This window comes from Kitasatospora sp. NPDC087315, from assembly GCF_044744345.1.
Lineage (GTDB): Bacteria > Actinomycetota > Actinomycetes > Streptomycetales > Streptomycetaceae > Kitasatospora.
On record NZ_JBIUYD010000004.1, the window covers coordinates 235,326 to 291,503 of the forward strand.

50 protein-coding genes (2 of these 50 running past the window's edge) are annotated in these 56,178 nt (G+C 73.5%); 21 read left to right on the forward strand and 29 right to left on the reverse strand.

The genetic code is table 11. From position 1 onward, the window contains the following. The 3 genes from ACIO5D_RS08065 to ACIO5D_RS08075 all read right to left on the reverse strand — a co-directional run. A protein-coding gene (locus ACIO5D_RS08065; protein WP_400653714.1) for a hypothetical protein crosses the window boundary here: on the reverse strand, window positions 1-109 show its beginning. It extends 281 nt beyond the left edge of the window; the window shows 109 of its 390 coding nt (coding positions 1-109); the start codon lies at window positions 107-109; its stop codon lies off the left edge, out of view. A 238-nt stretch (window positions 110-347) separates the two neighbouring features. Beyond that, window positions 348-779 (reverse strand): GNAT family N-acetyltransferase, encoded by a 432-nt coding sequence (locus tag ACIO5D_RS08070; protein WP_400794393.1) that lies wholly within the window; start codon window positions 777-779, stop codon window positions 348-350. Next, entirely contained in the window at window positions 776-1,138 is a 363-nt protein-coding gene (locus ACIO5D_RS08075; RefSeq protein ID WP_400653713.1) for a VOC family protein, read from the reverse strand. Before ACIO5D_RS08075 ends, ACIO5D_RS08070 begins: the two co-directional genes overlap by 4 nt. Before the next feature lie 225 nt (window positions 1,139-1,363). Here ACIO5D_RS08075 and ACIO5D_RS08080 point away from each other — a divergent pair, with 225 nt between their 5' ends. Then, a complete protein-coding gene (locus ACIO5D_RS08080; RefSeq protein ID WP_400653768.1) occupies window positions 1,364-1,660 on the forward strand; it encodes an NUDIX hydrolase in 297 nt (98 codons plus the stop codon). A 178-nt stretch (window positions 1,661-1,838) separates the two neighbouring features. On the opposite strand, the gene ACIO5D_RS08085 is transcribed toward ACIO5D_RS08080, so the two are convergent. The 12 genes from ACIO5D_RS08085 to pdxH form a co-directional block, all read right to left on the reverse strand. Continuing rightward, window positions 1,839-2,375 carry a hypothetical protein gene (locus tag ACIO5D_RS08085; RefSeq protein ID WP_400794325.1) on the reverse strand — a complete coding sequence of 179 codons (537 nt, stop codon included), beginning with the start codon at window positions 2,373-2,375 and terminating at the stop codon, window positions 1,839-1,841. A 29-nt stretch (window positions 2,376-2,404) separates the two neighbouring features. After that, on the reverse strand, window positions 2,405-4,045 hold the full coding sequence (locus tag ACIO5D_RS08090; protein WP_400794327.1) for an alpha/beta hydrolase: 1,641 nt from the start codon (window positions 4,043-4,045) through the stop codon (window positions 2,405-2,407). Next, on the reverse strand, window positions 4,042-4,341 hold the full coding sequence (locus tag ACIO5D_RS08095; RefSeq protein ID WP_400653711.1) for a hypothetical protein: 300 nt from the start codon (window positions 4,339-4,341) through the stop codon (window positions 4,042-4,044). The genes ACIO5D_RS08090 and ACIO5D_RS08095 overlap by 4 nt, the downstream gene beginning before the upstream one ends. A 180-nt stretch (window positions 4,342-4,521) precedes the next feature. Further along, the gene (locus ACIO5D_RS08100) at window positions 4,522-5,250 is read right to left on the reverse strand and encodes an aminoglycoside N(3)-acetyltransferase (RefSeq protein WP_400653710.1); all 729 of its coding nucleotides are present in this window, start codon (window positions 5,248-5,250) and stop codon (window positions 4,522-4,524) included. Between the two features lie 172 nt (window positions 5,251-5,422). Next, window positions 5,423-7,837, reverse strand: coding sequence for an FxsB family cyclophane-forming radical SAM/SPASM peptide maturase (locus ACIO5D_RS08105; protein WP_400653709.1), 2,415 nt, complete (start codon window positions 7,835-7,837; stop codon window positions 5,423-5,425). Between the two features lie 62 nt (window positions 7,838-7,899). After that, a complete protein-coding gene (locus tag ACIO5D_RS08110; protein WP_363607880.1) occupies window positions 7,900-8,085 on the reverse strand; it encodes a hypothetical protein in 186 nt (61 codons plus the stop codon). A gap of 303 nt (window positions 8,086-8,388) precedes the next feature. Then, window positions 8,389-9,513, reverse strand: a complete 1,125-nt coding sequence (locus tag ACIO5D_RS08115; RefSeq protein ID WP_400794329.1) for an aKG-HExxH-type peptide beta-hydroxylase — start codon at window positions 9,511-9,513, stop codon at window positions 8,389-8,391. Between the two features lie 12 nt (window positions 9,514-9,525). After that, window positions 9,526-10,716: an FxsB family cyclophane-forming radical SAM/SPASM peptide maturase gene (locus ACIO5D_RS08120; RefSeq protein WP_363607882.1), complete on the reverse strand. Its 1,191-nt coding sequence runs from the start codon at window positions 10,714-10,716 to the stop codon at window positions 9,526-9,528. A gap of 144 nt (window positions 10,717-10,860) precedes the next feature. Next, window positions 10,861-14,874 (reverse strand): FxSxx-COOH system tetratricopeptide repeat protein, encoded by a 4,014-nt coding sequence (gene fxsT / locus ACIO5D_RS08125; RefSeq protein ID WP_400794331.1) that lies wholly within the window; start codon window positions 14,872-14,874, stop codon window positions 10,861-10,863. Beyond that, on the reverse strand, window positions 14,864-16,207 hold the full coding sequence (locus ACIO5D_RS08130) for a TIR-like protein FxsC (RefSeq protein ID WP_363607884.1): 1,344 nt from the start codon (window positions 16,205-16,207) through the stop codon (window positions 14,864-14,866). Before ACIO5D_RS08130 ends, fxsT begins: the two co-directional genes overlap by 11 nt. A gap of 168 nt (window positions 16,208-16,375) precedes the next feature. Then, window positions 16,376-16,573 (reverse strand): FxSxx-COOH cyclophane-containing RiPP peptide, encoded by a 198-nt coding sequence (fxsA, locus tag ACIO5D_RS08135; protein WP_363607885.1) that lies wholly within the window; start codon window positions 16,571-16,573, stop codon window positions 16,376-16,378. Between the two features lie 199 nt (window positions 16,574-16,772). Then, on the reverse strand, window positions 16,773-17,405 hold the full coding sequence (pdxH, locus tag ACIO5D_RS08140) for a pyridoxamine 5'-phosphate oxidase (RefSeq protein ID WP_363607912.1): 633 nt from the start codon (window positions 17,403-17,405) through the stop codon (window positions 16,773-16,775). A gap of 417 nt (window positions 17,406-17,822) precedes the next feature. Here pdxH and ACIO5D_RS08145 point away from each other — a divergent pair, with 417 nt between their 5' ends. Beyond that, window positions 17,823-18,923 (forward strand): citrate synthase 2, encoded by a 1,101-nt coding sequence (locus ACIO5D_RS08145; protein WP_363607886.1) that lies wholly within the window; start codon window positions 17,823-17,825, stop codon window positions 18,921-18,923. A 133-nt stretch (window positions 18,924-19,056) separates the two neighbouring features. Then, window positions 19,057-20,175: a phosphoserine transaminase gene (serC, locus tag ACIO5D_RS08150; RefSeq protein ID WP_363607887.1), complete on the forward strand. Its 1,119-nt coding sequence runs from the start codon at window positions 19,057-19,059 to the stop codon at window positions 20,173-20,175. A 258-nt stretch (window positions 20,176-20,433) separates the two neighbouring features. Here the strand turns inward: serC and thpR are convergent, their stop codons facing one another. Next, a complete protein-coding gene (thpR, locus tag ACIO5D_RS08155; protein WP_363607888.1) occupies window positions 20,434-21,021 on the reverse strand; it encodes an RNA 2',3'-cyclic phosphodiesterase in 588 nt (195 codons plus the stop codon). 45 nt (window positions 21,022-21,066) lie between these two features. Between thpR and ACIO5D_RS08160 the strand changes: the two genes are divergently transcribed. Continuing rightward, the gene (locus ACIO5D_RS08160) at window positions 21,067-21,603 is read left to right on the forward strand and encodes a GNAT family N-acetyltransferase (protein ID WP_400757303.1); all 537 of its coding nucleotides are present in this window, start codon (window positions 21,067-21,069) and stop codon (window positions 21,601-21,603) included. Between the two features lie 51 nt (window positions 21,604-21,654). Here ACIO5D_RS08160 and ACIO5D_RS08165 read toward each other — a convergent pair whose 3' ends face one another. Continuing rightward, on the reverse strand, window positions 21,655-23,157 hold the full coding sequence (locus ACIO5D_RS08165) for an MFS transporter (protein WP_400653705.1): 1,503 nt from the start codon (window positions 23,155-23,157) through the stop codon (window positions 21,655-21,657). 122 nt (window positions 23,158-23,279) lie between these two features. Then, window positions 23,280-23,714, reverse strand: coding sequence for a MarR family transcriptional regulator (locus ACIO5D_RS08170; protein ID WP_363607891.1), 435 nt, complete (start codon window positions 23,712-23,714; stop codon window positions 23,280-23,282). Between the two features lie 152 nt (window positions 23,715-23,866). Between ACIO5D_RS08170 and ACIO5D_RS08175 the strand changes: the two genes are divergently transcribed. Beyond that, the gene (locus ACIO5D_RS08175; RefSeq protein WP_363607892.1) at window positions 23,867-24,262 is read left to right on the forward strand and encodes a VOC family protein; all 396 of its coding nucleotides are present in this window, start codon (window positions 23,867-23,869) and stop codon (window positions 24,260-24,262) included. 115 nt (window positions 24,263-24,377) lie between these two features. Here the strand turns inward: ACIO5D_RS08175 and ACIO5D_RS08180 are convergent, their stop codons facing one another. The 3 genes from ACIO5D_RS08180 to ACIO5D_RS08190 form a co-directional block, all read right to left on the reverse strand. After that, window positions 24,378-26,090, reverse strand: a complete 1,713-nt coding sequence (locus ACIO5D_RS08180; protein WP_400653704.1) for a hydrogenase maturation protein — start codon at window positions 26,088-26,090, stop codon at window positions 24,378-24,380. Window positions 26,091-26,285: 195 nt separating this feature from the next. Then, window positions 26,286-27,209 (reverse strand): DUF4231 domain-containing protein, encoded by a 924-nt coding sequence (locus ACIO5D_RS08185; protein WP_400794333.1) that lies wholly within the window; start codon window positions 27,207-27,209, stop codon window positions 26,286-26,288. A 117-nt stretch (window positions 27,210-27,326) separates the two neighbouring features. Next, window positions 27,327-28,679, reverse strand: a complete 1,353-nt coding sequence (locus ACIO5D_RS08190) for a hypothetical protein (RefSeq protein WP_400794335.1) — start codon at window positions 28,677-28,679, stop codon at window positions 27,327-27,329. A 417-nt stretch (window positions 28,680-29,096) separates the two neighbouring features. Between ACIO5D_RS08190 and ACIO5D_RS08195 the strand changes: the two genes are divergently transcribed. Beyond that, window positions 29,097-30,272 (forward strand): PLP-dependent cysteine synthase family protein, encoded by a 1,176-nt coding sequence (locus ACIO5D_RS08195; protein ID WP_400794337.1) that lies wholly within the window; start codon window positions 29,097-29,099, stop codon window positions 30,270-30,272. Between the two features lie 95 nt (window positions 30,273-30,367). Here the strand turns inward: ACIO5D_RS08195 and ACIO5D_RS08200 are convergent, their stop codons facing one another. Then, the gene (locus ACIO5D_RS08200; RefSeq protein WP_363607897.1) at window positions 30,368-31,828 is read right to left on the reverse strand and encodes an NCS2 family permease; all 1,461 of its coding nucleotides are present in this window, start codon (window positions 31,826-31,828) and stop codon (window positions 30,368-30,370) included. Between the two features lie 226 nt (window positions 31,829-32,054). Here ACIO5D_RS08200 and ACIO5D_RS08205 point away from each other — a divergent pair, with 226 nt between their 5' ends. Genes ACIO5D_RS08205 through ACIO5D_RS08215 form a run of 3 tightly spaced genes read left to right on the forward strand, consistent with a single transcriptional unit; the run spans window position 32,055 to window position 35,215 of the window. Beyond that, window positions 32,055-32,366, forward strand: a complete 312-nt coding sequence (locus tag ACIO5D_RS08205) for a DUF2530 domain-containing protein (RefSeq protein WP_363607898.1) — start codon at window positions 32,055-32,057, stop codon at window positions 32,364-32,366. A 52-nt stretch (window positions 32,367-32,418) separates the two neighbouring features. Beyond that, the gene (locus ACIO5D_RS08210; protein ID WP_400794339.1) at window positions 32,419-34,944 is read left to right on the forward strand and encodes an HAD-IC family P-type ATPase; all 2,526 of its coding nucleotides are present in this window, start codon (window positions 32,419-32,421) and stop codon (window positions 34,942-34,944) included. A gap of 28 nt (window positions 34,945-34,972) precedes the next feature. Continuing rightward, entirely contained in the window at window positions 34,973-35,215 is a 243-nt protein-coding gene (locus ACIO5D_RS08215) for a hypothetical protein (protein WP_363607900.1), read from the forward strand. Between the two features lie 72 nt (window positions 35,216-35,287). On the opposite strand, the gene ACIO5D_RS08220 is transcribed toward ACIO5D_RS08215, so the two are convergent. Beyond that, entirely contained in the window at window positions 35,288-38,602 is a 3,315-nt protein-coding gene (locus ACIO5D_RS08220; RefSeq protein ID WP_400653699.1) for a sacsin N-terminal ATP-binding-like domain-containing protein, read from the reverse strand. 183 nt (window positions 38,603-38,785) lie between these two features. Beyond that, complete coding sequence (locus ACIO5D_RS08225; RefSeq protein ID WP_363607913.1) at window positions 38,786-39,667, reverse strand: DUF3027 domain-containing protein; 882 nt, start codon at window positions 39,665-39,667, stop codon at window positions 38,786-38,788. Window positions 39,668-40,218: 551 nt separating this feature from the next. Between ACIO5D_RS08225 and ACIO5D_RS08230 the strand changes: the two genes are divergently transcribed. The 4 genes from ACIO5D_RS08230 (at window position 40,219) to ACIO5D_RS08245 (ending at window position 43,812) form a co-directional block, all read left to right on the forward strand. After that, the gene (locus ACIO5D_RS08230; protein WP_400653767.1) at window positions 40,219-41,580 is read left to right on the forward strand and encodes an MFS transporter; all 1,362 of its coding nucleotides are present in this window, start codon (window positions 40,219-40,221) and stop codon (window positions 41,578-41,580) included. Between the two features lie 82 nt (window positions 41,581-41,662). Further along, on the forward strand, window positions 41,663-42,196 hold the full coding sequence (locus tag ACIO5D_RS08235) for a hypothetical protein (RefSeq protein ID WP_400653698.1): 534 nt from the start codon (window positions 41,663-41,665) through the stop codon (window positions 42,194-42,196). A 10-nt stretch (window positions 42,197-42,206) separates the two neighbouring features. After that, window positions 42,207-42,956 (forward strand): futalosine hydrolase, encoded by a 750-nt coding sequence (locus tag ACIO5D_RS08240; RefSeq protein WP_363607903.1) that lies wholly within the window; start codon window positions 42,207-42,209, stop codon window positions 42,954-42,956. After that, window positions 42,949-43,812 (forward strand): 1,4-dihydroxy-6-naphthoate synthase, encoded by an 864-nt coding sequence (locus ACIO5D_RS08245; RefSeq protein ID WP_363607904.1) that lies wholly within the window; start codon window positions 42,949-42,951, stop codon window positions 43,810-43,812. The genes ACIO5D_RS08240 and ACIO5D_RS08245 overlap by 8 nt, the downstream gene beginning before the upstream one ends. Before the next feature lie 70 nt (window positions 43,813-43,882). Here the strand turns inward: ACIO5D_RS08245 and ACIO5D_RS08250 are convergent, their stop codons facing one another. Continuing rightward, the gene (locus tag ACIO5D_RS08250; protein ID WP_363607905.1) at window positions 43,883-44,266 is read right to left on the reverse strand and encodes a cold-shock protein; all 384 of its coding nucleotides are present in this window, start codon (window positions 44,264-44,266) and stop codon (window positions 43,883-43,885) included. A 498-nt stretch (window positions 44,267-44,764) separates the two neighbouring features. On the opposite strand from ACIO5D_RS08250, the gene ACIO5D_RS08255 reads away from it, so the two are divergent. Further along, entirely contained in the window at window positions 44,765-44,995 is a 231-nt protein-coding gene (locus ACIO5D_RS08255; protein WP_363607906.1) for a hypothetical protein, read from the forward strand. Window positions 44,996-45,026: 31 nt separating this feature from the next. Here ACIO5D_RS08255 and ACIO5D_RS08260 read toward each other — a convergent pair whose 3' ends face one another. Continuing rightward, window positions 45,027-45,662: an HAD family hydrolase gene (locus ACIO5D_RS08260; protein ID WP_363612566.1), complete on the reverse strand. Its 636-nt coding sequence runs from the start codon at window positions 45,660-45,662 to the stop codon at window positions 45,027-45,029. A gap of 101 nt (window positions 45,663-45,763) precedes the next feature. On the opposite strand from ACIO5D_RS08260, the gene ACIO5D_RS08265 reads away from it, so the two are divergent. The 4 genes from ACIO5D_RS08265 to ACIO5D_RS08280 all read left to right on the forward strand — a co-directional run bounded on the left by ACIO5D_RS08265 (window position 45,764) and on the right by ACIO5D_RS08280 (window position 49,781). Further along, window positions 45,764-46,792: an iron ABC transporter permease gene (locus ACIO5D_RS08265; RefSeq protein ID WP_363612568.1), complete on the forward strand. Its 1,029-nt coding sequence runs from the start codon at window positions 45,764-45,766 to the stop codon at window positions 46,790-46,792. Further along, window positions 46,789-47,835, forward strand: a complete 1,047-nt coding sequence (locus ACIO5D_RS08270; protein ID WP_400757293.1) for a FecCD family ABC transporter permease — start codon at window positions 46,789-46,791, stop codon at window positions 47,833-47,835. The genes ACIO5D_RS08265 and ACIO5D_RS08270 overlap by 4 nt, the downstream gene beginning before the upstream one ends. Further along, window positions 47,835-48,686 carry an ABC transporter ATP-binding protein gene (locus ACIO5D_RS08275; RefSeq protein ID WP_400794341.1) on the forward strand — a complete coding sequence of 284 codons (852 nt, stop codon included), beginning with the start codon at window positions 47,835-47,837 and terminating at the stop codon, window positions 48,684-48,686. Before ACIO5D_RS08270 ends, ACIO5D_RS08275 begins: the two co-directional genes overlap by 1 nt. 126 nt (window positions 48,687-48,812) lie before the next feature. Then, window positions 48,813-49,781 carry an iron-siderophore ABC transporter substrate-binding protein gene (locus tag ACIO5D_RS08280; RefSeq protein WP_363612574.1) on the forward strand — a complete coding sequence of 323 codons (969 nt, stop codon included), beginning with the start codon at window positions 48,813-48,815 and terminating at the stop codon, window positions 49,779-49,781. Between the two features lie 100 nt (window positions 49,782-49,881). On the opposite strand, the gene ACIO5D_RS08285 is transcribed toward ACIO5D_RS08280, so the two are convergent. Then, window positions 49,882-50,727, reverse strand: coding sequence for a hypothetical protein (locus tag ACIO5D_RS08285; protein WP_400757289.1), 846 nt, complete (start codon window positions 50,725-50,727; stop codon window positions 49,882-49,884). Between the two features lie 151 nt (window positions 50,728-50,878). Here ACIO5D_RS08285 and ACIO5D_RS08290 point away from each other — a divergent pair, with 151 nt between their 5' ends. Beyond that, window positions 50,879-53,386, forward strand: a complete 2,508-nt coding sequence (locus ACIO5D_RS08290) for a helicase C-terminal domain-containing protein (protein WP_363612578.1) — start codon at window positions 50,879-50,881, stop codon at window positions 53,384-53,386. Between the two features lie 70 nt (window positions 53,387-53,456). Here the strand turns inward: ACIO5D_RS08290 and ACIO5D_RS08295 are convergent, their stop codons facing one another. Next, the gene (locus ACIO5D_RS08295) at window positions 53,457-53,705 is read right to left on the reverse strand and encodes a hypothetical protein (protein WP_400794343.1); all 249 of its coding nucleotides are present in this window, start codon (window positions 53,703-53,705) and stop codon (window positions 53,457-53,459) included. Window positions 53,706-53,947: 242 nt separating this feature from the next. On the opposite strand from ACIO5D_RS08295, the gene ACIO5D_RS08300 reads away from it, so the two are divergent. Further along, window positions 53,948-55,585 (forward strand): DNA repair helicase XPB, encoded by a 1,638-nt coding sequence (locus ACIO5D_RS08300; RefSeq protein ID WP_363612582.1) that lies wholly within the window; start codon window positions 53,948-53,950, stop codon window positions 55,583-55,585. Between the two features lie 35 nt (window positions 55,586-55,620). On the opposite strand, the gene ACIO5D_RS08305 is transcribed toward ACIO5D_RS08300, so the two are convergent. After that, the gene (locus tag ACIO5D_RS08305) at window positions 55,621-55,833 is read right to left on the reverse strand and encodes a hypothetical protein (RefSeq protein WP_363612584.1); all 213 of its coding nucleotides are present in this window, start codon (window positions 55,831-55,833) and stop codon (window positions 55,621-55,623) included. A 301-nt stretch (window positions 55,834-56,134) separates the two neighbouring features. Here ACIO5D_RS08305 and ACIO5D_RS08310 point away from each other — a divergent pair, with 301 nt between their 5' ends. Further along, a protein-coding gene (locus tag ACIO5D_RS08310; protein WP_400653693.1) for a HelD family protein crosses the window boundary here: on the forward strand, window positions 56,135-56,178 show its 5' portion. 2,008 nt of this gene lie beyond the right edge of the window; 44 of the gene's 2,052 nt are visible here — the first part of the coding sequence; its start codon is at window positions 56,135-56,137; its stop codon lies off the right edge, out of view.

Sequence of the window (56,178 nt, forward strand, 5' to 3'; positions counted from 1 at the left end):
ACTGCTCGGCACCCAGTCCGCCCAGCTCGGCAGGCCGGTAGGTGAGCGTCAACCCGTACCAGGACGGAATCACCCCGTCGGGCATCGGGATGACATCCAGCCCGGGCATGTCCGCGAACTGCTCGCATCAGCTCCACCCGGAATGTCTCAGGAGGATAGCTGCCGATCAGACAGGTCCTGTCTCAAGGATCACGGCCGGGTGATCGAGCTGGGACACCGAATGCGACCCGGTCGACAACACCTACCAGCGCACTGTCAACCGGAAGCTGACGGTGCAGGAGCCGCAGCACACCCTGGCCCAAACCTCTGCCACTGCCGCTGCCACTGCCAGCGGGCGGCGTCGGCGGCTATCGCGTTGCCGGGTTCTTCCCGGTCAAGACCAGGATCAGCACGTCATGTAGCGCGGCACCTGTCCAGGGACGGTTCTCGCCGACCTTCTCGTAGCCCCAGGACCGGTACGCTCGGCCGGCCGCTTCGGCTTCGGGTCGAGTGTTGAGCAGGACGCGCTCTTGTGTGAGGCCGTCCACGAGAGCGTGGTGCACCGCCGTGGCGACACGCTGCCCGCGCCAGGCGGGGCGAACTGCGAGCTCGAACAGACCGAAGGTCCGGTGGCCGTCCTCGCGACTCACCCGATCCGGTACAGGCATGATCAGGGTGTCCCACCACCCGGCGGAAGCGGGCAGCGGGTAACCATAGGCCATACCGACGGGCTCGCCGCCGTCGGTGCGCGCCAGGACGGCACGATCTGCACGGCCTGGCCTGACCGCCGCACCGCTCAGCGGCCGTCGTCAACCCCCAGCACCACCCCGAAGGGGTCAATGACCTGCGCAATCTGGCGCTGGGGGGACAGTCGCAGCGGGCCGCGGTGATGCGTGCAGCCCGCCTCCAACAACCACGCCAGGGCCTTATCCACGTCGGCGACCCGCCAGTAGACCACGGGGCTGCCACCGCGCGGGTTGCGCTCATCATCCGCCGGGTGGAACCCGATCTCGACGCCGGCGTGCTCCACCCACGCGAAGACCGCCCCGCTCTCGCTCACCTCGCGATGGACCGGCACCCCCAGCAGGCTGCTGTACCAGGCAGCAGCCTCATCGGGCGAGTCGGCGAACGCCATCACGGCTACTACGCTCTCGAACACGGCTTGCCTCCGGATCTCGTCCAAACTGAGCGACACATTTGCGGAACATAGGGCTCAGAAGGGAAACTACCGTTCAACAAGGGCAGCTCAAGCGCGTGTTGACGAAACACCGCCTCGCCGCAGTGAGCCCTCCTTGACCAACTCGGTTTCTCTGTAGACACGGTGGCCACGTGGTGCGCCGATCCCGCCGTGGTTCCGAGGGCCGAGATACAGCAGTTCCTGGATGTGCTGTACGAGAGGACGTCGAACGCAGCCCGGCAGCGCTTCGCGCTCCTGGTCGCGGGGGAGCAGACCGGACTCGGCATGGCCGCGGTCAAGTTCCTCGGCGAGCGCGTTCACCCGAAGGCCGGGCGGCTCATGTCGTACACGGCCTGCGAGACCGTGAGCGGAACCGCCCGGGTGGTGGACGCCGAAGAGCTGGACGCGCCGGCCTGGGTCGCACACGCGGAGATCCCCGGGTGCGTGCCGTACGGACTCTTCGAGCCGGTGCGGGCCTACCTCGATTCCGCGCCGCCCGGCTGACCGACCGGTCAAGGGCCACCGGCCTGGAGCCGTCGCCTCTTCGGCAGGCCGAAGAGGCGACGGTGGTGATGGCCGGCCTCGGCTCGGGGCACGGGTGCCGAGCACGAGAACGCATCCCGTTCCACGCGGTGTGCCGCAAAGCAGCACTGCACGAAGCACGGGCCGCTGCCCTCCCCCGTCACTGCGGCGGGGGCTTGAGACAGGGAGTGTCAACGCCGAGAACCATGCGATCGTTGCCCGCAGTGCTGGATACGTCAACGAGGTAGTTGCTGCTGGGGTGGCGGGCGACGACGGTGGCCGAGGGCTGGCCCCCGGCGGTCTCCCGGTAGTCGATGATCTTTAGACCCTCGTTCTTGAGCAGGTCCCGAATCTTGCGAATCGCCTCGTTGTGTTGGGCGTTCGGGACGTTACTGTGCACCGCGTAGCCAAGGTTGAACCGGTCGTCGGGCGCGAGTTCGCCGTTCTTTCCGACACAGGAGGTGAAGACCGGCCTAACGGGTTCGTCGTTGATCTGAATTCCGGCGGCCTGGGCCAGGTGCTCGGTGAGCTGACGGGCCCAGCTCTGGGCATCCTCACGGGACTTCACCGGCAGAGGGGCGTCCTTACCGGTGTCAGGGTTGGACATACAGGCTCCGAGAGTCACGGCCATCAACGCGGCGGCCACGAGACGGCGCGCGCAGATGACGGGGTGCGGGCGAATGAGCAGGGTGGCCATGGTGAAGCTCTTTCGGCTGTGTCGGGGCCTCAATGGGGGATCTGGCCCCAGAGCGGGTCTTCCTTCGGGAGAGTCGTCGGCTTCGCCCCGACCATGATCTTCGCTTGGTTGTTCAGGCTGTCGCTCGGGTCGTCCCAGTACCCGCCGTGTCCCGAGGTGTCGATGTGGATATTGGTGCCACCGAATCCCACGATATGAGGGCTGGGCCCCAGCGTGAGGCCACCGGCAAGGCGGGTTGGGTCGTCGCTGGCCTCACCGATCCACAAGTGGTCCGGGTCGACGTTCAGTTGGCCGGCATAGAGGACGCCCATACCCGGACTGCCGAGAGTAACGATGTCGTCGGCGTGCAGGCCGCCCCCGTCCCGGTCCGCGACGCCTACGGCATAGCTGCCATAGCTGTGAGCAACGTACGTGACATGGCTCTTCGGCTCGCCGTGTGCCACCCGCAGACCGCTGGAGAACTGCCGCATGTCGGCGGCGCCGTCTTCCCCTCGCATCGGATTCGCGGCCTCCGGAATGCTCTCAGGCGCGTCATAACCGAGATAGGACACCACCGAGACGCTCTCCCCCGCCCCGGCATACCTCTCGGCCTTGCCCTGCAACTGCTGAATCCGCTCGATCTGGCCCGGGACTCCGGTGAAGTCCGTGTTCGTACCGGGCACGAACACGGCCGTGTGCTGAGCCTTGTCGGGACTACCGGTGGCGACGATCGCGCGCCCGTCGGAGTCATAGGCCTCAGGATCGACGGCGAGAAGGAACAGCTGGTGCGCCTCGTCGTTGCCGTCCTTCTCGTCGAGCTTCCTCTTGATCGTCTCCAGCGCGTCCCGCCGCTTCTGGTACGTCTCCTGATCGAGGCCGGCATCGGCGGCGCTCCCCGCCTGGAGGGCGTCGAGCTTCTGGTCGAGGACGAGCCGGTTGGCCTTGTCCCGGACCGTCGACGGCAGGCCGTCCATGCGGCCCAGCTCGGCCGGACGGAGCGCGAGGAAGGACTCCTGCTGCTCCGGGGTCAGCCCCTTCCACCAGTCTGCGGACTTCTTCGGGTCCTTGCCGTCCGGCAGATGGTCGCCGGCCAGGCCGAGGTCGCTCATCACGGCCGCGGCGTCGACTCCGGTCTCCGCCATACCGCCGTTTCCCCGTTTCTCTCCCAGGATGTCCCCCGCCAGGCGCCCGAGGGCGGTCCTGCCCTGGTCGCTGGCATCCTGGGCAGCCTTCACGGCGGTGTTGATCCGGTCCTGGTAGGTACTCCTGGCCGAGGCGAGAGCACGGCGCGCGTCCTGGGTGTCCTGGTCGTGGCGGTCGTCCCAGGTCTGGGCCGGCAGATCGACGACGCCCTCCACCGACACCGTCAGCCCGGCCTCCTGCGCGCGGTGGACGGCGTTGGTCAGGTTCGTCTGCGCCTGGTACATCCGGTCCGCGACGGTGTTCAGCGTCAGTGCCACCGTCTCGGCCTCGACCCGAACGATGTCCAACTGCTGTTCGGTGCGCTCCATGTACGCGAACGCGGCAGTCGCATCGCCACCCTGCCAGTGCAGCCGCAACGGCCCGTTGACCTGCGTGCGGTGACGGGAGTCCACGCCGTCCGCAGCGTGGGCGAGCGCCTTCCAGCTCTTCGCCGCGTCGCGCAGCCCGTGCGGGTCGAAGGTCAGCAGCAGCTCGTAGAGGCCGCTCACTCCACGCCCTCTTTCCAGCCGCCGGCTATCGCCCGCTCGTTCTGCTGGTGCGATTCGGCGTTGGTCTCCAGCTTGCCGGCCGTTGCGGCGAGTCTCTGCCGCACCTGGCCGAGCGGCGTGGCCCAGCCCTTCCCCAGTTGTTCCAGCGCGCCGGCCACCGACCAGCCGGCCAACTGGCCCGAGGCCGTCGCCGCCGAGGTGAGCGCCGCCCTCACCGGCTCGGCCAGTTCCTCCCCGAGGGCCCGCGCGACCCCTGCCGACTGCCGCAGTTCCGGACCGACCTTGATGTCAGCCAATGCGATCTCCCCCCGGAGACACCATGCAAGCGTGTGCGAACCGCACTCATCGGGGCACGAGACGTACGCCCACCACAATGCGCTACGCATCCATACGGATACTCAGATCGTATGACCTGCATGGTCACCCGTGTTCGATTTCGCTCATCTCGGCACGCGCCGGAGTCGCGGGAAGGGCCCTCAAGCCGGCTGCCGGGAGCGCCGCAGCACCTGTACGGCCAGGTCCACCGCCTCCCGCATCGGGACCAGGCGGCAGTCCGCGCCGCCCACGTGCCGTTCGGTGACGCCCCGGGCCTCGCGCAGGACCTCCCTGCCGAGGGCGTCGAAGTGGAGGTCGTCCAAGTCCGGTGCCCTGAAGGAGATCCAGCCGGACGGGCCCAGGCAGCGGTACTCGCGCAGGGGGACGTCGGGCAGGCGCAGGTCCGCCAGGTGGAAGGCGGTGAAGCGGGACATCGGGACGCCGATCATCAGCACCCGGGCGTCGAGGTCGTAGAGGCGGCCGAGAGGGGAGTCCGGTCCCAAGTGGCTTTCGCGGGGGTGCCGTTCGGTGATCTCGCGGGCGAGCGGACCGAGGGCGGCGAAGGAGGTCTGGGGGTGCGGGCTGCGCAGGGCGCCGGGGTGGGTGCGGATCTGTTCGGAGAGGGCGCCCATCGTCGGGGAGCAGGGGGTGGTGGCCGGGTCGAAGGGGGGCATCCGGGCACGGTAGGCGGCGACCTGCTCCGGGGAGAGGCCGGCCGTGGCGGTGGTGTGGAGACGGGAGGTGGCCGAGTTCTCGGGTGTGGCGGTGTACGCGACCAGGGTGCCGCGCCGCGGGCCGCCGAGGGCGTCGAGCAGCGCCTCGACCACGGTGGCGGCGCCGCCGGCCACCGGGCCGAGGGCGCGCAGGGAGGCCTGGACATGCAGGACCATGCCCGGGCGGACGCCGAGTTCGGTGAAGTGCCCGGCCAGAAGGGTCCGGTCGAGCGCCGGCAGGAGGCTGGGAGCGCGGGGTTCGGTGAGGATGACGGTTCCTCAGGGTGAGGGCCCCGGGTGAGGGCGCCCGGGGCGGGACGGGGGGGGAGGGCGGGGAGCGGGGCGGGGTTCAGCCGCCGACCGGTGATCTCTCCTGTCGGGCCCGCCCGGCCGCCCGTTCGGCGGCGACCGGGAGCGGTACGGCGAGCCACGGAGCCACCGTCGCACGCATGCCGTCGGTGAACCGCAGGCCGAGCGGGGTCAGGGAGCCCGACCCGGCGAGCCGGTCGACGGCCTCCGCCGTGTACTGCCGCCAGAGCGCGAACCGGGTGCGCGCCCGGTCGGCGGCCTCCCCCGGCAGCCCGTCGTACGCCAGGCTCCTGGTGCCCCAGAACTCGGTGACCGCCAGATGCGCGTAGGTGCCCTGGAGCAGCCCTTCGAGGGGGCGTGGATCCGGCCGCCAGGGGGCGAAGTACAGCGCGGTGTCGGCGGGGTCGTAGAGGTCCAGCAGGTCGAGTACGGCGCCCAGTTTGACGTGCTGGAACTCGTGCGCGAGCAGCAGCCCGAGGATCGGCGCGGTGGCCGGCCGGGCGATCCCGACCGCGCCGAAGGCCTGCCGGGCCGCCGCGCTGACATCCCGCCCCGGCGGTCCGGGCCGCAGCGGGGTGACGGTGGTCAGACCGGCCCGGACGCCCTCGGCGTACCCGGGCAGGTCGTGCCCGAGCAGCTCCCAGGCCTCGCGCAACGCGCCGGTCCAGTCGAGCAGTTCGGTGTCGGACAGCCGGCCCTCGACCGGGTGGTCATGGCTGTCGCGCTGCGGATCGAGGTCCTCCAGCGCCACCGTCCAGCCGCCGGCCAGCCGGACCCGGCGCACCGGCTGCCAGCGCGGGTCGGTACCGGTGATCAGTTCACCGTCGGCGGTCCGCACACGGAATCCACCGGCCGACCCGGTGACCACCGTCTCCCCGTCCGGCACCGCCAGGCTCCCCAGCGTCGGCAGATGCAGCACACCGCCCCGGACGGTGACGGCCAGCGCGTCCCCCCGCCCGGCCCGCACCGCCGCCGCGGCGGCCAGCGCGGCCAGCGGGCCCAGCCCGGCGCCGAGGTCCCCGGCGAGCCGGCGGGCCGCCCAGGCCCGCGCGTACGGGTGGCCGAGGACGGCGTCCAGCGCGGCGGGCGCGGTGCGGTCGAGGGCGGAGAGCAGGTCCCAGGCCGCCGACCGCCGCTGCCCGGAGGCCCCCCAGGCGGCGGCCAGCATGGCCCGGGTCAGCGCGAGCTGGGAGCGGGCCAGCGCCCGGACGGTGTCCGCGCCGCCGTGGCCCCGGGCGAGTTCGTCGAGCTGCCGGTCGGTGAGGGCCGTCGGCACCACCGGTTCGGCCGCCTGGGCGGGCACCGGGCGAACCACCGGGCGGCCCACCGGGTTGCCGCGGTCCGCGATGCCGTTGATGAGCGTCATGAGGTCCCCGCAGTAGACGGAGGGATTGTCGAAGCCGCCACCCTCATCGTCGCCCCGGTAGCGGTGGGCGTACAGACCGCCTCCGCAGGAGCGGACGACGGGACAGGCGCGGCAGACGGCGCTCAGACCGGCCAGGCCGGCCTGCCGGACGCCGATGCCCGGGTGGCGGGCCACCTCGTCGAGGGAGTGGCGGAAGACGTCGAGACCGGTGGCGGGAGCCCCGTCGAAGGCGGTCTTGAGGCTGTCGGCCTGCTCGAAGGTGCCGTCGGTCTCCAGCACCACCAGGTCGGACGGTTCCAGGCCGAGCGACTCGGTGAGGCTGGACAGCCCGCGCAGGGTGCGGTGCACCGACTCGAAGGTGCGCACGGCGAACGGCCGCCCGTCCGCCTCCCAGCGCTCGTAGACGGTCAGCAGCCAGTCGGCGTAGGGGTTCTCGCCCTGGCCGGCGGGACGTTTCGGCGGATCGTCCCAGGTGGCGTGCGGCAGCAGGAAGTCGACGGCGGGGGGCTGGAGTTCGGCCAGCGCTTGGTAGACCGCCGCCGGGTCGTTCTCCACGTCGATGGTGCAGAGCAGGCCGGCGAAGAGGTGCCGGTGCGCGGGCTCGCGCAGCAGCGCCACCGCCCGCAGGACCTGCGGGTGGCTGCTGCGCCCGTCGGCGTAGCGGCGGTGGCGGTCGTTGGCGGCGCGGTCGCCGTCGAGCGAGACGCCGACCTTGATCCCCAACTCGTCGAAGAGCGCGCAGAATTCGCGGCTCAGCAGCACTCCGTTGGTGTGGATCCGCAGGTCGAGGGCGCAGCCGGGCGGGAGCGCGGACCGGAGGAACTCGGCCGCGCGGCGCAGCCGTTCCGGGCCGGCCAGCAGGGGTTCTCCCCCGTGCAGGACGACCCGGACGGCGGACAGCCGGTGCGCGGCCGCATGGTCGCCGATGCGTTCGGCGGCCTTGGCCAGGATCTCTTCGCCGATGACCTTCGGGCGTCCGCGCCAACTGGTGTCCGCGTGCTCGTAGACATAGCAGTGGTCGCAGGCGAGATCGCAACGGCTGTGCATCTTGACCACGAATTGCGTCAGGGGAAGCGGAATTCGCGTCATCACAGATCTGCTTCAGGTGGATTCGGTCGGACCGGACCTCGGCCGGGGAAAGGGCGGGTCGGTCAGATCGAGGAGTTGAACGCCGCGACCGGCACCAGGCCGGATTCCGAGCCGGGGAGGGCGCGGTGCAGTCGGGCGGCCAGTTCCTCCGCGCCGAGCGCGGCCAGGTCGGAGAGGGAGGGGCGGTCCAGCGTGTCCTGAGTGTCCGTCAGTTCGCTGGCTGGCCTGGTGCTGGTTACCGGTGTCATGTTCGTTCCTTTTGGCGCGGTTAGGACCTGCCGGGGGTGGGTATCCCACTCGGCTACCAATGTAGTGGCAGCGGCGCACCGGCGCGGCACCCTGCGGTCCCGATCCGGCCTCCGCGGCCGCCTGGGCCCTGAATGGAGGCCCGGGGCCGCGATATTTCACCCGTTCAGCGGTCGCGCACTCGCCGTCGTACGCGCCGCATCGGCCATCTCCAGTCATGCGTTCGACCGACGGGCCGGTGTTCCCGCCCGGCGGGCGACGACCCGCCCCCACAGCCCGGACCGCGATCGCCGCGCGGCCGCCGATCAGCCGAGGCGGCGCACCGCACGCCCCAGCTCGGAGACGAAGTCCCGGCCATGGGTCGTGAGTTCACCGCTGTCCAGCAAGGTACCGACCGCCGCGGCCGTATGGGCCCGCCACCGACTGGACTCACGCTCGGCGCGGTCCTGGTCCGAGGCTCCGGCGACCAGCTCGGCGTGCCAGAAGCCGGCGACGCCGAGGTGGGCGTAGGCGCCCTGGAGCAGCGCGCCGACCGGGCGGGGGTCGGGGCGCCAGGGGGCGTGGTAGACGGCGGCGCCGTTGGGCCGGTGGAGGGGCACGAGGTCCAGCAGGGCGCCGAGTTGGATGTGCAGGAACTCGTGCACCAGGGCCAGCGCCAGCAGCACCGGATCGTCCGGCCGGGAGGCCGCCACCGAGCCGTACGCCCGCCGGGCGGCGGCGCTGACCGCCTCCCCTCCGGGCGCCGGACGCAGCGGCACCAGGGTGGTCACGCAGGCCGCGACGGCCTGTGCGTGCCGGTGGTGGCGAGTGGCCAGGATCCGCCAGGCTTGCGCCAACGCGTCACGCCAGGCCGCGAGTTCGGCCGCTTCGAGGGGGCCTGAGGTCGGCCGCCCGTAGCTCGCCCGGTACGGGCCCAGATGGTCGATCACCGGCGTCCAGCGCAGCCCGTCGCACTCCAGCGGCACCGGCTCCCCCCGCCGCCCGGCCCGCACGAACTCCCCGAGGACGCCCGGTGCCACCGCCTCACCGGCCGTGAGCCCACGCAGGCAGTCGGCCGTCCAGGCGTCCAACTCGGGCCGCAGCAGGATCTCTTCCCAGCGCGGCGGGTCCGTCGCCCGCAGTGCGCGGAGTTCGGCGTACGCCTGCTCGAAGTCCGCCCGCCCGGGCCCGTCCGGCAGCGCCCGCTCCAGTGCGAGCAGCAGCAGGGCCCGCTTGCTCACCTGCCCGGCCCGGAGCGCCCGTACGGCCTCCGGCCCACCGCGAGCGGCCGCGATCGCCATGAAGACGGCCCGGTCCAGCCCGTGCCGGGGCAGCTCCGCCGCGACCCTGGCACCGGGCACCCCGGCCGCCACCCCCGCACCCGCACCCGCACCCGCACCCGGGTCAACGCCCGGACCCGGCCCCGCACCCACGCCCGCACTGGCACCCATCGCCCACGCTCCTCACCCTGTCGGTCCCGCACCTGCCACGGCCGGCGCACCCGCCGCCAGCCCCGCCACGTCCCCCCGCAGCCGGCCCGCGATATGGCGGATCAGCCGGTCCAGATCGGCGCAGTACACCGAGGGGTGCCCGAAGCCCCCCGCCGCATAGCGGTGGGCGTAGAGCCCACCGCCGCAGACCGCCGCCAGCGGGCAGCCGGCACAGACCGGCCCGAGCCCGGCGCGACCGCGCTGGCGGGCCCGGAAGGCCGGGTGCGCGGCGGCCTCGGCGAAGCCGTGCCGCCGGACGTCCAGCCCCGTCGCCGCCGCTCCGTCGTACGCGGCCTTGAGACTGTCGGCCTGCTCGATGGTGCCGTCGGCCTCGACCACCACGAGGTCCACCGGCGCCAGCCCGACCGCCTCGCTCGCCGCCCGGCCGCCGAGCAGCAGCACGGCCAGCTCCTCGAAGAGCCGCACCCCGGTCTCCCGGCGCGGTGCGTCGTACCAGCGGTCGAACACGGCGATCAGCCACTCCCCGTACGGCGCCGCCGCCCCGCCCCCGGGCGGCGCGACGGGCACGGAGCGCCGTACGCCGGGCGGCTGGGCCTCCCAGGTGCCGTGCGGCAGCAGCAGGTCGATCCGGGGCGGGGCGAACTCCAGCAGCGCCTCGTAGCAGGCCACCGGGTCGGCGGCGAGGTCGACCACGCAGAGCAGTCCGGCGAACAGCTCCCGGTGCTCGGCCGTCCCCAGCAGCCGCACCGCCTCCGCCGTCCGCGCCCAGCTGCCCGCGCCGGACGGCAGCAGCCGGTGCCGGTCGTGGTCCGCCGCCGTCCCGTCCAGCGAGACCCCGACCGCGACCCGGTACCGGTGCAGCACCTCCAGCAGCGCCGGTTCGTCCAGCAGCCGCAGCCCGTTGGTCTGCAGGCTGAACCGGACGCGTGGCCCGATCGCCGTCAACTCCCCCAGCAGCGCGTCCAGATGATCCGCTCCGACGAGCAGCGGTTCACCGCCGTGCAGGATCACCCCGACCTCGTCCAGCCCGCACTCGTCCGCGTGCTCGGCGATCCGCCGGGCGGTCCGCCGGGCGGTCGCCAGCTCCATCCGCCGGGGCCGCCGGCGCCAGCTCTGGTCCGCCGACTCGTACATGTAGCAGTAGTCGCAGGCCAGGTTGCACCGACTGTGGATCTTCAGCAGATACTGCCGGAACGGCACCATGCCCGCGAGCCTAGCGCCACCCCACCGGGCCTGACGGGGCGTCCGGTCGCCGTCACACGGACGGCCCTGTCACTCCGGCCGCACCACCCACCACGCCGACACCACCCGTCGCCCTGACACCACCCGTCACGCCAGCCGCCCCCGTCACACCGCCGGCGGCTCGATGTCGGAGTCCAGCCGGAGCCCGGCCTTGACCGCCACCGTGGTCGGGTGCTCCTCGCCGAGCGTGTGCCGGGCCCGGTGGACGCAGTCGGCCCGCAGCCGGGCGGCACGTTCGGCCTGGCCGTCGGCGGCGAGGGAGAGCGCGAGGTTGGAGTTGATGCCGATGGCGTCGTAGTGGTCGAGCCCGAGGGTGTCGCTCATCAGCGGCGCGGCCTCCTCCTCCAGCGCCAGGGCGGCGGCCCCCTCCCCGGCCAGGACGAGGTCGTTGGCGTGGTTCATCATCGCGATCGGGATGTAGAGGTGGTGGTCGCCGAGGACGGCCCGGAACTGGTTCAGGGTGCGCGCGGACAGCTCCCTGGCCTCCACGATCCGGCCGGCCAGCCGCAGGTAGACGGAGAGGTTGTTGGCACCGGCCAGCGTGACGGGGTGGTTCTCGCCCAGGTAGTCGCGGTAGCGGGCGAGGGCCCGCTCGGCGAGCTGGATGGCCCGGTCGGTGTCGCCGAGCGCGTTGAGGTCGCTGGCCAGGTTGGTGGCGGAGGCGAGCGTGTCGGGGTGCTCCGGGCCGTTGATGTCCAGGTAGCGCTGGTAGATGTCCTCGTCGATCTCCAGCGCCTCGTTGTACCGGCCAGCCCGGCGCAGCGCCACGGCGAGGTTCTTGCGCGCCCGCAGGGTGTCGGTGTGGCCGTCGCCGATGGTCTGCTGGTAGATCCGGACGGTCTCCTCCAGCAGGTCCAGGGCCTCCCGCAGCCGGCCGGTCTCCCGCAGGTCGCGGGCGTAGTTGCTGGCCGAGGAGAGCGCGTAGAGGCTGTGCGCGCCGAGCGCGTCGCGCTGCTGGAGGTAGTTGCTGCGGTGGCGTTCCAGGGCGGCCCGGCGGTCGCCGGCGAGGTAGTCGGAGACGGCCAGGTTGTTGGTGATCATCAGGGTGCGCGGGTGGTCCGGGCCGAGGGTGCGCCGGGCGGCGTCCAGGGTCCTGCGGTCCAGCGCCCTGGCCTCGCCGTAGCGGCCGAGGAAGCGCAGGTCGGCACCAAGGCTGTTGGCGACGGCGAGGGTGTGCGAGTGCTCGGGGCCGAGGGTGGCGGTGAAGCGCTCCAGGATGTCCTTGTCCATCTCGTACGCCTCCTGGAGGGCGCCCTGGGAGCGGCGGATGTTGCTGAGCTGGGTGCGCAGCATCAGGGTCAGGGCGTCGTTCTCGGCGTCGAAGCCGGGGCCGCCGTAGCCGTCCTGGCGCCAGTGCTCCAGGGTGCGTTCGGCGAGCTCCCGGCCGGCGTCGTGCAGGCTGCGCTTCCACTGGTAGCGGACCGAGTCGATGATCCACTGCCGGACGTCCTCGTCGGCGCTGCCCACGGCGCCGGACGGCCAGAGGTGGGGCAGGAGTTCGGCGTACTGGGGCCAGTTGGCGGGGATGTCGGGGTCGCCCGGGTTGGCGGTGGCCAGCGCGGCGTGCACGACCGCCCGCAGGGCGGGCCGCTCCGCCTCGGCGACCTGGTCCCGGAGCACCGCCTGGACCAGCCGGTGCACGGTGATGGTCTCGCTGCCCTGGTCGGTGCGGGCCAGGCCGAACCGGTTGATGGCGCGCAGGAATTCGCCGATCGCCAGCTTGTCGCGGGGGGTGCGCGGGGGCAGCCGCAGCGCGTGGGTGACGGCCCGGCTGTAGAGCAGCCGCATGGGGATGGCGTCCGGGCCGAAGAAGGCGCAGATCTCCAGGATCTGGGCGGCGGGGGCGTTGAGACCGCGCAGTTCCTCGACCGAGATCCGCCAGGTCGCGGCGGCGGAGTGCGGGTAGTCGGCGGTGCGCAGCCGCGTGCGCTCCAGCATCTCGGTGAGCGCCTCGTCGAGCAGTTCGAGATAGGTGGCGATCGGCATCGACGTCTCCTGGAGCCAGACCGCGGCCTGTCCGACGGCGAGCGGCAGGTCGCCGAGCAGGGCGGCGACCTGGTGGGCGTCGTCGGGGCCGAGGCCGCTGTTGAAGCGGCGCAGCAGCCGGATGCTCTCCTCGCGGGTGAAGACGTCGACCTCGACCAGGCCGGCGTGCTTGGACCAGCCCTGGTTGCGGGAGGTGATCAGCACATGGCCGCCGGAGGAGCCGGCCGGCAGCCAGGGCGCCAGTTCGTCCGGGGTGCCGGCGTTGTCGTACACCAGCAGCCAGCGGCGGTACGGGTGGCCGCGGCGCAGCGCGTCGAGCACGGCGGCGGCGGTGTGCGCGACGTCGTCGCTGCTCTGGACGCCGATCCGGGGGGCGAGTTCGGCGAGCTTCTGCGGGATGTTGGCGGGTTCCTCGGCGGGTACCCACCAGACCACGTCGTAGGCGGCCTTGAAGCGGTGCGCGTACTCGGCGGCGATCTGTGACTTGCCGGCGCCGCCGAAGCCGTAGAGGACCTGGCTGAGGACGGCGGCGGGCCCGCCGGTGAAGCGGTTGCGGAGCAGTTCGAGCAGCCGGCCGCGGCCGGTGAAGGAGGCGTTGCGCGAGGGCGCCTCCTGGACCTGCGGGGCGATCCCGGGGAACCGGGCCGGGGCGGCGAACTCACCGCTGTCACCGTCCGGTTGGCGGGTGCTGTTGGGCGGCGGGCCGAACTCGCCGTACAGCTGTGACTCGGCGAGCACGGCGGAGGAGCGGACCAGGTCGGGGACGGCCTGGCCGACGAACGGGCGGGGCACCGGTTCGTCCGAGTCCTGGAGCCGGAAGGCCACCAACGACGGTGCGCCGGTGCCGATTTCGCGCCCGCTCAGGAGCTGCCAGGCGTCGGCGGCGCGGGGCAGCGCGGTGTACTCGGGCGAGAGCAGGGCCAGCAGCCGGCCCTGTCCGTCGAGCGGCCCGGCGGCCTCCGGCGGCCGGCCGCCGGGGTACGGATCGGCGGCGTTGTGCAGCGAGGTCTGGTAGCCGAAGCCGGTGAGGGTGGCGGCCGCCCACTCGGCCCACATCCGGTCCTCGGGGGCGTAGCTGACGAACACCTGGCGGGGCACCGCGCGGGTCGAGCGCAGGTAGGCGCCGTACAGCCGGCGGCGGGCCTCGCCACTGAGCGGGCGCAGCGCGCGGACCCTTCCGTCGGTGATCCAGCCGGCCAGCCGTTCGAAGGCGTTGAGCAGGCTGCGGGCCTCCTGCGGCCGGTCGGCGACGGTGGCGGGCACCTCCTCGTAGGCGTAGAACGGCTTGTAGGGGACCTCGACGTCGCTCCAGTAGGCGGCCCGGCGCTCGGCGGGCAGCCAGCGGCCGAGGTAGGGCGCGAACGCGTCGCGGGCGAAGTCCCGTCCGGCTTCCAGCCGTTCCTGCTCCGCGTCCTCGACCCGCATGGGGACCGGCAGGACGCGGATGGCCCGCTCCTCGGCCTCGGCGATGGTGCGGGCCGCGTCCACGCCGCCGCGGATGTTCTGGGCGCTGAAGGTGAAGCAGTCGACGACGGTGTCGGGCATCAGGACGGTGCAGATGCCGGAGGTGTCGCTGACGCCGGTGCGGCTGTCGATCAGCACGTAGTCGTAGCCGCGGGCCCAGCGTTCGCGCAGCTCGCGCAGGAACTCCCCGCCCCGGATGTCCCGGCCGTGGTAGAAGCTGCGCCAGTTGAAGCTGGTGACGGCGGCGGAGTAGGCGGCGTTCTGCCGCCCGGCGGGCAGGAAGTCGAGCCGGCCGCCGGGCGGCAGGTCGAGGGCCAGGCCGCAGATGTAGCCGTCCAGCCGCCCCGGCTCGTCCAGCCAGGCGCCGGGGGTGAGGCCGGACGGCCCGGCGGCGGAGGGCAGCGCCTGCTTGACGTAGGAGCGCAGCAGGTCGATCAGGCCGTCGGTGGCGTGGAGTTCGGGGTCGACCAGCAGCGGGTGGTAGTAGCGGTGCAGGCCGGGCGCCTCCAGGTCCCAGTCGACCACCAGGACGCGCAGGCCTCGGCTGGCGAGGATCCAGCCGACGTTGGCGAGCGCCATCGTCCGGCCGGTGCCGCCCTTGAAGGAGTAGAAGGTGACGACCGAACCTGGGCCGGTCCGCTCCAGCTCCGCGCCGGTCTCAGCGAACATCGTCCTGTTCCCCCTTCAGCGGCACTGCCGCCCCGTCCGGGCTGCGGCGCGGCCCTGGCGGCCCCGCCGGAATGGCCAGACCGGGCATCGCCGGTCCGGCCTCCTCGCCACCGGGGCCGAAGCCGAAGGCGGCACCGTCGACATCGTCCCCCCAATCGAAGTTGGCGTCCATCAGCTTGTTCTGAGCGACCGTCACCATGATGGTGAGCTGGTCGTCGAAGCTCTCCCTGGGTACCGCCACGCGGAACAAGTGCTCCGGATCGCTCCGGCGCAACCAGTTGCGGCGGAACACGCCGCGCACGCCCGCCCACAGCGCGTCGCGCTCCGGCCCGGTGGTCGGGTCGTCGGTGCCGGCCGGGACCATCACCCCGGTGACGGGGTGGTTCTGGTCGTCGTACTCGCGCAGCGCGGACCGGTAGAGCTCGCTGCCGGCCACCCACGGGTCCACCAGCAGCACGCTGACCTGGTTGTCCTCACGGGCCTGGTCCAGCTTCTCGCCGAGGCCCGCGCCGATCTCGTCCAGCGTGGTGGTGTGCCCGGCGGAGGTGATCACCTGCTGGGCGCGGACCACCAGCGAGGGCTGGGTCGGCGGGTGGTAGGGCGCCCAGTGCCAGGGTTTGGTGCCGTACCAGCCGCCGCCGCGGACGTCGCCGGGCCCGGCGGACGGCGGCACCGCGTCGGCGGCGCGCCCGGCCGCGACGAACAGCCGGACCATTCCGGCGGTGGGCGCGGGCCGCACCGACGGCGCCACCGGGAAGTAGCCGCGGACGGCGCCGAGGTCGAACTCGGGCAGTTCGCCGAGCCGCCGGGCGGCGGCGTCCCGGACCCGCTCGGCGACCACCCGGACGACCTGCCGGTAGTCGGCGCCGAGCGGGTCGGTGCGCAGCAGGTCGCGCAGGCCCGAGCGGGCGTAGGCGTCGCCCATGTCCTCCTGGACGTACTGGATCTTCCTGACCTCGTCGGGGAGGCCGCCGGGCAGGGTCTCCCAGAGCACCGGTATCAGCGCCGGGACGATGTCGCCGGCCAGCTCCTGGTGGCGGCGGACCCGGCCGCGGAAGGCCGTCCACTCCTTGCCGCAGTACAGGCTGGCGAAGTAGGCCGGGGAGTAGAGCGCGACCATGGTGCGGCAGCGGGCCAGCATCAGGGCCAGCTGCTGCTCCCAGTTGTCGCCCAGGCGCAGCTGTTCGGTGTCGCGGTAGGCGAGTTGCCCGGCGCCGGCGGCGGGTTCGATCCGGCCCAGTTCGTCCCTGAGGTCGTTGAAGAACTGGTCGACGAAGGCGTCCCCCGCCTGGTAGTCACGCCGCGCGTAACTGAAGAAGAAGTACGGCCGCACTGCACCCCCCGGACCCGTTCACAACTGCGCTGCTGTCATACCCAGCATGTCGTGAACCGAGCCGGTCGCGCGCGGGAGTTGGCGAAGCTCGCGGGGCGCGGAGGGGGCGCCGGCAGGCCTCGGCGAGGGCTCCGGAGAGCCGCCCCCGGCCGGGCCCGCGGGGCGGGTCTACAGGGCGGACTGGAAGGCGGCGACGGGTTCGGCGCCGGGGGTGAGGGCGTCGCCGACCACCCGGCGGAGCAGGTCGCCGAGGACGGTGTCGGGCAGCCCCTCCAGCTCACCGGGCGGCAGCGCGGTGACATCGACCAGATCGGAGCCGAGCACAGAGCCGGCTCCGGAGCCGATTTCCGCATCGGTGACGCCCATCAGTCCCTCACTCGGTCTCGCGGCGGAGCGGGCTCGGTTCGCAATCGGACCCGGTCCGCGACGGGCATCCTACACCTGACTGTTTCTCAGCACGGCTGCCGTGCCGCGCCGCTGTCATCCGTCCGGCCGTGCGAATCACCGGCCCGGCCGGCCGGATCACGGCCGGAGCGGCGGGGGTTCACGACCGGAGCGGCGGGGTTCACGGGCAGAGCCGCTCCACCCGCCAGCCCGTCGGAACGGACGGGTCGGCGAGGTACCGGAGGCGGTCGTGCAGCCGGTTCTCGCGGCCCTGCCAGAACTCGACGCTGGCCGGGACCACCCGGTAACCGCCCCAGAACGGCGGGACGGGGACACCCTCCCCCTCGGGGTAGCGGCGCTCCAGCTCGGCGTAGCGCCGCTCCAGCACCTCGCGTCCGCCCACCGGGCTGGACTGCTCGCTGGCCCAGGCACCGAGCTGGGAGCCGTGCGGGCGGGTGCGGAAGTAGGCGGCGGTCTCGTCCCGGCCGACCTTCTCCACCCGGCCCTGGACGATCACCTGGCGGGCCAGCGCGATCCACGGGAAGAGCAGCGCGGCGTGCGGGTTGACGGCGAGCTCGGCGCCCTTGCGGGAGCCGTAGTTGGTGAAGAAGACGAAACCGCGCGGGTCGAAGCCCTTCAGCAGGACGGTGCGCGAGCTGGGCCGCCCCTCGGCGTCGGCGGTGGAGAGCACCATCGCGTTGGGCTCGACCACCCCGGCGTCGTCCGCCTCGTGGAACCAGCGGGTGAACTGGGCGATCGGCTCGGCGGCGAGCTGCTCCTCGACCAGGCCCTCATGGCTGTAGTGCTTGCGCATCACGGTGAGGTCCGGCCCGGGCCGGGCCTCGTCGGCCAGGATCCGGGTGGCGGGGCTCGGGGGCGTCGACTGGGCGCGTTCCGGGGTCTGCACGCCAACATCATCCCGTACGACAAGCAACCGGCACCGCTACCTCAGGACAAACCCCGGTGGGAGATAAGGTGACTCGCCACTGCTTGGCCGCCCGCCATATGGCGATTTGTCCGTAACCTGGCGTTTGGTTCCACGGATTTCCCCGGACGGCCCGGAACCCCGGCGCAAAGTCAACCGGGCCAACGGAAAACATCATCACGGTGGTGTATGGCGCAATGCACCCCGTGCCTGTCACTCTGGCACCGAGTGCCAACCACCCATCGGTCACTGGCGTACCGTCCCACCACGGCGGCCCGCCGATCACAGAACTGAAGGAGCCGTCGCATGTCCGACTTCGTACCCGGGCTTGAGGGAGTCGTCGCGTTCGAGAGTGAGATCGCCGAACCCGACCGTGAAGGCGGCGCCCTGCGGTACCGCGGAGTCGACATCGACGACCTGGTGGGCCACGTCTCCTTCGGCCACGTCTGGGGCCTGCTGGTGGACGGCGAGTTCAACCCCGGACTGCCGGCCGCCGAGCCGTTCCCGATCCCGGTGCACTCCGGCGACATCCGGGTGGACGTGCAGTCCGCCCTCGCCATGCTCGCCCCGGTCTGGGGGCTCAGGCCGCTGCTGGACATCTCCGCCGAGCAGGCCCGCGACGACCTCGCCCGCGCCGCCGTGATGGCGCTCTCCTACGTGGCACAGTCGGCCCGCGGCCAGGGCCTGCCGATGGTTCCGCAGAGCGAGATCGACAAGGCCGGGACGGTCGTCGAGCGCTTCATGATCCGCTGGCGGGGCGAGCCCGACCCGAAGCACGTCAAGGCCATCGACGCCTACTGGACCTCCGCCGCCGAGCACGGCATGAACGCCTCCACGTTCACCGCCCGCGTCATCGCCTCCACCGGCGCCGACGTCGCGGCCGCGCTCTCCGGCGCGGTCGGCGCGATGTCCGGCCCGCTGCACGGCGGCGCGCCGTCCCGCGTCCTCGGCATGATCGAGGAGATCGAGCGCACCGGCGACGCGACCGCCTGGGTGAAGAACGCGCTGGACAAGGGCGAGCGGCTGATGGGCTTCGGCCACCGCGTCTACCGCGCCGAGGACCCGCGCGCCCGGGTGCTGCGCCGCACCGCCAAGGAGCTCGGCGCGCCGCGCTTCGAGGTCGCCGAGGCGCTGGAGAAGGCCGCGCTGGAGGAGCTGCACAACCGCCGCCCCGACCGCGTGCTGGCCACCAACGTCGAGTTCTGGGCCGCCATCATGCTGGACTTCGCCGAGGTCCCCGCACACATGTTCACCTCGATGTTCACCTGTGCCCGGACGGCCGGCTGGTCGGCGCACATCCTGGAGCAGAAGCGCACGGGCCGGCTCGTGCGCCCCGCCGCGCGCTACATCGGCCCGGGCCCGCGCAGCCCCCGCGAGATCGCGGGTTACGACGCCATCGCGCACTGACCGAAACCCCCGCTGAGCAGCGGGTCCGGCCGTCCCCGGACCCGCTGTTCCCGCAGCTCGTGGCCGTGAAGATCACATCTCAGCGGGCGGACTGCCGTTCCACCCGCGCAACCGCGGCCGGTAGGCTGCGCCCGTGGCTCAGATCCAGATCCCCGCTGACATCAAGCCCGCAGACGGCCGTTTCGGCTGCGGCCCGTCCAAGGTGCGCCCCGAGGCCCTGAGTGCCCTCGCCGCCACCGAGACCTCCCTGCTCGGCACCTCGCACCGCCAGGCCCCGGTCAAGAACCTGGTCAAGCGCGTACGCGAGGGCGTGAGCAGCCTCTTCTCCCTCCCCGAGGGTTACCAGGTGGTGCTCGGCAACGGCGGTTCCACCGCTTTCTGGGACATCGCGGCCTTCGGCCTGGTGCGGGAGAAGTCCCAGCACCTCGACTTCGGCGAGTTCTCGTCCAAGTTCGCCTCCTCGGTCAAGGCCGCGCCCTGGCTGGCCGAGCCGACCGTGATCAAGACCGCCCCGGGCACCCACCCGCTGCCGGTCGCCGAGGCCGGCGTGGACGTCTACGCGCTCACCCACAACGAGACCTCCACCGGCGTCGCGATGCCGATCAACCGCCCGGCCGGCGGCGACGAGGGCTCGCTCGTCCTGGTGGACGCCACCTCGGGCGCCGGCGGTCTGCCGGTGGACATCACCGAGACCGACGTCTACTACTTCGCCCCGCAGAAGTCCTTCGCCTCCGAGGGCGGCCTCTGGCTGGCGTCCTTCTCCCCGGCCGCCCTGGAGCGCGCCGCCGAGATCGCCGCCTCCGGCCGCTACATCCCGCCCTTCTTCGACCTGCCGACGGCCATCGACAACTCGTCGAAGGACCAGACGTACAACACCCCGTCGATCGCCACCCTGTTCCTGCTGGCCGACCAGCTGGAGTGGCTGAACGGCAACGGCGGCCTCGACTGGGCCGTCGCCCGGACGGCCGACTCCGCGAGCCGGCTGTACGGCTGGGCCGAGAAGTCCTCCTTCGCCAGCCCCTTCGTGGCGAACCCGGCCGAGCGCTCGCAGGTCGTCGGCACGATCGACTTCGACGACGCGGTGGACGCGGCCGCCGTCGCCAAGGCACTGCGTGCCAACGGCATCGTCGACACCGAGCCGTACCGCAAGCTGGGCCGCAACCAGCTGCGCATCGCGATGTTCCCGGCCATCGACCCGGCGGACGTCGAGGCGCTCACCGCCTGCGTCGACTACGTGGTCGAGCAGCTCTGACACCCGCGCACACGTGAGGGCCACCGCCTGCGGGCGGTGGCCCTTTCGCGTTCCGCCCGGGGCCGCGCACGGCGCCGGGACGCGTCACTCCGGCCGGCGCGTCACTTCCCGATCAGCGAGCTGATCACCACGACGGCCAGCAGCAGCACCAGGGCGCCGGTCACGATACGCATACGAGTCTTGGGATCCACGGTCAACGAGCGTACCCCCGGCCCTCCCCCGGCCGGACGCCGAGGTCCGGGAGCGGCCCGCGGCGGCTCAGCTCCAGCGGGCCAGTGGCCAGCGGCGGACGGTCTCGTAGTGCGCGAAGCCGCCGTCCAGGTCGCTCTTCATCAGGTGCAGCCCGGCGGCCTCCCACTCCGGCCCCCGGTACGCGCCGAGCGCCTCGGCCATGCCCTCCAGCTCGGCCGCCGCGACCCGCTGTACGGCCCGCCGGTGGCCCCGGGAGGAGCCGGCCCTGGCCAGGGTCAGATGCGCGTGGAAACGGAACGCGTCCACCTCGCCGACCAGCTCCGCGGTGGCCTCGTTCACCGCCTCGGCGAGCCGCCGCAGCGCCCAGGTCTGCCCCTCCACCCCGGCCCAGAGCACCCGGTCGCCGAACCGCCCGGCGCCGGACAGCCGCAGCCGGTGCGCCGGGTGCAGCTCCGCCACGGCGGCCAGGCCCGCCTCCAGCTCCGGCAGCCGCTCGGCCGCCACCCCGCCGAGGAAGGCCAGCGTCAGGTGCCAGCCCTCGACGGCCGTCCAGCGCAGCCGGTCCGCCCCCGGCAGCTCGCGTACCGGGGCGACCGCGTCGGCAAGCCCCTGCAGCGCCTCGACCGGTGGCAGCACCGCCACAAAAAGCCTCATGAAGCCATCTTCCCGCGCGAGCCGGTCTGGGCTAGAACGGCTGTCGTGAACAACACGAGCAACCTGAAGATCCGCACCGGCGGCCCCGACGACATCGCCGAAGTCCTCGCCCTCCTCGACGGCGCCGTCGCCTGGCTCGTCGCCCGCGGACGCACCGGCCAGTGGGGCGACCAGCCCTGGAGCAGCCGGCCGGCCGCCGTCGAGCGCGTCGAGCAGTACGGCCGGGAGCCGTTCCTGATCCGGCTCGCGGTGGACGGCGACGGGCGGGCCGTCGGATCCTGCGTCCTGTCCGAACAGGCGCCCGAGTACGCCACCCCCGCCGGCGAGCGCGAGCTGTACGTCCGCAGCCTGGTGACCGACCGGGCCCGCTCGGGCTCGGGCATCGGCGCCGCGCTGGTCGCCGACGCCGTCGAGGAGGCCCGAGCCCGGGGCATCGGGCTGCTCCGGGTGGACTGCTACGCGGGCGGCGACCGCCGGCTGGTCGGCCAGTACCTGGCGCTCGGCTTCACCGAGACGGAGACCTTCGAGGTCGACCAGCCGAACGGGACCTGGCACGGCCAGATCCTGGCGATCCGGATCTGACGTCGAGTCAGCTACCGGGCGCGCGAGGCGCATCCGGCGACTGACGCGTCATCAGCAGGCGGCGGCGAGCTCCGACCTGGCGGGCGCGGTGGTCCGCGGCACGAAGGCGACCACCCGGCCACCGCGTCCCGGGTGCAGGTCCACCCGCACCCTCAGGTCCGCACTACGGGCCAGCACCAGGCCGACCGTGACGGCCGCCAGCGCCGAGACCGCGCCACAGGCCAGCAGCCCGAGCCGGGGCCCGTACGAGGCCGTCACCCAGCCGACGACCGGCGCGCCGATCGGGGTGCCGCCGGTGAACACCAGCACCAGCAGACCCATCACCCGGCCCCGCATCTCGGGATCGGTGGCCAGCTGCAGCGTGGCGTTGACCGAGGTGTTGAAGCTCAGGCCGAACACCCCGATCAGGGTCAGCAGCACCGCGAAGGTCCAGTAGCCGGGCGCGAAGGCGGCCACCACCTCCAGCATCCCGAAGGCCAGCGCCGCGGCCACCAGCCGGCGCAGCCGCGGCACGCCCCGGCGGGCCGCCAGCAGCGCGCCGGCCAGCGAGCCGACCGCCATCGCGGTGTTCAGCAGGCCGTACTGCCCGGCACCCACCTTGAAGGTGTCGTAGGCGAAACCGGAGAGCAGCGTCGGGAAGTTGAACCCGAAGGTGCCGATGAACCCGGCCAGCACCATCGGCCAGAGCAGTTCGGGCCGCTCCTTCACATAGCGCAGCCCTTCGCGCAACTGCCCCTTCTGGCGGGCGATCGGCTCGATCGGGCGCAGTTCGCTCTGCCGCATCGCGAGCAGCCCGCCGATCACGGCGGCGAACGAGAGCGCGTTCACCGCGAACGCCCAGCCGCTGCCGACCGCGGCGATCAGCAGGCCCGCGACGGCGGGGCCGACCAGCCGGGCGGTCTGGAAGTTGGCGGCGTTCAGGCTGACCGCGTTGGCGAGGTCCTTCGGACCGACCATCTCGGAGACGAAGGCCTGCCGGGTCGGGTTGTCCACCACCGTGACCAGGCCGAGCAGCAGCGCGAACACGTACACGTAGTACGGCGTCACCACGCCGCCGATGGTCAGGACGGCGAGGCCCGCGGCGAGCAGGCCCATCGCGCCCTGGGTGCAGATCAGCAGCCGGCGCTTGGGCATCCGGTCGGCGAGCACACCGCCGAAGAGGCCGAGCAGCAGCATCGGCAGGAACTGCATGGCGGTGGTGATACCGACGGCGAACGGGCTGCCGGTGAGGCTGAGGACCAGCCAGTCCTGGGCGATCCGCTGCATCCAGGTCCCGGTGTTGGAGACCACCTGGCCGGCGAAGTAGTAGCGGTAGTTGCGGACGCGCAGCGAGGAGAACATCCCCCCGGGCCGGGTGAAGCGGGCGGCGGGCGGGACGGAAGCGGCGGGGGTGGCCGCCGCGGTGCGTTCGTCGGGGTCGTCGTCGCCGTTGCCAGGCAGCCCCGTCGGGGCGGGTGCCTGGGAATCGGCGGCCGCGGCGGTGGCCGCGGCGGGGTCGGTGGTCGGGTCGTCGGTGCGGATGGCGGCGGCGCTGGCTGCGGCCGGCGGTGTCACGTTGGTCTCCCCTCGCGGCGCGACGACCCGTGGGGTGGTCGTCGCGCTCCTGGTGTCAGTGATCGGTCCTGCGGTGATGCGGTACTCCTTTGCCCTCCGGCGGCTGACCGGAACGGATATGCCTACAGGTGTGCGAGCTTGTAGAGCACGGGCGCGGCCTGCCGGAGGGCGGCCCACTCGTCCTCGTCGAGCCCCTCGGCGAGCTCGGCGAGCCAGGCGTTGCGACGCCGGCGGCTCTCCGCCAGGATCACCTCGGCCTGCTCGGTGCTGCTGACGACCACCTGCCGGCGGTCCTCGGGGTGCGGCTCCCGCCGCACCAGGCCCTTCTCCTCCAGCATCGCGACGATCCTGGTCATCGAGGGCGGCTGCACGTGCTCCTTCCGGGCGAGCTCACCCGGCGTGGCCTTGCCGCATCGCGCGAGGGTGCCCAGCACCCCCATCTCGGTAGGGCTGAGCGACTCCTCGACACGCTGGTGACGCAGACGACGGGAGAGGCGCATGGTGGACGATCGCAGCTGACTGATCGCTGCGAGGTCCTGCTCGGACATCTCGGGCATGTTCTTTAGCCTACGTCATTACTCTCGCTAAGGAAAATGCGTTCCCCCGCGCGGCACCATCCCCACCTCCTGACCGCGCCGAGCGGCACCGTGAGCGCGATGCTGGTCGTGATCCGATCTGCACCACCCCTCAGCAGAAGGGCCGACCAGAAATGTCCGACGCCGCCGCCGAGCAGAACGACACCGGCTTCGCCCGCCTCGCCATGGTCACCATCGACTGCGCCGACCCGGTCGCGCTGGCCGCGTTCTACGGCGAGCTGCTCGGGTGGGAGACCCGGCACGTGGACGAGAACTTCGCCATCCTGGACAACCCCGAGGGCGGCAGTCCGCTGGGGTTCGGCCGGGTGCGGGGGTACCGGCCGGAGCAGTGGACCGAGCCGGACGGCGGCAAGCACTTCCATCTGGACTTCTACGTCGACGACCTGGAGCAGGCCACCGTCCGCGCGCTCGCCCTCGGCGCGACCGAGCCGCGGTACCAGCACGGCCGCACGCTGAAGGTGCTGATCGATCCGGCCGGCCACCCGTTCGGCCTAGCGCCATTGGAGTGACGCCACGACGCGGGCGCCCCATCCCCGCGTGGCGCGCCATGTGCCGCGCTGCGTGGCGCGCCGACGGTGAGGGCGCCGCACCGTCGGCCCACGGTGCGGCGCCCTCGCCGCCCGGTCAGTCCGCGCGTCCCAACAGCCCCACCAGGCGCTCCGGCGTCCGGAGCGGGGTGACCTTGTGCACGAAGCCGCGTCGCAGCTCGTGGTACGGCTCCCCGTCCCGGAAGAAATTGCGGTGCATCCGCCGGAGCTCCTCCGCCCGGTACTGGGCCAGCGGCTTGACGTCCTCGTCCTCGGTCCGGCGGCGCTTCTTCTCCAGCAGCCGGCCGGCCAGTTCCGGCGCACCGGCCAGCCGGGACGCCTCCCGGGTCACCCAGCGGCGGAACTCCGCCGCGTCACCGCCGAAGGTCCGGTCCACCAGTCCCAGCCTTCTCGCCCGCACCGCGCCGACCGGCAGGGCGGCCGAGGTCAGCCGCTCCGCCTGTTCGGCGCCGACCCGGCGTGGCAGCGTGTACGTCCAGTACTCGGAGCCGTGCAGGCCGAGCAGCCGGTAGTGCGGGTTGAGCACCACCGACTCGCGGCACCAGACCTCGTCGGCGGCGATGGCCAGCATCGCCCCGCCCGCGGCCGCGTTCCCGGACAGCGCCGAGACGGTCAGCTTGTCGGTGGTGGTGAGCACGGCCTCGACCAGGTCGTCCATCGCGATGATGTTCTCCCAGGACTCCAGCGCCGGGTACGAGCCCCCCTCGATCACATTGAGGTGGATGCCGTTGGAGAAGAAGTCCCGGGCCGCACCGAGCACCAGCGCCGCGGTCGGCCGGTCCACCGCCGCCTGGTAGGCGGCGAGCAGCCGACGGCACTGGTCGGTGCTCATCGCCCCGCCGGGGAAGGAGAATTCGAGGAACCCGACCTCGTCCTGCTCGTGGTACCGGATCTCCGACCAGGTCTCCCGGCGGGCCGCGTCGACCGGGCTGACCGGCACCTCCCGGACCCCGTACAGCTTCTCGGCCAGCACGGCCGCGGCCGGCCGCGTGAAGGTCGCCGGCCCGCCCGGGGTGCGGCGCGGACGCAGCTGCGGGATCCAGACCGCGCCGTCCACGGTGGCGCGGCAGATCGCGCCGTCCCGGACGGCGATCACCGCGCCGGGCCTGCTGCCGCGCAGCTGGTCCTCGGGGTGGCCGCCGTGCAGGAAGTACTCGCGCCCGTAGAGCTCGTCCAGCACGCCCGGCTGCGAGTCGCCCGCACGCAGCTTGCGCAGCACGGTGTCGGTGTCGTCGACGGCCCAGTCGATCCGGCGGATCTCCTGCGTGAGGAAGGGCCGCTGCCGGCCGCGGATGTCCGGCCGGTCGTAGTCCAGCGGCTCGGGGGTGAAGAGGCCGCCCTCGAACCGCCGCACCGCCAGCAGCACGGCCTCCACGGCCGCGTCGGCAACCTCGCACCGGTACAGCTCACTCTTTCCGCACTCCGGTACCTGGAAGTTGACGGACGCCCAGATGTCCCCGGCGTCCATCTCCCCCACCGCCTGGAGGACGGTCACGCCCCAGCGCTCCGCGCCCCCGATGATCGCCCAGTCGAGCGAGGACGGACCGCGGTCGCCCTTGGGACCGGGGTGCACGATCAGGACGGTCCGGGTGGACCAGATGTCCTCCGGGATCGCCCTGGTGAGCATCGGGCAGACGATCAGCTCGGGGTCGGTCCAGGTGACGGAGGCCCTCATCTGATCGTCACCGAGGGCGAGTTGGACGCCGACCTTATGGCCCCGCTCGCGGAGCTCGGTGTGGATCCGCTGGGTCAGGCTGTTGAACGCGTCGGCGATCAGGAGAATGCGCAAGGGTGCCTCCAGGCAGTGACGGATGTCAGTGCGCGGAGGCGATGCGACCAGGATCCGGAAACACCCGACGACTACGGTCGGCGCTGTCCGGCCCGGTTTTCGCGAACCGCGCATACCTTGTTTTCGGCAGCCCGCGAACCCTGCTTGAACTCCTCACGACCCCCTGTTCCCGCAAAGCGCCCCGCGCGCCCCGTCTCAGCGCGGAAAGGCGCGGCGGGCCCGCCAGGTGGTGTGCTCGCGTGAGACCGCGTCCTCCGCCTCCGCGGCCAGCCGGCCCCAGCGCGCCTCGGCGTCCGGAGCCTTCAGGTCGAGGTCGGAGAGCTGGTTGCCGACGTTCTCCAGCTCACGCGCGGCCAGTTGGTACGCGGCGGCCAGCGGACGCAGTTGCTTCAGCTGGGTCCAGGCGATCACCGCCGCGGCCGCGGCCGAGCTGGCGCCGAAGATGTGCACCGGCAGCGCGCCGACCGCCTGCGCGATCGCCGCCGCCGCACCGACGATGATCAGCGTGGCGATGCCCAGCCCCCAGGACACCGCCTGCGACTCGCACGCCTCGGCCCGCGAGCGGTACCAGGTGCGCTGGCCCTCGACCCGGGTGCGCAGATAGAGCGTTCGGCGTGCGATCAGGCTGTCGGACCGGACCCGGCGCATCTCCGCGGTGATCTCCGGAACGGTGCCCGGCGGCACGATCTCCGGGTCCTCGAAGGCCCTTAGCACGTCCTCCAGTTGGAGCAGGTAGCCGCGGTCCACCTCCGCCGACTCCGCCTCGCCGTCGAACGGCCGCGCCCGCATCGAGTACTTCCAGGCCAGCGTCTTCACCGACTCGGCCGCCGCCCTGGCCTCGTACCAGCGCCCCTGCGGGTTGCCGCGCCGCAGCCGGGACCAGAAGTAGCCCGCGACGAGGAACGCCACCACCGAGAAGAGCGGCGTGATGTCGCTGTCCCCCCGGTGCTCGGGCCCCGGCAGCGAGCCCACCACCGCCGCGACCACCAGCATCGCGATCAGCCCCCGGTACCAGCGCAGCGTCTCGCGCTGGCCGTCCAGGGACGCCTTGTCGGCCGTCCAGAACAGCTCAGGCAGCAGCTTCGCCTCGTCTCCCCCGGGCGGATCCTGTTGCACCATCGGCCGCGCCCCCTCCACGTCTCCCGTCCAGGCAGTATGCCCGCCGTCAACTTCCCTACACAGGGACCTTTTTGGCACTCCCCGTCGACCGGCGGTTGTCCACCCGCCCGGCGACCACTACTGCACCAGGTAGAGGGCGGGCCCACTCGGGTAGGCGTCGTACTGCGCCGTACCGACCATGGTGATCGTCGAGCCGTTGTCGGTGATGATCTTCAGGGCGCTGATCGGCCACTTGGTGGAGTTGTCCAGCAGGAAGGCCGCCGGCCGGCCCGGCGCACCCACCACCGTCTGCCCGACGAACAGCGAGTCCCCGTAGGGGATGCTGTAGGAGACCTCGGGGGTGGTGACGACGAAGTTCCTGGTCACGTCCTGGATCGGCGGGAGACCGGCGGACTGCAGCCGCAGGCCTCCGTCGATGAACGCCGGCGGCAGACCGGGCACCTGGATGCCAGAGCCTTCGAACACCCGGGCGACCTGGCCGGGAGCCATCGATGCGCAGGACCGACCCGCCGACACGTCCACACCCGCATGCGCGAGGCCGGTCGGAGCGACGGGGCTGGCGGCCGCGTTGACGATGTCGACCGGGACGACGCCGCATCGGCCGCCGACCGGAGCGACCGCGTGCCGGTCCGGCCGCGAGACCAGCCCCGGCCCTTCGACCACGGACCGCGGCATGGCGACATCGGCGAAGGTCCGGGACGAGAAGTCGGGCGAGAGGAAGGTCAGCCTGGAGTCGGGGCCGTCGGAGTGCGCCACGATCCACGAGTCCAGGGCGTCGCTGTACTGCAGGTCGACGCTGTAGTAGTTGCCGATGCCGTTGTACGCCGTGTGGTTGGCCGCCGTCCGGGGCTGGAATCCGTCGGCGGTCAGCTCCTCCACCCCGGACTGGAAGCCCGGATCGGCGGACCGCAGGAGGTACTGGCCCGCGCCTTCGGGGAAGCCCTGGCCGTTCTTCGGCGAGGAGGCCGCCCCGGTGGTGTCGGTGTACATGAGGTAGAAGCGCCCGTCCAGGTACGAGACGGCCGGCTGGCCGGCGCCATAGCCGTTTCCGGTGTCCTGCCGGTAGGCCGGGGTGACGATCGGCGCCCCCCCGTTGGCCCTGGTCCAGTTGATGCCGTCGGCGCTGGTGGCGACCCCGATCCCGGTGGACGCCCCCGGCCCGCGCAGGCCGCCGCAGTACAGGTAGTAGATGCCGTTGACCCTCAGCACCGACGGATCGCAGGTGTGCTGCCCGTCGAAGGTCGCCCCGCCGGTGGGCGAGAAGACCACCTGGTAGGGGGCGTTGCTGCCGCGGGCGTGGAACGGGCCGTCCAGCGAGGACGACTCGGCGTAGAAGATGTGGTCGCCCGGGTGGGCCGCGTCCGACCCGCACCACCACATCCGGTACAGCCCGTCCCGCATCACCGAGGGAACGTAGTTGTAGACGCCTCCCGCGTCGACCGACCCGGGGCTGGTGCGGGCTGCACTCACCGTCAACTGGCCGGGCAAGACGCCCTGTTCGGCCGCCTCGCCTGCCCCCGGCGAGCCCGCCGGCACCCCGCACAACACTGCGAGGACGGCAACCGTCCGCCGCGCCCGCCGGATCCACCCACGCACCATCAGGCCTCCCCGGGCAAGAAGCATCCGCTTCGGCACTGCCACGGCCGAATGTAGCCACCGATCGCGTCGGCCCACCAGGGCGCCTGCCCGGGGGCAGGTCCGCCCGGCGGACAACCGCCTTGGCCGTCAACGCGGTTGCCGCCGAACCGGGCCGGCGTTCCACCGCACAGGTGATGTGCGCACGGCTCCGCCCCGCGCGTCCCACCCGACGGACGCCCGGACTGCTAGGGATGGCGTCATTCCGCCCTCTCCCGTGGGCGGTGGATGCCGGACCGGTGGAGGACGCAGATGAGCGTGGCACAGCGCGTGACAACGGGCGGGACCCCGGGGGACCAGAACGATGACGACGACATCTCGGACGTCTACCCGGACGACCGCCAGTGGGTCGACACCCGCATCCAGCTGATCCGGGAGAAGCTTCAGCCCCTGAAGACGCCGGTGCAGCGGATCCCGCTGCCACCGAAGCTCGCGGGACTGGAGCTGCACATCAAGAAGGAGTCCGAGCAGCCCTCCGGCAGCCACAAGCACCGCCTCGCCGAGGCGCTGCTCACCAACGCCCTCGCCAGCGGGCAGCTGACCGCCAAGACGCCCGCGATCGAGGCGTCCAGCGGCTCGACCGCCGTCTCCGAGGCGTGGTACTGCCAGCAGCTCGGCATCGAGTTCTACGCGGTGGTGCCGGAGAGCACCTCGAAGGAGAAGCTGGAGCTGATCAAGCAGTACGGCGGCACCCCGGTCCCGGTGAAGGGCGACATCGTCGCCCAGGCCCGGGCGTTGGCGGTGACGAAGAAGGGCTACTTCCTGGACCAGTTCACCTATGCCGAGCGGGCCTACGACTGGCGCGGCGCGCACGGCCTCGCGCCGGAACTGCTCGGCGCGGTGCCGGAACTGGACTGGTTCGTCATGGGCGCGGGCACCGGCGGCACGGCGACCTCGGTGGGCCGCTACGCCAGGTACGCCCAGACCAGGCTGCGGGTGTGCGTCACGGACCCGGACCACTCGGCGTACTTCCGCGGCTGGCGCGACGACGACCGCACGGTGAAGGACCAGGGTTCGCGGATCGAAGGGATCGGCCGGCCGGAGGTCGAGCCGTCGTTCCTGTTCCCCCTGGTCAACCGGATGATCCAGGTGCACGACGCGGCGTCCGTGGCGACCATGCGGGTGGCCGCCGACGCCGGGTGGGGCATCAAGGCCGGGCCGTCGACCGGCACCGGCCTGTTCGGGGCGATCCGGATCCTGCTCACGATGCAGGAGAGCGGCCGGAGCGGAAAGGTCGCCACCCTGATGTGCGACTCCGCCGACCGCTACCAGAAGGAGTACTACGACGACGCCTGGCTGAAGGAGAAGGGGATCGACTACAAGCCCTGGGTCCCCACCATCGAGGAGTTCTTCAAGACCGGCGGCTGGCACCCGCCCGTCGACGTCGAGCCCACGCCCCGGCCGGCCACCGTCCTCTGGAACATGTGACGCGACCCGCCGCCGGAAACCGCTACTCGGGCCGACCGCGAACGCCGTGAGCCCTCCCGCGCGACGCGCGGGAGGGCTCACGAAGGACGTAGGCGTCAGAGCAGGCCGAGGGCCGGCATCAGGTAGTAGAAGGCGAAGACCGCCGCCACCCCGTAGAGCGGCACCGGGACGCTCCGGCCGCGGCCGGCGGCGAGGCGCAGCACGCAGAAGGTGATGAAGCCGAAGCCGATGCCGTTGGTGATCGAGTAGGTGAAGGGCATCATCACGATGGTGACGAAGGCCGGGATCGCGATCGTGTAGTCGGCCCAGTCGATCTCCTTGATCGAGTTGGCCAGGATCAGGAAGCCGACCGTGACCAGGGCCGGGGTGGCGGCCTGGGCGGGGACCATGGTGGCGAGCGGGGTGAGGAAGAGCGCGACCAGGAAGAGCGCGCCGGTGACGATGGACGCGAACCCGGTGCGCGCGCCCTCACCGACGCCCGCCGTCGACTCGACGAAGCAGGTGTTGGCGGAGGAGGAGGTCGCGCCGCCGGCGGCGGTGGCGATGCCGTCCACCATCAGGATCTTGTTGATGCCGGGCAGGTCGCCCTTCTCGTCCAGCAGGTGGGCCTCGTCGGCGACGCCGAGGATGGTGCCCATCGCGTCGAAGAAGCAGGACATCAGGACGGTGAAGACGAACAGGATCCCGGTCAGGACCCCGACCTTCTCGAAGCCGCCGAACAGGCTCACCTTGCCGACCAGGCCGAAGTCGGGCGCGGCGACCGGGTTGCCGGGCCAGGACGGGACGGTGAGGCCCCACTTCAGGGCGGGGACGTCGGCGATCTTGTCGATGACCACGGCGAGGCCGGTCATCGCCACGATGCTGATCAGGATCGCGCCGGGCACCTTGCGGACCAGCAGGACCAGGGTCAGCAGCAGGCCCAGCACGAAGATCAGCACGGGCCAGCCGAGGAGGTGCCCGTTGGCGCCGAGCTGGAGCGGGACGGTGGTGTGGGCGGCGTCCGGGATGCGGCTGACGAAGCCGGAGTCGACCAGCCCGACCAAGCTGATGAACAGACCGATACCGATCGCGATGGCCTTGCGCAGGCCGAGCGGCACGGCGTTCATGACCCGCTCGCGCAGACCGGTGGCGACCAGCAGCATGATCGCGAAGCCGGCCAGGACCACCATGCCCATGGCGTCCGGCCAGGTCATCTTGGGGGCGAGCTGGAGGGCCACGATGGTGTTGACGCCGAGGCCGGCCGCCAGACCGATCGGGACGTTGCCGATCACACCCATCAGCAGGGTGGTGAGGCCGGCGGTGAGCGCGGTGGCGGTGACCAGCTGGGCGCTGTCCAGGTGGGCCCCGGTCATGTCCGTGGCGCTCGCCAGGATGATCGGGTTGAGCACCAGGATGTACGCCATCGTGAAGAAGGTGGCGACACCGCCCCGGATCTCGCGCGGCAGGCTGGAGCCGCGCTCGGAGATGCGGAAGAAGCGGTCCAGGGTGCCGTTCGGGGGAGTGGGCACCGTGGGGGCAGGCTCGGGCGACTCGGTGGTCGGCTGGGCCGTTGACATGGGCGTGCGTCCTCTTGTGGGGGCTGAGGAGAGGGGAGACACCCGGAGCGACGGTGGCCGGGCGGCCCGGCGGGGCGGACGCAGACACAGTCGCGCTGAGCATGGCACGGCCAACCGGAACCTCAAGTATGAATTCCCCGATCGCACACGCGCTATCTTCGCGCGTAGAACGACGGGGCCCGGCGGGGTCTCGGACAACCGGGCGCCGCCCCGTACGCTAGGCCCCATGCCCAAGACGCCACTGCACCCCTCTCCCCCGCCGCTGGAGGCCAACGACGTCGCCATCGTCGGCGGCGGCACGGTGCTGTGGTTCGTCGCCTTCCTGGTGCTGCTCCCCTTCCAGGGCACCCTCTCCGAGCAGGGCCACGGCAACTGGCCGTGGATCTGCCTGTCCGGCGCCGTCCTCGGCCTGATCGGCCTCTGGTACTGCCGCGCCCGCCGGGCCGCGATCGCCCGCGACCGCGCCGCCGCGGCCGGGGCGGAGGCCGGACAGGCCGACGGGGAGAACGGCCAGAACCCGGCCACCCGGTCGGACTGAATAGTCCTTTAGTAGCACGCACCGGACATAAGGCGCCCGTAGAGTCGGTGCCATGACGCACCCAGCGCATCCCGAGGAAGAGACGCCCGGAGACCGGCCCGACGGCGCCCACCCACTCGGGCTGCTGCCCGGTCGGCGAGGCGGGCTGACCTCCGCCGAGGTCGCCGAACGGGTCGCGCGGGGGGACGTCAACGACGTGCCCGTCCGGTCCAGCCGTTCCACCCGGGAGATCGTCCGGGCCAACGTCTTCACCCGGTTCAACGCGCTCATCGGCGTCATGTTCGGGATCATCCTGATCGTCGGACCGCTCCAGGACGGCCTGTTCGGCCTGGTGATCGTGGCCAACACGGCGATCGGGATCATCCAGGAACTGCGCGCCAAGAAGACCCTGGACAGCCTCGCGCTGATCGGCGAGGCCAGACCGCAGGTCCGCCGGGACGGCACGGTCCAGCAGATCGCCGTCGGCGGGATCGTGCTGGACGACACCGTGCTGCTCGGCATCGGCGACAAGGTGATCGTCGACGGCGAGGTCACCGAGGCCGACGGCCTGGAGATCGACGAGTCCCTGCTCACCGGCGAGCCCGACTCCGTCCTCAAGCAGCCCGGCGACCAGGTGATGTCCGGCAGCTTCGTGGTGGCCGGCGCGGGCGCCTTCACCGCCACCAAGGTCGGCCGCGCGGCGTACGCGGCGCAGCTGGCCGAGGAGGCCAGCCGGTTCACCCTGGTGAAGTCGGAGCTGCGCAGCGGTATCAACAGCATCCTGCGGTTCATCACCTGGCTGCTGGTGCCGACCGCGATCGGGCTGATCATCAGCCAGCTGGCGGTCGAGGGGCGCGACTGGCGGGAGGCCGTTCGCCGGATGGTGGCCGGCATCGTGCCGATGGTGCCCGAGGGGCTGGTCCTGCTGACCTCCGTCGCCTTCGCGATCGGGGTCGTCCGGCTCGGCCGCAAGCAGTGCCTGGTGCAGGAGCTGCCCGCGATCGAGGGGCTGGCCCGGGTGGACACCGTCTGTCTGGACAAGACCGGCACCCTCACCGAGGGCGGCATGGACGTCATCGACCTGCGCGTCCTGGCCGACGGCCAGGGCGGCCAGGACGAGCAGGAGGACCAGGCCGGCCGGAGCGGCCAGGGCCGCCCGGACGAGGCGGAGACGATCAAACGGGCGCTCGCGGTGATGGCCGGCGCCGACGCCCGGCCCAACCCGTCCATGCAGGCCGTCATCGACGCCTACGGCAGCGGTGACGGCGCCGGCAGCGGCGACGGAAACGGCACCGGCGGCAACACCGCGGCCGGCGGCTGGCGCGTGATCGAGGCGATGCCGTTCTCCTCCGCCCGCAAGTGGAGCGGCGTACAGCTGCTGGAGCCGCAGGGCGGCGAGGCCAGCTGGCTGCTCGGCGCGCCCGACGTCCTGCTGCCCGCCGGGCACCCCGCCCTCGCCGAGGTGGACGAGCTGGGCGCCAAGGGCCTGCGGGTGCTGCTGCTCGGCCGCACCACCGTCCCGCTGGACGCCCCGGACCCGGCCGCCGACCTCCGGCCGCTCGCCCTGGTGGTGCTCCAGCAGCGGCTGCGCGAGGACGCCGCCGACACCCTGCGCTACTTCGAGGGGCAGCAGGTCCAGGCCAAGGTGATCTCCGGCGACGCCGCCGTCTCGGTCGGCGCGGTCGCCTCCCACCTCGGCCTGCCCGGCGCCGACCACCCGATGGACGCCCGGACGCTGCCCGCCGAGCCGGAGGAGTTCGCCGACGCCGCCGAGCGGACCACCGTCTTCGGCCGGGTCACCCCGCAGCAGAAGCGCGAGCTGGTCGGCGCCCTGCAGTCGCGCGGGCACACCGTGGCGATGACCGGCGACGGCGTCAACGACGTGCTGGCGCTCAAGGACGCCGACATCGGCGTGGCCATGGGCACCGGCAGCGACGCGACCAAGGCCGTCGCCCAGATCGTGCTGCTCGACGACTCCTTCGCCACCCTCCCCTCGGTGGTCGCCGAGGGCCGCCGGGTGATCGGCAACATCGAGCGGGTGGCCGGCCTCTTCCTGGTGAAGACGGTGTACTCGGTGCTGCTCGCCCTGCTGGTGATCTGCGCCCACTCGCCGTACCCGTTCCTCCCCCGCCACTCCACCGTGCTCTCCACCCTCACCATCGGCGTGCCGGCCTTCTTCCTGGCGCTCGCGCCCAACAGTGAGCGGGCCAGGACCGGCTTTGTGAAGCGGGTGCTGCGGCTGGCCGTCCCGGGCGGGATCATCGCCGGTACCGCGACCTTCACGGCGTACGCGCTGGCCCGGTCCGACCACGCCACCGACCTCAAGGCCGACAGCAGCGTCGCCACCCTGACGCTGTTCCTGGTCGCGATCTGGGTGCTGGCGATCGTGGCCCGCCCGTACAACTGGTGGCGGCTGCTGCTGATCGGGACGATGGGCGGGGCGTTCGCCCTGGTGCTGCTGGTGCCCTGGCTGTCGGACTTCTTCCAGCTCTCGCTGGTCGGCACCCGCGACCCGCTGGTCGGTGTCGGCATCGCCGTGACGGCCGGTCTGATGCTGGAAGTGGTCTGGCGGATCATGCGGCGGAAGTCGGCCGAATAGCGGATGATGGCCCCGGGAAGGGGGCCGAATGGCGCGCGGTGGCAGGGAGCTGGAGGCGTTCACCGCCTTCCTCGGCGGAGTGCTGACGGTCGGGCTGCTGGCCCTGGCGCTGGCGGGGATCGGCGCGCTGATCGAGCCGGCCCCCTGGCAGCGGGACGCGGCCAAGGTGCTGATGGTGACGGCCTGGCTGAGCAGCACGGTCGGGATCTACCGCCGGCTGCTGCCCCGGGCCGGCCGGCGCCGCCCCGGGCCGGGAGACGACCGGCCGTAGGGCCAGGGCACCGAGGCCGACCGGCGCGGCAGTTGACCGGCCCGGTGCGCCAGGAACCGCCAGGAGCCCGCGTCAGCCCTCGAAGTCCCGGGCGGCGGACAGCTCGTAGGCCCGGTCGGGCTCGGTGAGCGCGGCCAGCACCTCGAACCGGCGGTGCCACTGACCGACCGACCAGGCCAGACCGGCCGCCAGCCCCTCCGGAGTGGCGGCGTGCAGCAGCCCGGGCACCGGCGGCAGCTCGAACTCGTCGTCCTCGTCCGCCGCTTCGGCCTCGTCCGGGTCGTACGGCGCCTCGGGGGTGTCCGCCGAGGTGTCCCAACGCCAGTCCACGGCCGCCTCGTTGCCGTCCGGGCCGACCACCAGCAGCTCGTCGTGCTCCTCGTAGGCGACCGGGCAGCCGGGCAGCAGCTCGCGGACCACGGCCGGAACGCGGTGCAGCCGGCCCTCGGAGAGCACCCGGCCGCCGGCCACCTCGCTGGCGAGCGAGACGTGCAGCCGCTCGGCGAGGTCGGCCGCGAGTGCCGGGGCCACCGGCAACAGCGGGTACGGGTGCAGCAGTTGGACCAGGTCGGGGGCGTCGGCGACGACCGCCTCGGTGGCGTCGACGATCACCGTGTGCGCCGGGCGGCGGCCGGTGTCCGGATCCAGTGGCGGCAACGCCCGCACCACGTCCAGCGGGTCGATCCGCTCGACCGGCACACGGGCCAACGCGCTGTGGATACCGTGCAGTTGGCGGTGGCCGATCTCGGACGCCGGGTCGACGAGCCGGTCCAGCACCTCGTCCGGGCCGTGCGGTTCGGCCAGCAGCGCGGTCAGCGTGGTGCGCACGCCGAGCGCGTGCAGGAACTGCTCGTCCAGGCTGGTCCTGGCCTCCTCGTAGAGGCCGCGCAGCAGCGGGTCGGCCCCGGCCGCGCGCAGACCGGCCGGCTCCCGGCCGTCCAGCACCGGGTGGTCGCGCAGCCACCAGGCCGTGTACGGCGGCAGGTCGGTGTAGGAGCCGTCCGGCAGCAGGGTGCGGACGGGGTTGACCACCGCGTCCCGGTACGGCGGCCGGGCGAGCGCGGCCAGCGCCTGCGGCCAGGCGTCGTCGTCCACCAGGTCGAGGTCGCGGACGGCCAGCAGTTCGGCGGCGACCGGCGGGACGCCCGCGGTGTCGGCGTCGTCGGCGTGCAGCGCCTCCAGGGCGTCCTCGGCCCATTCGGCCAGCCCGTCGGGCGCCTCGTCGAGCAGCCCGGTGGGGTGGCCGCCGGCGGCGCGGTCGGCGGGGACGGTCGGGTCGAGCCGCTCCAGGTCGTCCGGGTCGAGCACCACGTCCTCGGCCCTGACCAGGACGAAGTCGGCCAGCACGCCGACGGCGGTGAGGACTTCGGGGCCCCAGCGGTCCAGCAGCTCGTCGTCCACCCACCCGGCCTCGTCCTCCCGGGCGAGGGCCGCGAACGGGCTGTCGGGCAGGATCAGCTCGCCCGCGCGGGCCGGCTCGCCCTCGTCGTCCAGCAGCGCCAGCCGGGCCAGCCACGGGTGTTCCCCGGCCGCCGGGGCGGCCGCCCTGACCAGGGCGAGCACCGAGTCGGCGAGGTCCACGGCGGCGTCCAGGTCGTCCTCGGCCAGCTCGTAGGAGCGGGCGACGGCGGCCCGCACCTCGGGGGTGTCCAGGACGCCGGCCGGGGTGGCGGTGGCCGCACCGAGCCTGGCGAGCAGCGGGTGGGCCGCCTCGGGGTGGGCGAGCCGCAGGTCGAGCAGGGCGAGCGCGCCGGCCAGCGACTCGGGGTAGCCGGGGTAGGCGGCCCAGTCGGCGTCCTCGGAGGGCAGCAGGACGCGGCGCGGACCGGTGACCGTCCGCCCGTCGGCGAGCGGGACGGGCAGCGCGCCGAGCGCCTCCGGGTCGGCCGCGCCGAGCGCCGCGTACAGGTTGCGCCACCAGGCGGGCTCGCGGTCCAGACCGCCGAGCTGGTCGACCACCTCGGCGAGCGGGACCCGGCGCACGTTCAGCACCCGCAGCTCGCTGCGGCGCTCCAGGCCGGCCGGCAGCAGCCCGGGGAAGATCGGCGCCAGCGCCTCGACCACCGAACCGTCCGCGCCCTCCAGCAGCGTGGCGTCCCGGGGGCGCAGCGCGGGCGTGCCCTCCTCGACGGGCGTCGGGTGCGGCAGGAACGGCGTGCCGGGCAGCCGGCCGAGGACGGCGGCCCGCAGCGCGTTGTCCAGCGCGCCCTGGCCCAGCGGGCCGGGGACGAGGCCGAGCGAGCCCAGGTCGCCGCCACGGGCGCGCAGCAGGTCGGCGTAGCAGTCGGCGGCGCGCTCGGTGAGGAAGTCGGCGAGCGGGCCGGGGGCGACGTGCCGACGGGTGGAGTCCAGCGGGTAGGAGGCGATCAGCAGCGCGGGCAGACCGAGCGGCTCGTCGCTGGGGGTGGGGGCGTGCAGCACCGGTTCGATGCCGGTCGGCTGCGGGGTGCCGTCGGCGGCGACCGGGACGGCCCAGGTCACCGTCCAGTGCGGGCGGGCGCGTTCCTCGGTGGGGCGGTCGGCGAGCAGCGCGGCGTCCAGCGGGCCGGAGGCTCCGGCGGTCTGCCAGACGGTCCGCCGGGACCGCCCGCCGGCGTCGTCGGTGACGGTGACCTCGACGACCCCGTCCGGGCGCGGCTCGGCGGCGGAGCGGGTGAGCGTGCGGGTGCCGTCCGGGGTCTCCACCACGACCTCGGCGAGGCCGGGGAGGGTGAGCAGCAGGGCGTCGTCGATACCGGCCAGCAGCCGGCGGGTGAGGTCCTCGGCGGCGGCGTCGCGCAGCGGCAGGACGACCACGGTGTCGTATCCGTCGGGGGCCGGGCCCTCGGCCGCGAACGGCAGCCGCAGCAGCGGCACATGGCCGTCCCGGCGGCGCAGCTCCTCGGCCAGCGCGGGCTGCTCCTCGGCCAGCGCGCGGGCCTCGCCCAGCGACCAGCGCACCCCGCCTGCGGCGCCGAGCACGGCGGGCTCGTCGGTCACGGCGAGGACGGCGGCGAAGCCGACGCCGAACCGGCCGACGGTGGGCGCCTCGGGGCCGGCCGCGTCCCGCTTGGACGAGGCGCGCAGGGTGGACAGCGACTCGACGGCGGCGGCGTCCAGCGGGGCGCCGGTGTTGGCCGCGGCGAGCACACCACCGGCGAAGGTGAGCCGCAGCCGGCCGGGACCGCCGCCGGCCCGGACGGCGGCGTCGGCGGCGTTCTGCGCCAACTCGACGACCAGCCGGTCGCGGTAACCGCCGAGGGCGAGCTCCTCCTCGGCGTTGGCGTCCTCCCGGAACCGGGCCGGGGAGGCGGCCCAGGCGTCCAGCACCCGGCGGCGCAGCCCGGCACTGCCGAAGAGGTCCGCGAGGTGTCCGCCCGTGCCGCTGCCGATGATCCGAGGTTCCACTGGACCTGCCACCTTCCGCCGCCCTGTACTTCGTACGGGGGCATTCTTCCCTGCCCCGGGCAGTGCTCCCGACCGCGACGGGCTCCGGCACACCGGCCGCGCCCCCGCGGGCCGCACCCGCCGGGCCGGACACGCCGCGGCCCGCCGCACCTCGGGGGTGGGCGGGCCGCGGGCGGTACGGGCTCAGGAGTGACCGAGCTCCTCGGCGGGGGCGTCCGGCTCGACCGAGCCCGACAGGCGGTCCGGGTGGAGCTGCAGCGGCTCGACCACCAGCTCGTCCAGGATCAGCTCGGACGGCGCCGGCGGGGCCGGGATGACGGCGGCCTCGGAGTGCCCGCCGCAGCCGTACGCGAAGGAGACGATCTGGCCGTCGGCCGGGCCGAACTCGTTGCCGCAGACGCCGAAGGCCTGGCCGAGCGAGCCGCCGATCGGGATCAGGAAGCCGCAGCTGTTGCAGGAGGCGGGGGCGGCCTGTGCCATCGGGGTCTGCGCGCCGTGCGTCTTCTCCCAGCGGTCGGCGGCGAGGTGCAGGCCGAGCCGGGAGAGCACCCGGCTGCGGCCCAGGCCGAGCTCCTCGGCGACGGCGCTGATCTGGGCGCGGGCCGGGGCGGGCTGGATGTGCGGGTCGGTGACGACCACGTCCTCCTCGGCCGCCAGCGCGACCGCGGAGTTCGGCGCCAGTTCGTCCTCGCCGGTCCAGCCCGGCTCCAGGCGCAGGTCGTCGGCGTCGGTGGGGAGCAGGTCGCCCGGGCCCATGTCGCCGGGGCGCAGCCGCTCGCTCCACGGCACCCACTGCGGTGCGAGGACGGCGTCCGGACCGGGCAGCAGCACGACCTCGTCCAGGGTGACGTTCTTGGCGCGCGGGGCGCGGGCCACGGTGACGGCCCAGTGCCAGCCTCGGTAGGCGGCGTCGAGGCACTCGAAGGTGTGGGTGACGACGCGGTCGGCGTCCGCCTGGACACCGAGGTGCGCCCCTACGGTTTCCGGTCCGACGGCCTCGTCCGCTGCCTGCCGGGCGAGTTCGACGGCCTCGGCACAGAGCCGATCGGGGGTACGGCTTCGCATCGCAGCACTCACGGCGTCGATTCTCTCCCAGTTCTTCTGTTGCCCACGGCGTGTTGCATGGTCCGTCGCGGCTTGGTGTCCCTCGTCCATTCTGCGCGACCACGGGCCGCTGCGGGTACCGGCCGCGCCGCCCGTCCGTCCGGCCGGCACCGGCGGGGCCTTCGGGCGGACCTTGGGCAGGCTACCCGCCGGGCGGCCACCCGGCACAGTCCGGGGCGTCCGCCGGGGCCGATCGGGCCGCGCCGAGCGGAGCGGAATCCCGCGTTGCGTTCCCGATTCTGGGGCAGGATGGGCTTGTGGCGGACGAACACCCGTCGCAGCACGCACTGCGCCCCTCGCAGGCAGGCAGCCCCGACGAGGCGGACGCCGTGCCGCGACAGCAGTCTTCGGCCCTCGGCGCGGGTGAACCGCCGCCAGTGGGCGCATCCGGGGCGCCCGCACCCGGCCGGCGCCCTGCGGGCTCTCCCGCGGATCCGGCGGATCCCGCCGCGCCGGACGGGACCGACGAGGCCGACGGGGCCGACGCGACCGAGGGACCCCGCCGCAGCTTCCTGGTCCGCTCCGCCTCCGCCGCCGGCGTCCAGACCGGGCGGGTGGTGCACGGCACCGGCCGCCGGATCCGCAAGGCGACCTCCGCCGAGGGCGCCGGCGAGTCGGGCCTGGCCAAACTGATCGAACTGCACGCGCTGAACTCCTTCGGCGACATGCTGATCACCGTCGCGCTGGCGTCCACCATCTTCTTCTCCGTGCCGACCGGCGAGGCCCGTGGCCGGGTGGCGCTCTACCTCCTGATCACCATGGCGCCGTTCGCCGTCCTGGCCCCGGTGATCGGCCCGCTGCTGGACCGGCTGCCGCACGGCCGCCGGGCCGCGATGGCGATGTCGATGCTGGCCCGCGCGGTGCTGGCGTGGACGATGGCGAGCACGATGGCGGGCGGTGGGCTGGCCCTCTACCCGGAGGCGCTGGGCGTCCTGGTGGCGTCCAAGGCGTACGGGGTGGTGCGCAGCGTCGTGGTGCCCCGGCTGCTGCCGAGCCGGCTGTCGCTCGTGAAGGCCAACTCCCGGGTCACCCTGGCCGGGCTGCTGGCCACCGGCGTCGCGGCGGGGGTGGGCGGGCTGCTTCATCTGATCGGCCCGGGCTGGCCGCTGCGCGGCGCCTTCCTGGTCTTCGTGATCGGCACCCTGATGGCCTTCCACCTGCCGCACGCGGTGGACTCCGCCAAGGGCGAGCAGCGCGCCGTCCTGCACGCCGAGGCACCCGGGGGCACCCTGCCGCCCGCCGACGGCGGGGCCGCCGCCGTACAGCCGCCGAAGGCCACCCTGCGCACGGTCGGCCCGTCGGTGATCCTCGCGCTGCGGGCGATGTCGGCGCTGCGCTGGCTGGTCGGCTTCCTGGTGATGTTCCTGGCGTTCCTGCTCCGTGACGATCCGGTCGGCGGCCTGCGGCCGACCCTGGCGCTCGGCCTGGTGGCGCTGGCCGCCGGGACGGGCAACGCGCTGGGCTCGGTGCTGGGTTCGTGGCTGCGCACCCGGGGCACCGAGGCGACGATCACCGCGATGATCCTGCTGGCGACCTGCGCGACGGCCGCGGCCGCGCTCTGGTACGGCGTGGTGACGGTGGTGGTGGTCGCCGGGGCGGCCGGGGTGGCGGCCTCGCTGGGCAAGCTGGCGCTGGACGCGCTGATCCAGCGGGACGTCCCGGAGGCGGTGCGGACCTCGGCCTTCGCCCGCTCGGAGACGCTGCTCCAGCTGTCCTGGGTGGCCGGCGGCGCGGTCGGCATCCTGCTGCCGCTGGACGGCGCGCTGGGGCTCTCGGTGGCCGCCGGGGTGGTCGGCGTGGTGCTGCTCTGGACGGTCCGCAGCCTGTTCAAGGTGGGGCTGCGCCACCGGGCGGCCACGCCCCGGGTCGCCTGAGCGGGGCTCCCCCGCCCGGGTACAACACGCGGTTGCCGACCCCCGCGTAGCGTGACCGGCAAAGCCCGGTAGCCTCTGACGCATGAGCCTCAGCACCCGTGTCATCGCCGCCGTCGGCGCCGTCGTCGTGATCGGCGCCGGCACGGTCGGCGGGTCCATCGCCTACGCGACGGGCCAGACCGCGCCCAGCGACCACCGCGCGACCCTCACCGTCGGTACCTCCTCGACCGAGGCGGAGCCGTTCTGCTTCAACGACGGCAAGCCGCTCACGGACCAGCAGCAGGAGGACTGCCAGGACAAGGCGAGCAAGGCCCTGGACGAGGGCAGGCTCCCCAAGTCCGACGTGGTCGCCAGCGACCGGATCGGCGTCGGCGTGACCCCGACCGTCTCCGACCGCGGCTGGTGGGCGAACACCAACGGCGGCCAGACGAGCCAGGGCGGCCGCTTCATCCTGGCCTCCTCGGCCAAGAACTCGACCTTCTCGGGCATGGTGCCGGCCTCCAAGGCGCTGAACGCCTCCGGCAAGACCCTGATCACCGTGGTCGAGGCCGACCCGAAGCAGCCCGATGCCATCTACGGCGTCTGGTACTTCCAGCTGAACACCAAGGACGCCTGACGGTCACCCGATGACCGCACACGCCTTCCCCGACGAGCGGTCGAGCCCCGAGCGGGCCCGGCTGCTCGTCGTCGTCGCGGTGCCGGCCGAGGCGGAGGCGGTGCTGCGCGGCCTGGCCGGTACCGCCCGCCCGCTGCCGGTACCGGGCGGTGAACTGCACCGCGCCGAGCACTCCTCGGGCGTGACGGTGGACGTCCTGGCGGGCGGGGTCGGACCGGCCGCCGCCGCCTCGGCCGCGTCCGCCGCGCTCGGCGCCCGCCGCTACGGGCTGGCCGTCTCGGCCGGCATCGGCGGCGGTTTCGCCCCGCACGCGCCGGTGGGCGCCACCGTGGTCGCCGACGCGATCGTCGCCGCCGACCTGGGCGCCGAGACCCCCGAGGGCTTCGCCGACGTCACCGAACTGGGCTTCGGCACCGTCCGGCACACCCCGCCCGCCGCCGCCGTGGCCCGCGCCGCCGAGGCACTGGGGGCCGTCACCGGCACCGTGCTCACCGTCTCCACGGTGACCGGCGGCGCCGACCGCGCCGCGGCCCTGACCGCCCGCCACCCCCGCGCGGTGGCCGAGGCGATGGAGGGCTTCGGGGTGGCCGAGGCGGCCGCCCGGCACGGGGTGCCGGTGTTCGAACTGCGCACCGTCTCCAACCCGGTGGGCCCGCGCGACCGGGCCGCCTGGCGGATCGGCGAGGCGCTGGCCGCGCTGGAACGGGCCTTCGCCGAACTCCCGTACCCCGAGCTGCTCAAGGAGGCCGGCCGTGGCTGAACGGCTGAGCATCGCCTACTCGCCCTGCCCGAACGACACCTTCGTCTTCCACGCCTGGGCCCACGGCCTGGTGCCGGGCGCGGAGGCCCCCGAGGTCACCTTCGCGGACATCGACATCACCAACGGCCTCGCCGAACGCGGCGAGCTGGACGTCCTCAAGATCAGCTACGGCGCGCTGCCCTGGGTGCTGGACGAGTACACCCTGCTGCCCTGCGGCGGCGCGCTCGGCCGGGGCTGCGGGCCCCTGGTGCTCACCCGCCCCGGCCCCGCCGGCGAGACCCCGGAGCCGGCGGACCTCAGCGGCCGGACCGTCGCGGTGCCCTCCGAACGCTCCACCGCCTACCTGCTGTTCCGGCTCTGGGCGGCCAGGGCGGTGCCCGGCGGGCTCGGGAAGATCGTCGTCCTGCCGTTCCACGAGATCATGCCCGCCGTCCGGGACGGCCGGGTGGACGCCGGCCTGGTGATCCACGAGGCCCGCTTCACGTACCGGCAGTACGGGTTGCACAGCCTCGCCGACATGGGCGAGGCCTGGGAGCGGGAGACCGGCCTGCCGATCCCGCTCGGCGCGATCATCGCCCGGCGCTCGCTCGGCGCCGAGCGGCTGCGGGCGATCGGCGAGGCGATCCGCGCCTCCGTCCGGCAGGCCTGGGCGGACCCGCGGGCCGGCCGGGAGTACGTGCTGGCGCACGCGCAGGAGATGGACCCGGCCGTCGCGGAGCAGCACATCGGGCTGTACGTGAACGAGTTCACCGCGGACCTCGGCGAGGAGGGTTACGCGGCCGTGCGCGCACTGCTCACCCGGGCCGCCGCCGAGGGGCTGGTGCCCCCGCTCGCCCCGGGCGCGCTCGACTTCTGAGCGGTCCGACGCCCGACCGGTCCGACGCCCGACGGACCGGGCGCCCGACCAGCCGGGCGCCCGGGCGGGGCTACACGTCGAACTGGTCCGCCACCGCGCGCAGCAGGCCGGCCAGCTTCTGGCCGGTCGGCTTGGCCGGGTAACGGCCGTGCTGGAGGCCTGGCAGCACCGCGTCCAGCGTGGTGATCAGGTCCTGGACGATCGGCGCCATGTCGTCGGCGCTCTTGCGCTGGGCGGCGGCCACCGACGGCAGTGCGTCCAGCAGCTGCACGGCCATCGCCTGGTCGCCCCGGTGGCCCGCGACCACGCCGAACTCGACCCGCTGGCCCGGCTTCAGCGCGGTGACACCGGCGGGCAGCGCCTTGGTGTGGACGAAGACGTCGCCGCCGTCGTCGCGCGACAGGAAGCCGAAGCCCTTCGTCTCGTTGAACCACTTGACCTGGCCGGTGGGCATCTCGAACAGTCCTCGATGTGGGTGTGAGGGATCCCGGCCCTGGCCGGGGATCACTGGGTGGTGGGAGGGCGGGCCGACCTTCCGTGCACGCCCGGTAGGCGCTCGTGGTCAGCACGCTGTAGAAAGCAGACTAACGGTCCGTCACTGCCTCATCCGCGTTCCGCGAAAGATCCGTGCGGGGCTCTGACGGCCACGGGTGACCCGGTACTGGCATGGCCGGGGCGCGACGCGGCGCAGTCCACTGGCTCACACCCCCGGTCTGAGGAGACGGGGCGCACTTGTCGCACCCCTCGGCACAGCCTGCATACCCCCGCTCAACAGGGATCAAAACTCCCAGCTGCCGGGAAACTGCACAACGTGACCGGACCGCCCGTCCGCGAAGCGGTCCGCGGGCCGGTCGGACCGGACGCCCTGCCGGGTCGGACCGGACGCTCCGACCGACCGGTCCGGGCGCTCTGCCAGACTGGGGGAAGGACCGACCGCAGAGGAGCGACCAGAGTGAGCAGCCAGAGCGCCGACCACGGCGACGCCTACGTCAAGGCCGGAGCGATCGTCTTCGGGCTGGGCGCGCTCGCCACCCTGGTCACCTTCGTCCCGCTGTTCCTGCACCTCACCCCGCTGCCGACGGCCGCGTACTGGCTGAGCATGCTGATGCCGCTGGGCTTCCTGCTCGCCCTGGCCGGCCTGCTGCTCTCGGCCCGCGCCCAGCGCCGCCGGGTCGGGGCCTGACCGCCCGGCGGCACCCGCTCCGGCCCTGGCGCTAGAGCGTCTCCGCCAGGTGCCCGGCCAGCCAGGCCGGGAACTCCGTCAGGTCGGCCAGCACCGCGTCCGCGCCCGCCGCCAGCAGTTCGTCCGCGCGGTAGGGGCCAGTGGCCACGCCCACCGCGACCGCGTCCGCGTGCCGGGCGCCCCGGATGTCGCCGAGGTGGTCGCCGACGTAGACCGTCGCACCGTGCTCGCGCAGCGCGTCGCCCTTGGTCTCCGCCCACAGGTCGCCGGCCAGCGCGTCGGCGTGCAGACCCGCGTGCTCCAGGTGCAGCCGGGCGTTCGGCTCGTACTTGCCCGTGATCACCGCGACCCGGCCGCCGTGCGCGCGGACCGCCTCGACCGCCGCGTGGGCGCCGGGCAGGGCGACGGTGGGGGCGAAGGCGTGCTCCTGGTAGAGCGTGCGGTAGCGGTCGGCGATGCCGGGCAGCCGGTCGGCCGGGAACCAGTTGCCCAGTTCGTCCAGGAGCGGCGGGCCGAGCCGGGTGACCACCAGGTCGGCGTCGATGTACGTGCCGGTCTCGGCCGAGAGCGCGAGATAGGTGGCCCGGATGCCGAGCCTGGTGTCGAGCAGCGTCATGTCGAGGTCGAAGCCGACGGTGAGCGGGGCGGCAGGCGGGGTCGAGGGCATACCGCCAGGTTATCCAACCCGTCCACCATGGACACGGGGGTGATTTGCCCCGGCTTCTCCGCGGAACTTAGGTTTGCCTCAGTTATCTGCGAGAGAGAGCCATGACCGACACCACCGCGCCCGGCAAACGGCGCCTGCTGCGCCGCCGCGCACTGTGGCTCGCCGCCGCGCTGACCGTGCTGGTCGCCGCGGTGCTGCTGAGCCTGGCGGTCGGCAGCCGCACCATCCCGTTCAGTGAGACCGTCGACGCCCTGCTGCACGGCGGGGACAGCACCAACGCCGTGGTCGTCCGCGAGCTGCGGGTGCCGCGGACGGTGGTCGGCCTCGCGGTCGGCGCCGCGCTCGGCCTGGCCGGCGCCGTCATGCAGGGCATCACCCGCAACCCGATCGCCGACCCGGGCATTCTCGGCGTCAGCCAGGGCGCGGCGGCCGGCGTAGTGGTGGCGATCTCCGGGTTCGGGATCTCCTCCCTGACCGGCTACGTCTGGTTCGGCTTCGCCGGGGCGGTGATCGCCACCGTGCTGGTGTACGGGCTGGCGGGGCGCGGGCGGGGTGGGGCGACCCCGATCAAGCTGGCGCTGGCCGGCTCCGCGATGTCCGCGTTCATCGCCTCGCTCAACACCCTGGTGCTCACCACCGACGCGGCCACCATGGACCGGTTCCGCTTCTGGCACGTCGGTTCGCTCTCCGGGCGCACCGCCGACGTGGCCTGGCAGCTGATGCCGTTCCTGCTGGTCGGCACGGTGCTGGTGTTCGCGGTGGCGCGCGGGCTGGACGCGCTGGCGCTCGGCGACGACACCGCCAGGGGGCTCGGCGCGAAGACCGGGCTGGTCCGGGCGGTCGGCGCGCTCGGCGCCACCGTGCTGACCGGTTCGGCGGTCGCCGCGGCCGGCCCGATCGCCTTCGTCGGCCTCGCCGTCCCGCACGCCGCCCGCGCGGTGGCCGGCGCCGACCACCGCTGGGTACTCGCCTTCTCCGCCGTGCTCGGCCCGGCGCTGCTGCTGCTCGCCGACGCGCTCGGCCGGGTGCTCTTCCCGCCCTCCGAGGTGCCTGCCGGTGTGATGACCGCACTGGTCGGGGTGCCGGTGCTGGTCGCCCTGGTCCGCCGCCGGAAGGTGGTGGCGGCATGAGTTCCGTCGCGCTGCGGGGGTACACCGTGCTGCGGGCCGGCCGCGCCTCCTTCCTGCTGCACCGCCGCTCCGCGTTCGTGGCCACCGGTCTGCTGCTGGCGCTGGCCGTCACCGTCGTCGCCTCGCTCTGCCTCGGCGAGTCCACCGTCTCGCCCGCCGAGGTGGTGAAGGTGGTGCTCGGGCAGCCGAGCGCGCACCAGTTGGTGGTCGGCGAGTTCCGGCTGCCCCGGGTGGTGGTCGGTCTGCTGGTCGGCACCGCCCTCGGGCTGGCCGGCGCGCTGATCCAGACCGTCGCCCGCAACCCGCTGGCCAGCCCAGACGTGGTCGGCGTCTCCTGGGGCGCCACCGCCACGGTGGTCGGCCTGATGGCGTACGGCGTGGTCGGCTCCACCGGCCAGGTGCCCTACGCGGCGGTGGCCGGCGGGCTGGTGGCCGGCCTGCTGGTGTACGCGCTGGCCTGGCGGCGCGGCCTGCACGCCCAGCGCTTCGTACTGATCGGCATCGGCATCAGCGTCGCGCTCTCCTCGCTCACCTCGGTCTTCCTCACCAAGGGCGACGGCTTCCAGGCGCAGGCCGCCAAGGTCTGGATGACCGGCAGCCTCAACGGCTCCGGCTACGACCAGGCCGGCTGGCTGGCCCAGGTGCTGCTGGCCGCCGTCCCGGTGGCGCTCTGGGCGGCGCGGGCACAGCGCTCGATCTCCTTCGACGACACCACCGCCGTCGGGCTCGGCCTGCGGCTGGACCGGATCCGGCTCGGCATGGCGCTGCTCGGCATCGTGCTGGCCTCGTGCGCGGCGGGCGCGGCCGGGCCGGTGGACTTCGTCGCGCTGATGGCCCCGCAGATCGCCCTGCGGCTGGCCCGCTCGGCGCAGATCCCGCTGCTCTGCTCGGCGCTGACCGGCGCGCTGGTGGTCGTCCTGGCCGACCTGCTGGCCCGACGGCTGCTCGCGCCCACCGAACTGCCGGTCGGCGTGGTGACCGGCCTGGTCGGCGCGCCGTACCTGATGTGGCTGCTCGTCCGATCCCGCCGTGGAGGTTCCTGATGCCCGATCACCTGGTGCCCGCCGCCCCGGCGCCCGCCGGCCCGGCGCCCGACCACCGCCTCGAAGCCCGGGGCCTGACCCTCGCCTACGAGGCGCGTACCGTCGCCGAGGGGCTGGACCTGCGGATTCCCGACGGCAGGGTGACGGTGATCGTCGGCCCGAACGCCTGCGGCAAGTCCACCCTGCTGCGCGCGCTCGGCCGGCTGCTGAAGCCCGTCCGGGGCGCGGTGCTGCTGGACGGCGCCGAGCTGGCCCGGATCCCCACCAAGCGGATCGCCCAGCGGATCGGGCTGCTGCCGCAGTCCCCGACCGCGCCCGAGGGCATCTCGGTGGCCGACCTGGTCTCGCGCGGCCGCCAGCCGCACCAGAGCTGGTGGCAGCAGTGGTCGGCGGAGGACGAGGAGGCGGTGGCCGAGGCACTGGAGCGGACGTCGACCGCCGAGCTGGCCGAACGCAGTGTGGACGAGCTCTCCGGGGGCCAGCGCCAGCGGGCCTGGATCGCGATGGCGCTCGCCCAGGGCACCGACATCCTGCTGCTGGACGAGCCGACCACCTTCCTGGACATCGCCCACCAGGTCGAGGTCCTGGACCTGGTACGACGCCTCAACGTCGAACGCGGCCGGACGGTGGTCGCCGTGCTGCACGACCTCAACCAGGCCGCCCGGTACGCCGACCACCTGGTCGCGATGCGGGACGGGCGGATCGTCGCCCAGGGCACGCCGGGCGAGGTCGTCACGGCGGAGCTGGTGCGGGAGGTCTTCGGGCTGGACTCGGTGGTCGTGCCGGACCCGGTCACCGGCACACCCCTGGTCGTCCCAGGCTCGCCGTGGGCGGTGAAGGCGGACGCCTGACGGCCACGGCACGACCACGGCACGACCGGCGGGGGGCGCGCCACAGGCCGCAGACGAGGACGCATAGCATCATTTCAGACATAATCGACGCGCCGCCGCCCGTTCGCCCCCGTCCGAGGACCGCCGATGCCCCCGATCACCCGCCGTACCCTGCTCACCGGGCTCGGCGGCGCCGCCCTCACCGGGTGCACCGCGCGGCGCGGCACCCCGCTCGCCGACAACGCCGCCGGTGTCCTCTCCCCCACCCCGCTGCCCGCCGTCACCGTCAACACCGCGATGGGCCCGGTGACGGTACCGGGCGCGCCGATGCGTGTCGTCACCCTGGACACCGCCGAACTCGACTCCGCGCTGACCCTCGGCATCACCCCGGTAGGCGCGGCCCGGGCAGCCGTCGACCCCACGTTCCCCGACTACTGGCCCGCCTCCCGGGTCGCCGGGATCACCCCGGTCGGCGCTCCCGGCGCCCCGGACCTCGACGCGATCCGCGCCGTGCGTCCCGACCTGATCCTCTCCAACCAGGCCCGGGACGGCGACCGCTACGACACGCTGCGGCAGATCGCCCCCACCGTCCTCACCCAGACCACCGGCGCCCCGTGGAAGGCCAACGTCCAGTTGCACGCCCAGGCGCTCAGCCGTCAGAACGCGGCCACCGCCTTCGCCGGCGCCTACCAGCGGCACGTCTCCCAGGTGATCCAGGCGCTGGCCGGCGCCAAGGCGTCCGGCCGGAAGATCAGCCTCGTCCGCTTCGTCGAGGGCGGCGGCATCCGGCTGTACGGCAAACAGAGCTTCCCCGGCACCCTGCTCACCGACGTCCAACTCGGCCGCCCGGACGCCCAGAACGTCGACCAGGCCGACATCGAGATCCCCCTGGACCAGATCGCCAGGGCCGACGGCGACCTGCTGCTCTACGCCACCTACGGCAACCCCGGCCGGGCCGGCACCACCGCCACCCTGGCGAGCCCCGGCTGGCAGGCCCTCGGCGCCGTCCACGCCCACCGGGCCTTCCCCGTCGACGACCAGCTCTGGTTCCAGGGCATCGGCTACACCGGCGCCAACTTCGTCCTCGCCCAGCTCCAGCGCTTTCTGGGGGCGTAGGCCTGGCCGGCCGCGTGCCGCCCGTCCGGCTCCACCCGTGATCGGCGCGGACGGGGACCGGCGAGAACAGCCGGGAGGCGCGGCACGCGAGGCCCCGGCCTCAGCCCTCCGTCCGGGCCGCCCGCCGCATGGCCACCCCGAGCAGGAACAGCGCCGAGAGCACCGCCGCCACCCGCAGCGCCCCGGGGGCCGCGGACCAGGTCACCTGGCCGACCTGCTCGCCCGGCTGAAGCGCCTCGCCCCAGCGGCCCTGGGCGCGGCCCCAGAACCAGACGGTGGTCGCGCTCATCGTGATCAGCGGAATGCCGAGAATGGCGAACTTACGGGTGAAGTCGGTCAGTTGACGGGACAGGTAGCCGAGCGCCCAGCCCACCAGCAGCGCCGGGACCAGCCCGACGACCGCACCGCCGACCAGCGTCACCGAGGACAGCAGGAGCAACGGCGACGGGCGGCGGCCGGCCAGCACGCTCTGCCGCGGCGCCCCCGCCGGGGCCCCGCCGCCCTCGCTCCCGGACTTGGCCCTGGCCTTCCTCTTGTTCCTGCGCCCGCCCTTCCCCGCCGCCTTCCCCGCTGCCGTCTCCTCGGCCGGCGCCGGGTCCGGCGTGTCCTCCGCGGGCGTCCGCTGTTCCGGGATCGGCTTGGGGGGCGCCTGCGGCGCGTCCGAGAAGTTGAGCATCACGAGGTCCCAGCCGCCCGGGTCCGCCGAGTACAGCTGCGACGCCGGCGGAGCGTCCGCACCGGCCGACGACCCCGCGAGCGGCCCCTCGGACGTCTCGCCGAACGGTTCCGACACCCTGGGCGGAGCCGCGGGGGCCGGCGGGACGGACGGCATCCCCGGCACACCGGGCGGCCCGGCCGCGTACACACTGTCCCCGTCCGCCGGCCCGCCGCCGCCCGGCGGCTCGCTCCACGGCCCGCGCTTACGCCACCACTCGCCGTCCGACATCACCCAACACCCCGCCTTGCCCGAGCCCGTCCCCGCCGATCGTGACGCTACCCATCCGGCCCCCGCCCACGCGAGCCCGGGCCGCCCGGATGATCGACAGCCGCCCGCGACTCATCCCGCACCGCCACCCGACGCGACTAACCTAGGTCGAATGACCACATCGCAGGGCCCCCAACGCCCCGGGAAGTCCGCCGCCGGCCCCCGCACCCTCGCCGAGGAGCTCCGCACCCGCCCCGACGACGACCTCGCCGCCCTGCTCCGGTCCCGCCCCGACCTGCTCAATCCCGTCCCCGGCGACCTCACCCAGCTCGCCGCCCGGCTCTCCTCCCGTGCTTCCGCGCTGCGCGCCCTGGAACGCCTCGACCGGTTCACCCTCCAGGTCGCCGAGGCCCTGGCCGCCGCCCCCGACGGCGCGTCGCTCGCCACCGTCCGGACCCTGCTGGCCGGCCCCGCCAAGGTGAAGCCGCACCCCGGCGCCACCCCGCTCACCACCGCCGACCGCGCCGCCGTCGCCGCCGCCCTCCCCCGGGCCCTCGCCACACTGCGCGACCGCGCCCTGCTCTGGGGCCCCGACAACGGACTGCGCCTGGTCATCGCGGTCCGCGAGGCCCTCACCCCGACCGCCGCCAACCCCGGCCGCACCGGCCTCGGCCCGACCCTCGCCGAGGCCACGCCCGGAATGTCCCCGGCCCGGCTGCAGCAACTGCTCGCCTCCGCCGGCCTGCCCGCGACCCCCGACCCGGTCACCGCCGTCGCCGCGCTCACCGCGCTGCTCACCGACCGCGCCCGCTGCGACGCCCTGCTCGCCGGCGCCCCCGAACCGGCCCTGCGCCTGCTGGACCGCCTGGTCTGGGGCCCGCCCACCGGGACCGTCCCGGACGCCACCCGCCCGGTCACCGCCGAGGACGCGCAGAGCCCGGTCGAGTGGCTGCTCGCCCGCGGTCTGCTGCTGCCCACCAGCCCCGGCAGCGTCGTGCTGCCCCGCGAACTCGCTCTGCACCTGCGCGGCGGCCGCACCCACCGCATGACCGAACCGGTCCAGCCCGAGCCCGTACCCGACGCTCCACCGCGCGATCCACAGGCTGTGGACAGTGCCGCCGCCGGCCAGGCCCACACCGCCGTCCGGATCGTCGAGGAACTGCTCGACCTCTGGGGCCTCACCCCGCCCGCCACCCTGCGGGCCGGCGGCGTCGGCGTCCGCGACCTCAAGCGCACCGCCCAGGCCCTCGAAACCACCGAGCGCCAGGCCGCCTTCTGGCTCGAACTCGCCTACACCGCGGGCCTGCTGGCCCCCGACGGTGAGGCCGACGAACGCTGGGCCCCCACCCCCGGGTACGACGCCTGGCTCCAGCAGGACACCGCCGGACGCTGGGCCCGGCTGGCCGGCTGCTGGCTCACCGCCACCCGCGTCGCCGCCCTCACCGGCAGCCCGGACGGCAAGGGCAAGCCGCGGGCCGCGCTCGGCCCCGAACTCGACCGCACCCTGGCCCCGTCCGTCCGCCGGGCCACTCTCGCCCTGCTCGCCGAACTGCCGCCCGGCACCCCTGCCACCGCCGACGAACTGCTGCCCACCCTGCGCTGGCAGCGCCCGCTGCGCGGCGGCCCGGCCACCGGCGAGGGCCGCGATCTGCGCGACGACCTCACCGCCTGGACCCTCGCCGAGGCCGAACTCCTCGGTGTCACCGGCCGCGGCGCCCTCGCCGCCCCCGCCCGCGCCCTGCTGACCGCCGAGGCCGACCCGGCCGAGGTGCTCGCCCCGCTGCTGCCGCGCCCGCTGGACCACGTCATCCTCCAGCCGGACCTCACCGCGATCGCCCCCGGCCCGCTGCTCGCCCCGCTCGGCCAGGCCCTCGCGCTCTGCGCCGACATCGAGTCCAAGGGCGGCGCCACCGTCTACCGGTTCACCCCGGAGTCCGTCCGCCGCGCGCTCGACGCCGGCCGCACCGCCGCCGACCTGCAGGTCTTCCTGGAGCAGCACTCCCGCACGCCCGTACCCCAGCCGCTCACCTATCTGATCGACGACGTCGCCCGCCGACACGGCGTGCTGCGGGTCGGCGCCGCTTCCTCGTACCTGCGCTGCGACGACCCGGCGCTGCTCGCCGAGGTGCTGGCCGACCGGCGCTCCGTCGATCTGCGGCTGCGCCTGCTCGCCCCCACCGTCCTGGCCTCCCAGGCCGCCCCCGACGTCCTGCTCGCCGCCCTGCGCACCATGGGCTACGCGCCCGCCGCCGAGTCGGCCGAGGGCGATGTCCTGATCACCCGCCCGGACCGCCACCGCACCCCGCCGCGCGCGGCCCCCGTCCCCGTCCCCGACGGCCCGCCCACGCCCGACGACACTCTCCTCGCGGCCGCCATCAAGGCCATCCGGGCCGGCGACCGCGCCGCCACCGCCATCCGCCGCGAGCCCACCCCCGACCCGCGGCAGCTGCCGCGCACCGCCGCGGCCGAGACCCTCGCCGCCCTGCAGACCGCCGTCCTGCTCGGCGAGCGGATGTGGATCGGCTACCTCAACGCCGAGGGCCTCGCCAGCCAGCGCATCATCGACCCGGTGAAGGTCGAAGGCGGCTACGTCACCGCCTTCGACCACCACGCCGACGAACTCCGCACCTTCGCCCTCCACCGGATCACCGGCGTGGCCGAACTGGAGGACTCCGCCTGACCGCCGGAACGGAGCCCGGCCGCCGGGACGGAGCCCGCTCCCCGGGGCGGGCCCTGCTCACCGCAGCGGGTCAGTGCGCCTGCCCCTGCTGCGTCTTCTCCTTGATCGCCTGATCGGCCAGCGTGCCGATCTCGCTCTGGCCGACCGGCAGGCTGCCGCCGCTGACCAGATCGGCGAGCAGGAACCCGCCGGCCGCGAACGGGCCGCCGGTCTCGCCGAGGCCCGCGAGGGCGTGGGCGGAACCGGCGGAGGAGGCGGTGGCGGCGAAGGCCGTACCGGCGAGGGCGAGGGCTGTGAGGACGCGCTTCGACTTGTTCATGCCCGGCTCAACGACGGAGCGGCCCCCCGGTCACCGCCCGGCCCACCGACCGCCCGGGCGGCGGACAGCGGCTCCGGCCCCTCGAAGGCGGCCGAACCACGGTGGCCGCCCGCGTCCGCCACGAAATGCGCGACACTGGAGGGTCTGCGTCGGACCAGCCGGTCAGACCAACCGGTCGACCCGGCCGGTCGGCCGGTCATCAGTCCAGCCTGTCAGTGTCAGCCAGTGGAGGGCTTCCCCGCGTGAACGACGGACCGCTCATCGTCCAGAGCGACAAAACTCTTCTCCTGGAGATCGACCACCCCAAGGCCGCCGACTGCCGCCGCACCATCGCGCCGTTCGCCGAACTCGAACGCGCCCCCGAGCACGTGCACACCTACCGGATCACCCCGCTCGGGCTCTGGAACGCCCGCGCGGCCGGGCACGACGCCGAGCAGGTGGTCGACGCCCTGGTGACGTACTCGCGCTACCCGGTACCGCACGCGCTGCTCGTGGACGTGGCCGACACCATGGCCCGCTACGGACGGCTCCGGCTCTCCAAGCACCCGACCCACGGCCTGGTGCTCACCAGCACCGACCGGCCGGTGCTGGAGGAGGTGCTGCGCTCCAAGAAGATCGCCCCGCTGGTCGGCGCCCGGATCGACCCCGACACCGTCGTCGTCCACCCGTCCGAGCGCGGCCAGATCAAGCAGGTGCTACTCAAACTCGGCTGGCCCGCCGAGGACTTCGCCGGGTACGTGGACGGCGAGGCGCACCCCATCGAGCTCGACCAGAACGGCTGGCAGCTGCGCCCGTACCAGGCCCAGGCCGTCGAGGGCTTCTGGCACGGCGGCTCCGGCGTCGTCGTCCTGCCCTGCGGCGCCGGCAAGACGCTGGTCGGCGCGGCGGCCATGGCCGAGGCCAAGTCGACCACCCTGATCCTGGTCACCAACACCGTCTCGGCCCGGCAGTGGAAGCACGAACTGGTCAAGCGCACCTCGCTCACCGAGGACGAGATCGGCGAGTACAGCGGGACGAAGAAGGAGATCCGCCCGGTCACCATCGCCACGTACCAGGTGATGACCACCAAGCGGAAGGGCGTCTACGCCCACCTGGAGCTCTTCGACGCCCGCAACTGGGGCCTGGTGGTCTACGACGAGGTGCACCTGCTGCCCGCGCCCGTCTTCAAGTTCACCGCCGACCTCCAGGCCCGTCGCCGCCTCGGTCTGACCGCCACCCTGGTCCGCGAGGACGGCCGCGAGGGGGACGTCTTCTCGCTCATCGGCCCCAAGCGCTTCGACGCGCCCTGGAAGGAGATCGAGGCGCAGGGCTACATCGCGCCCGCCGACTGCTGCGAGGTCCGCGTCACCCTGACCGACACCGAGCGGCTCGCCTACGCCACCGCCGAGCCCGAGGAGCGCTACCGCTTCTGCGCCACCACGGCGACCAAGCGTCGGGTGGTGGAGGCCCTGGTCAAGAAGCACGAGAAGGACCAGACGCTGATCATCGGCCAGTACATCGACCAGCTCGACGAGCTCGGCGAGGTCCTGGACGCCCCGGTGATCAAGGGCGAGACCAGCAACGCCCAGCGGGAAAAGCTCTTCGAGGCCTTCCGGAACAAGGAGATCAGCGTCCTGGTGGTCTCCAAGGTCGCCAACTTCTCCATCGACCTGCCCGAGGCGACCGTCGCCATCCAGGTCTCCGGCACCTTCGGCTCCCGCCAGGAGGAGGCCCAGCGCCTCGGCCGCGTCCTGCGCCCCAAGGCCGACGGCCACGCGGCCCACTTCTACTCCGTGGTGGCCCGCGACACCGTCGACCAGGACTTCGCCGCCCACCGCCAGCGCTTCCTGGCCGAACAGGGCTACGCCTACCGCATCATCGACGCGGACGACGTGCTCTAGCGGGTCCGTACCCGCCGGTCCGTACCCGCCGAGGATCAGTACCCGACGCCGTCGCGCCCGAGGAAGACCACGCGCGCGGCGGTGTCCAGGGCGATGCCGACGTTGCGGACGGCCCTGGCCAGCGGGTTGCGGCGGCGGCCGGGGACGGTCGCGGCGGTCGCTCCGGCGGGGCGGGCGACGGACTTCTGGGTCGGCACCCGGGGGGTCGTGGCCGCTGCCCGGGGCGCCGTGATGTGTACGGTGCTCATGTCTTCAACGGTAGAACCCGGGCGCGCCGGACACATCACCCCAAAGGCCGTATCCGGCAGGACGGAGGTCGTCCTCCCGATGTACGGAGGCCCTGAGGGCCCCGTCCGGGGAAACCGGGGGTGGAACCGTGGGGCCACCGGGTCTAGGATCGTTCGTCTGCCCCCTCCCGAACCGTGGTACCTGCTGAGTCCCGCAGGCAGCCGGGGGAGGCGCCGACCGTTCGGCAACCGGTCGGCTGTACCCACTGTGAGCTCCAACGATCCGCTGCGCCCGCTTCCGGGGCAGCCGGGAAGGTTCGCTGTGCCCGCCACCCCCACCACCGACCCCCTCCAGCGCGAACGCGA

Excerpts from the sequence above, each read along its gene's own strand:
- ACIO5D_RS08085 (WP_400794325.1), bottom strand. The coding sequence starts at position 2,375 with ATGGCCACCCTGCTCATTCGCCCGCACCCCGTCATCTGCGCGCGCCGT.
- ACIO5D_RS08100 (WP_400653710.1), bottom strand. The coding sequence starts at position 5,250 with ATGGTCCTGCATGTCCAGGCCTCCCTGCGCGCCCTCGGCCCGGTGGCC.
- ACIO5D_RS08105 (WP_400653709.1), bottom strand. The coding sequence starts at position 7,837 with ATGACGCGAATTCCGCTTCCCCTGACGCAATTCGTGGTCAAGATGCAC.
- ACIO5D_RS08110 (WP_363607880.1), bottom strand. The coding sequence starts at position 8,085 with ATGACACCGGTAACCAGCACCAGGCCAGCCAGCGAACTGACGGACACT.
- ACIO5D_RS08115 (WP_400794329.1), bottom strand. The coding sequence starts at position 9,513 with ATGGGTGCCAGTGCGGGCGTGGGTGCGGGGCCGGGTCCGGGCGTTGAC.
- ACIO5D_RS08120 (WP_363607882.1), bottom strand. The coding sequence starts at position 10,716 with ATGGTGCCGTTCCGGCAGTATCTGCTGAAGATCCACAGTCGGTGCAAC.
- fxsT (WP_400794331.1), bottom strand. The coding sequence starts at position 14,874 with ATGTTCGCTGAGACCGGCGCGGAGCTGGAGCGGACCGGCCCAGGTTCG.
- fxsA (WP_363607885.1), bottom strand. The coding sequence starts at position 16,573 with ATGGGCGTCACCGATGCGGAAATCGGCTCCGGAGCCGGCTCTGTGCTC.
- pdxH (WP_363607912.1), bottom strand. The coding sequence starts at position 17,405 with ATGCGCAAGCACTACAGCCATGAGGGCCTGGTCGAGGAGCAGCTCGCC.
- ACIO5D_RS08145 (WP_363607886.1), top strand. The coding sequence starts at position 17,823 with ATGTCCGACTTCGTACCCGGGCTTGAGGGAGTCGTCGCGTTCGAGAGT.
- thpR (WP_363607888.1), bottom strand. The coding sequence starts at position 21,021 with ATGAGGCTTTTTGTGGCGGTGCTGCCACCGGTCGAGGCGCTGCAGGGG.
- ACIO5D_RS08170 (WP_363607891.1), bottom strand. The coding sequence starts at position 23,714 with ATGCCCGAGATGTCCGAGCAGGACCTCGCAGCGATCAGTCAGCTGCGA.
- ACIO5D_RS08175 (WP_363607892.1), top strand. The coding sequence starts at position 23,867 with ATGTCCGACGCCGCCGCCGAGCAGAACGACACCGGCTTCGCCCGCCTC.
- ACIO5D_RS08185 (WP_400794333.1), bottom strand. The coding sequence starts at position 27,209 with ATGGTGCAACAGGATCCGCCCGGGGGAGACGAGGCGAAGCTGCTGCCT.
- ACIO5D_RS08195 (WP_400794337.1), top strand. The coding sequence starts at position 29,097 with ATGAGCGTGGCACAGCGCGTGACAACGGGCGGGACCCCGGGGGACCAG.
- ACIO5D_RS08200 (WP_363607897.1), bottom strand. The coding sequence starts at position 31,828 with ATGTCAACGGCCCAGCCGACCACCGAGTCGCCCGAGCCTGCCCCCACG.
- ACIO5D_RS08205 (WP_363607898.1), top strand. The coding sequence starts at position 32,055 with ATGCCCAAGACGCCACTGCACCCCTCTCCCCCGCCGCTGGAGGCCAAC.
- ACIO5D_RS08210 (WP_400794339.1), top strand. The coding sequence starts at position 32,419 with ATGACGCACCCAGCGCATCCCGAGGAAGAGACGCCCGGAGACCGGCCC.
- ACIO5D_RS08215 (WP_363607900.1), top strand. The coding sequence starts at position 34,973 with ATGGCGCGCGGTGGCAGGGAGCTGGAGGCGTTCACCGCCTTCCTCGGC.
- ACIO5D_RS08225 (WP_363607913.1), bottom strand. The coding sequence starts at position 39,667 with ATGCGAAGCCGTACCCCCGATCGGCTCTGTGCCGAGGCCGTCGAACTC.
- ACIO5D_RS08235 (WP_400653698.1), top strand. The coding sequence starts at position 41,663 with ATGAGCCTCAGCACCCGTGTCATCGCCGCCGTCGGCGCCGTCGTCGTG.
- ACIO5D_RS08240 (WP_363607903.1), top strand. The coding sequence starts at position 42,207 with ATGACCGCACACGCCTTCCCCGACGAGCGGTCGAGCCCCGAGCGGGCC.
- ACIO5D_RS08250 (WP_363607905.1), bottom strand. The coding sequence starts at position 44,266 with ATGCCCACCGGCCAGGTCAAGTGGTTCAACGAGACGAAGGGCTTCGGC.
- ACIO5D_RS08260 (WP_363612566.1), bottom strand. The coding sequence starts at position 45,662 with ATGCCCTCGACCCCGCCTGCCGCCCCGCTCACCGTCGGCTTCGACCTC.
- ACIO5D_RS08265 (WP_363612568.1), top strand. The coding sequence starts at position 45,764 with ATGACCGACACCACCGCGCCCGGCAAACGGCGCCTGCTGCGCCGCCGC.
- ACIO5D_RS08270 (WP_400757293.1), top strand. The coding sequence starts at position 46,789 with ATGAGTTCCGTCGCGCTGCGGGGGTACACCGTGCTGCGGGCCGGCCGC.
- ACIO5D_RS08275 (WP_400794341.1), top strand. The coding sequence starts at position 47,835 with ATGCCCGATCACCTGGTGCCCGCCGCCCCGGCGCCCGCCGGCCCGGCG.
- ACIO5D_RS08280 (WP_363612574.1), top strand. The coding sequence starts at position 48,813 with ATGCCCCCGATCACCCGCCGTACCCTGCTCACCGGGCTCGGCGGCGCC.
- ACIO5D_RS08285 (WP_400757289.1), bottom strand. The coding sequence starts at position 50,727 with ATGTCGGACGGCGAGTGGTGGCGTAAGCGCGGGCCGTGGAGCGAGCCG.
- ACIO5D_RS08290 (WP_363612578.1), top strand. The coding sequence starts at position 50,879 with ATGACCACATCGCAGGGCCCCCAACGCCCCGGGAAGTCCGCCGCCGGC.
- ACIO5D_RS08295 (WP_400794343.1), bottom strand. The coding sequence starts at position 53,705 with ATGAACAAGTCGAAGCGCGTCCTCACAGCCCTCGCCCTCGCCGGTACG.
- ACIO5D_RS08305 (WP_363612584.1), bottom strand. The coding sequence starts at position 55,833 with ATGAGCACCGTACACATCACGGCGCCCCGGGCAGCGGCCACGACCCCC.